42 protein-coding genes and 1 pseudogene are annotated in these 51,518 nt (G+C 38.1%); 23 read left to right on the forward strand and 20 right to left on the reverse strand.

Annotated features, from left to right (window positions below; genetic code table 11):
* Positions 1-132 precede the first annotated feature (132 nt).
* The 4 genes from C6Y45_RS12890 (at position 133) to C6Y45_RS12905 (ending at position 5,058) form a co-directional block, all read left to right on the forward strand.
* Positions 133-1,245: a cupin domain-containing protein gene (locus C6Y45_RS12890; protein ID WP_107585643.1), complete on the forward strand. Its 1,113-nt coding sequence runs from the start codon at positions 133-135 to the stop codon at positions 1,243-1,245.
* 77 nt (positions 1,246-1,322) lie between these two features.
* Positions 1,323-2,786 (forward strand): aldehyde dehydrogenase family protein, encoded by a 1,464-nt coding sequence (locus tag C6Y45_RS12895; RefSeq protein WP_107585644.1) that lies wholly within the window; start codon positions 1,323-1,325, stop codon positions 2,784-2,786.
* A 50-nt stretch (positions 2,787-2,836) separates the two neighbouring features.
* Positions 2,837-3,946 (forward strand): cupin domain-containing protein, encoded by a 1,110-nt coding sequence (locus tag C6Y45_RS12900; RefSeq protein ID WP_107585645.1) that lies wholly within the window; start codon positions 2,837-2,839, stop codon positions 3,944-3,946.
* A 350-nt stretch (positions 3,947-4,296) separates the two neighbouring features.
* A complete protein-coding gene (locus C6Y45_RS12905) occupies positions 4,297-5,058 on the forward strand; it encodes an IclR family transcriptional regulator (protein ID WP_107585646.1) in 762 nt (253 codons plus the stop codon).
* A 196-nt stretch (positions 5,059-5,254) separates the two neighbouring features.
* Here the strand turns inward: C6Y45_RS12905 and C6Y45_RS12910 are convergent, their stop codons facing one another.
* The 3 genes and pseudogenes from C6Y45_RS12910 to C6Y45_RS12920 form a co-directional block, all read right to left on the reverse strand.
* A complete protein-coding gene (locus tag C6Y45_RS12910) occupies positions 5,255-6,280 on the reverse strand; it encodes a restriction endonuclease (RefSeq protein ID WP_107585647.1) in 1,026 nt (341 codons plus the stop codon).
* Positions 6,281-6,320: 40 nt separating this feature from the next.
* Positions 6,321-6,694 (reverse strand): annotated as a pseudogene (locus C6Y45_RS17970) (recombinase family protein); the annotation flags it as partial.
* A gap of 32 nt (positions 6,695-6,726) precedes the next feature.
* The gene (locus C6Y45_RS12920) at positions 6,727-7,986 is read right to left on the reverse strand and encodes a hypothetical protein (RefSeq protein WP_107585648.1); all 1,260 of its coding nucleotides are present in this window, start codon (positions 7,984-7,986) and stop codon (positions 6,727-6,729) included.
* 588 nt (positions 7,987-8,574) lie between these two features.
* Between C6Y45_RS12920 and C6Y45_RS12925 the strand changes: the two genes are divergently transcribed.
* Positions 8,575-9,138: a recombinase family protein gene (locus C6Y45_RS12925; protein ID WP_107585649.1), complete on the forward strand. Its 564-nt coding sequence runs from the start codon at positions 8,575-8,577 to the stop codon at positions 9,136-9,138.
* Positions 9,139-9,554: 416 nt separating this feature from the next.
* Complete coding sequence (locus C6Y45_RS12930; RefSeq protein WP_107585650.1) at positions 9,555-10,448, forward strand: nucleotidyl transferase AbiEii/AbiGii toxin family protein; 894 nt, start codon at positions 9,555-9,557, stop codon at positions 10,446-10,448.
* Here the strand turns inward: C6Y45_RS12930 and C6Y45_RS12935 are convergent.
* Positions 10,443-11,315, reverse strand: coding sequence for a type IV toxin-antitoxin system AbiEi family antitoxin domain-containing protein (locus tag C6Y45_RS12935; RefSeq protein WP_107585651.1), 873 nt, complete (start codon positions 11,313-11,315; stop codon positions 10,443-10,445). The two genes, C6Y45_RS12930 and C6Y45_RS12935, sit on opposite strands and share 6 nt — an antisense overlap.
* A 526-nt stretch (positions 11,316-11,841) precedes the next feature.
* Between C6Y45_RS12935 and C6Y45_RS12940 the strand changes: the two genes are divergently transcribed.
* The 4 genes from C6Y45_RS12940 (at position 11,842) to C6Y45_RS12955 (ending at position 17,857) form a co-directional block, all read left to right on the forward strand.
* Positions 11,842-13,743, forward strand: coding sequence for an ATP-dependent nuclease (locus C6Y45_RS12940; protein WP_107585652.1), 1,902 nt, complete (start codon positions 11,842-11,844; stop codon positions 13,741-13,743).
* Positions 13,736-15,622 carry a UvrD-helicase domain-containing protein gene (locus C6Y45_RS12945; RefSeq protein ID WP_160058366.1) on the forward strand — a complete coding sequence of 629 codons (1,887 nt, stop codon included), beginning with the start codon at positions 13,736-13,738 and terminating at the stop codon, positions 15,620-15,622. Before C6Y45_RS12940 ends, C6Y45_RS12945 begins: the two co-directional genes overlap by 8 nt.
* 41 nt (positions 15,623-15,663) lie before the next feature.
* On the forward strand, positions 15,664-16,710 hold the full coding sequence (locus C6Y45_RS12950) for a PIN domain-containing protein (RefSeq protein WP_107585654.1): 1,047 nt from the start codon (positions 15,664-15,666) through the stop codon (positions 16,708-16,710).
* A 931-nt stretch (positions 16,711-17,641) separates the two neighbouring features.
* Positions 17,642-17,857 carry a hypothetical protein gene (locus C6Y45_RS12955; protein ID WP_107585655.1) on the forward strand — a complete coding sequence of 72 codons (216 nt, stop codon included), beginning with the start codon at positions 17,642-17,644 and terminating at the stop codon, positions 17,855-17,857.
* A gap of 144 nt (positions 17,858-18,001) precedes the next feature.
* Here the strand turns inward: C6Y45_RS12955 and C6Y45_RS12960 are convergent, their stop codons facing one another.
* The 7 genes from C6Y45_RS12960 to C6Y45_RS12990 are packed head-to-tail and all read right to left on the reverse strand — an operon-like array spanning position 18,002 to position 23,718.
* Positions 18,002-18,481, reverse strand: coding sequence for an AbrB family transcriptional regulator (locus C6Y45_RS12960; protein ID WP_107585656.1), 480 nt, complete (start codon positions 18,479-18,481; stop codon positions 18,002-18,004).
* Positions 18,478-19,002 (reverse strand): AbrB family transcriptional regulator, encoded by a 525-nt coding sequence (locus C6Y45_RS12965; RefSeq protein ID WP_107585657.1) that lies wholly within the window; start codon positions 19,000-19,002, stop codon positions 18,478-18,480. The genes C6Y45_RS12960 and C6Y45_RS12965 overlap by 4 nt, the downstream gene beginning before the upstream one ends.
* Positions 18,999-19,877, reverse strand: a complete 879-nt coding sequence (locus tag C6Y45_RS12970) for an isocitrate lyase/PEP mutase family protein (RefSeq protein WP_107585658.1) — start codon at positions 19,875-19,877, stop codon at positions 18,999-19,001. Before C6Y45_RS12970 ends, C6Y45_RS12965 begins: the two co-directional genes overlap by 4 nt.
* A 3-nt stretch (positions 19,878-19,880) precedes the next feature.
* Positions 19,881-21,383, reverse strand: a complete 1,503-nt coding sequence (locus C6Y45_RS12975) for a tripartite tricarboxylate transporter permease (RefSeq protein ID WP_107585659.1) — start codon at positions 21,381-21,383, stop codon at positions 19,881-19,883.
* A gap of 15 nt (positions 21,384-21,398) precedes the next feature.
* Entirely contained in the window at positions 21,399-21,914 is a 516-nt protein-coding gene (locus C6Y45_RS12980; RefSeq protein ID WP_107585660.1) for a tripartite tricarboxylate transporter TctB family protein, read from the reverse strand.
* Positions 21,915-21,974: 60 nt separating this feature from the next.
* Positions 21,975-23,045 (reverse strand): Bug family tripartite tricarboxylate transporter substrate binding protein, encoded by a 1,071-nt coding sequence (locus tag C6Y45_RS12985; protein WP_160058368.1) that lies wholly within the window; start codon positions 23,043-23,045, stop codon positions 21,975-21,977.
* Positions 23,032-23,718 carry a GntR family transcriptional regulator gene (locus tag C6Y45_RS12990; protein ID WP_107585662.1) on the reverse strand — a complete coding sequence of 229 codons (687 nt, stop codon included), beginning with the start codon at positions 23,716-23,718 and terminating at the stop codon, positions 23,032-23,034. The genes C6Y45_RS12985 and C6Y45_RS12990 overlap by 14 nt, the downstream gene beginning before the upstream one ends.
* A 299-nt stretch (positions 23,719-24,017) precedes the next feature.
* Between C6Y45_RS12990 and C6Y45_RS12995 the strand changes: the two genes are divergently transcribed.
* From C6Y45_RS12995 to C6Y45_RS13015, 5 genes are all read left to right on the forward strand, one after another.
* Positions 24,018-25,559: an MBL fold metallo-hydrolase gene (locus tag C6Y45_RS12995; RefSeq protein ID WP_245922656.1), complete on the forward strand. Its 1,542-nt coding sequence runs from the start codon at positions 24,018-24,020 to the stop codon at positions 25,557-25,559.
* Positions 25,549-25,833 carry a DUF3006 domain-containing protein gene (locus C6Y45_RS13000; protein ID WP_160058370.1) on the forward strand — a complete coding sequence of 95 codons (285 nt, stop codon included), beginning with the start codon at positions 25,549-25,551 and terminating at the stop codon, positions 25,831-25,833. Before C6Y45_RS12995 ends, C6Y45_RS13000 begins: the two co-directional genes overlap by 11 nt.
* Positions 25,834-26,009: 176 nt before the next feature.
* Positions 26,010-26,204, forward strand: a complete 195-nt coding sequence (locus tag C6Y45_RS13005) for a hypothetical protein (RefSeq protein ID WP_107585664.1) — start codon at positions 26,010-26,012, stop codon at positions 26,202-26,204.
* A 15-nt stretch (positions 26,205-26,219) separates the two neighbouring features.
* Positions 26,220-27,557 (forward strand): acetyl-CoA carboxylase biotin carboxylase subunit family protein, encoded by a 1,338-nt coding sequence (locus C6Y45_RS13010; RefSeq protein WP_107585665.1) that lies wholly within the window; start codon positions 26,220-26,222, stop codon positions 27,555-27,557.
* A 592-nt stretch (positions 27,558-28,149) separates the two neighbouring features.
* Positions 28,150-29,922, forward strand: coding sequence for an IS1182 family transposase (locus C6Y45_RS13015; RefSeq protein WP_245922657.1), 1,773 nt, complete (start codon positions 28,150-28,152; stop codon positions 29,920-29,922).
* On the opposite strand, the gene C6Y45_RS17215 is transcribed toward C6Y45_RS13015, so the two are convergent.
* The 5 genes from C6Y45_RS17215 to hsdR all read right to left on the reverse strand — a co-directional run bounded on the left by C6Y45_RS17215 (position 29,865) and on the right by hsdR (position 38,053).
* Positions 29,865-30,047: a DUF485 domain-containing protein gene (locus C6Y45_RS17215; RefSeq protein WP_146159183.1), complete on the reverse strand. Its 183-nt coding sequence runs from the start codon at positions 30,045-30,047 to the stop codon at positions 29,865-29,867. The two genes, C6Y45_RS13015 and C6Y45_RS17215, sit on opposite strands and share 58 nt — an antisense overlap.
* Positions 30,047-30,535, reverse strand: a complete 489-nt coding sequence (locus C6Y45_RS13020; RefSeq protein ID WP_107585666.1) for a hypothetical protein — start codon at positions 30,533-30,535, stop codon at positions 30,047-30,049. Before C6Y45_RS13020 ends, C6Y45_RS17215 begins: the two co-directional genes overlap by 1 nt.
* Positions 30,536-31,870: 1,335 nt before the next feature.
* Positions 31,871-33,358: a restriction endonuclease subunit S gene (locus C6Y45_RS13025; RefSeq protein ID WP_107585667.1), complete on the reverse strand. Its 1,488-nt coding sequence runs from the start codon at positions 33,356-33,358 to the stop codon at positions 31,871-31,873.
* Positions 33,351-34,808, reverse strand: a complete 1,458-nt coding sequence (locus tag C6Y45_RS13030; RefSeq protein WP_107585668.1) for a class I SAM-dependent DNA methyltransferase — start codon at positions 34,806-34,808, stop codon at positions 33,351-33,353. Before C6Y45_RS13030 ends, C6Y45_RS13025 begins: the two co-directional genes overlap by 8 nt.
* 2 nt (positions 34,809-34,810) lie before the next feature.
* On the reverse strand, positions 34,811-38,053 hold the full coding sequence (gene hsdR / locus C6Y45_RS13035; RefSeq protein ID WP_107585669.1) for a type I restriction-modification system endonuclease: 3,243 nt from the start codon (positions 38,051-38,053) through the stop codon (positions 34,811-34,813).
* Between the two features lie 470 nt (positions 38,054-38,523).
* On the opposite strand from hsdR, the gene C6Y45_RS13040 reads away from it, so the two are divergent.
* The 4 genes from C6Y45_RS13040 to C6Y45_RS13055 all read left to right on the forward strand — a co-directional run bounded on the left by C6Y45_RS13040 (position 38,524) and on the right by C6Y45_RS13055 (position 42,537).
* A complete protein-coding gene (locus C6Y45_RS13040; RefSeq protein WP_107585670.1) occupies positions 38,524-39,327 on the forward strand; it encodes a ParA family protein in 804 nt (267 codons plus the stop codon).
* Positions 39,324-39,623, forward strand: a complete 300-nt coding sequence (locus C6Y45_RS13045; protein ID WP_107585671.1) for a hypothetical protein — start codon at positions 39,324-39,326, stop codon at positions 39,621-39,623. Before C6Y45_RS13040 ends, C6Y45_RS13045 begins: the two co-directional genes overlap by 4 nt.
* Before the next feature lie 1,224 nt (positions 39,624-40,847).
* On the forward strand, positions 40,848-42,044 hold the full coding sequence (locus C6Y45_RS13050; protein ID WP_107585672.1) for a replication initiation protein: 1,197 nt from the start codon (positions 40,848-40,850) through the stop codon (positions 42,042-42,044).
* Between the two features lie 109 nt (positions 42,045-42,153).
* On the forward strand, positions 42,154-42,537 hold the full coding sequence (locus C6Y45_RS13055; protein ID WP_107585673.1) for a hypothetical protein: 384 nt from the start codon (positions 42,154-42,156) through the stop codon (positions 42,535-42,537).
* 779 nt (positions 42,538-43,316) lie between these two features.
* On the opposite strand, the gene C6Y45_RS13065 is transcribed toward C6Y45_RS13055, so the two are convergent.
* The 3 genes from C6Y45_RS13065 to C6Y45_RS13075 form a co-directional block, all read right to left on the reverse strand.
* Complete coding sequence (locus C6Y45_RS13065; protein WP_107585675.1) at positions 43,317-44,930, reverse strand: relaxase/mobilization nuclease domain-containing protein; 1,614 nt, start codon at positions 44,928-44,930, stop codon at positions 43,317-43,319.
* Complete coding sequence (locus C6Y45_RS13070; RefSeq protein ID WP_146159184.1) at positions 44,912-45,355, reverse strand: hypothetical protein; 444 nt, start codon at positions 45,353-45,355, stop codon at positions 44,912-44,914. The genes C6Y45_RS13065 and C6Y45_RS13070 overlap by 19 nt, the downstream gene beginning before the upstream one ends.
* A 221-nt stretch (positions 45,356-45,576) precedes the next feature.
* Positions 45,577-45,909, reverse strand: a complete 333-nt coding sequence (locus tag C6Y45_RS13075; protein WP_107585677.1) for a hypothetical protein — start codon at positions 45,907-45,909, stop codon at positions 45,577-45,579.
* A 1,057-nt stretch (positions 45,910-46,966) separates the two neighbouring features.
* On the opposite strand from C6Y45_RS13075, the gene C6Y45_RS13085 reads away from it, so the two are divergent.
* The 4 genes from C6Y45_RS13085 to C6Y45_RS13100 all read left to right on the forward strand — a co-directional run bounded on the left by C6Y45_RS13085 (position 46,967) and on the right by C6Y45_RS13100 (position 50,425).
* Positions 46,967-48,652: an IS1634 family transposase gene (locus C6Y45_RS13085; protein WP_107585679.1), complete on the forward strand. Its 1,686-nt coding sequence runs from the start codon at positions 46,967-46,969 to the stop codon at positions 48,650-48,652.
* A 102-nt stretch (positions 48,653-48,754) separates the two neighbouring features.
* Positions 48,755-48,985, forward strand: coding sequence for a hypothetical protein (locus C6Y45_RS13090; protein WP_107585680.1), 231 nt, complete (start codon positions 48,755-48,757; stop codon positions 48,983-48,985).
* 227 nt (positions 48,986-49,212) lie between these two features.
* On the forward strand, positions 49,213-49,662 hold the full coding sequence (locus C6Y45_RS13095; RefSeq protein ID WP_107585681.1) for a toprim domain-containing protein: 450 nt from the start codon (positions 49,213-49,215) through the stop codon (positions 49,660-49,662).
* Positions 49,663-49,756: 94 nt separating this feature from the next.
* Positions 49,757-50,425 (forward strand): hypothetical protein, encoded by a 669-nt coding sequence (locus C6Y45_RS13100; protein ID WP_107585682.1) that lies wholly within the window; start codon positions 49,757-49,759, stop codon positions 50,423-50,425.
* A 402-nt stretch (positions 50,426-50,827) separates the two neighbouring features.
* Here the strand turns inward: C6Y45_RS13100 and C6Y45_RS13105 are convergent, their stop codons facing one another.
* The gene (locus C6Y45_RS13105) at positions 50,828-51,148 is read right to left on the reverse strand and encodes a stage V sporulation protein S (protein ID WP_107585683.1); all 321 of its coding nucleotides are present in this window, start codon (positions 51,146-51,148) and stop codon (positions 50,828-50,830) included.
* Between the last annotated feature and the right edge of the window lie 370 nt (positions 51,149-51,518).

A 51,518-nucleotide genomic window follows, 5' to 3' on the forward strand; every position in this document is an offset into this window, starting at 1 on the left:
TCCCAAATGATCCTAAGACCATTATCTAGAAATATCTCGAGGTGTCCAAGAGGAAAGTATCCTTGAGAAGAAAGCAAGAGAAATTGATAAGTTCCAAAGGGACTTAAACATACTATACGAGGAGGGAGTTATATGAAAACTCGAGATAGTAAAAATTTAGAAGAACTACATCAAAACCTTCAAGAAGAAAATATGGGGCCTCTTTGGTCTTCAATTCATCAACTTAATACAATTGAACCAAAATCAAAACCTATAGCTTACTTATGGAAAAAGGAATTAATACGTAAACGTTTAAAGGAAGCGGAAGAGTTGCTTGAAGTTGGAGAAGGCGCTGACCGTAGGGCAGTGTTTCTTATTAATCCAGGTATGAAAGATCTTGAACCAGTTGGATGGGGTGGGGCTACTCAAACTCTTTACGCTGCAGTACAAGCGGTGAAACCTGGGGAAATTGCTCCTGCTCATCGTCATACTACTACTGCTTTACGTTTTATAATAAATGGTCATGGAGGGGAAGGAAGGGTGAATGGTGAAAAAATCACATTCGAACCAGGTGACTTTCTTATTACTCCTACGTGGACGTGGCATGACCATACTAATATTAATGATGAAGAAGTAATTTGGATGGACTGTTTGGACGTTCCTTTTACAAACTTTCTATCTACCTGTTTTACAGAATTTCATGAGAAAAAACAACAAGACTTATTAGTCGAAGATAATTTCAGCTTGAAAAGATATAATGGCGGGATGGTCCGACCTATTGATGATCGCAAAGAAAAAATAGCTCCTTTAGGAAGATACACTTGGAAAATGGCTAAAGATGGTATAGAGGGTTTGATGGAGCTCGATCCCAATCCAATTGATGGATACGCAATAGAGTATATTAATCCTTCAACAGGAAAAGATGCTAACGATCGTATCGGTTCGCGAATGCAATGTTTAGCTCCAGGTTTCAAAGGTAAAGCCCATCGTCATGTACACAGTACTATTTATCATGTTTTCAAAGGTGAAGGATACTCCGTTATTGATGGAGAGCGTTTTGATTGGGCCGAGGGAGATTTTTTTGTAGTACCTACATGGGCATGGCACGAACACATCAATACTTCTAGCTCTAAAGAAGCTTTTCTATTCTCTACTAATGATTTGCCAATTATGGAAGCGTTTGATTTTGAGGTAGAAGAAAACTTTAAAGAAAATGATGGTCATCAAATTATTCAAAGTGTTTTTAACCCGATAAAGGTTGATTAATAAATAACAGGAACTACTTGCTATGATTTGCTCAGTAGTAAGTTTTATCATTCAAATTTATATTAGGAGGTAATGCTTTGAACAATTATCCTGTGATGGAAAAATTAGATGGGGTCTTTATTAATGGAAAGAAAGTGTCCACAAATCAAATTCTTGACCTCTATAATCCAGCTAATATTGATGAGCGGGTGGGGAAAATCTCTACGGGAGAAGTTTCACATGTGAAACAAAGTATTGAAGCTGCAGAAGAAGCGTGGAAAACGTGGAAAGAAGTTCCTATCGAAAAACGTCTAGCTTATCTGAGTGAAGTAGCGAATTATATAGAAAGTAATCTTTCTTCTTTAAGTGAGCTTTTAGTTTTAGAACATGGAAAAACTTTAGAAGAATCCTCAATGGATTTAAAAGCAGCTGTGGGTGTATTACGTTATTATGCTAGTTTAAACCATGCGTTAGATGAAGAAGTAGTTGAAAATGAACAAGGAAAAATGGTGTTAAAAAGACAACCGGTCGGCGTCGTTTCTGTCATCGTTCCCTGGAATTTTCCAATTATTTTATCATTTCTTATGCTTGCACCTTCTATTTTGGCTGGAAATACGGTAGTTATCAAACCTCCATCATTTGCTCCAATGACTCTAACAAAAATTCTTACTCATTTTGCTGAACAGTTACCAAAAGGGGTTCTTAATATTGTACTGGGTTCAGGTTCAACTATTGGGAAAGAAATGACAGAGCATCCGAGAGTTAGGAAGATAGCCTTTACAGGAAGTACAGAAACAGGGAGAACTATTATGAAAGGAGCTTCTAATACTATAAAAAAGTTAAGCATGGAACTTGGAGGAAATGATGCAGCAGTTTTCTTGAAGGATCAGCCAATTACAGACAAATTAATAGAAGACTGTATAAAAGCAACTTTTACAGCTTGCGGACAAATATGTTATTCAATTAAAAGAGTTTATGTGCCCTCAGAAAATTATGAGCTCTTTATAAAAAAATTTACTGAAGCAATGGAAAATTTTAAAGTAGGATCGGGATTGGATCCCGATGTAGACATGGGGCCTATCAATAATAAACCTCAATATGACAGTATCTTAAGGTTATTAGAGAAAACCAAAAAAAGAGGTAGTGAGATTAAGGAATTAGGTACCTATAGTTCTTCTATAAAACCGGAAAGAGGCTACTTTTTATTACCTATGCTTGTAACAAACGTGAGTAATACAGATCCAATTGTTCAAGAAGAGCAATTTGGGCCGATCCTCCCAGTTGTAAAATATTCAACAGAAGAAGAAGCACTTGAATTAGTTAATAATACAGAATTTGGTTTGGCAAATTCTGTATGGTCGCCTAATGAAGAAAAAGCCTTTGAGTTTGCTAGTCACTTACAATCAGGAAGTGTCTTCATTAATACTCATAGGGTAGGAGCTTCGGCTGCTAACATGCCTTTCGGAGGGTTTAAGCAAAGTGGAATTGGAAGAAGTCATGGGATGGAAGCAATCTATGAACATACGGAGCTTCAAGCAATTATTCGACGCTCAGACATGTAACTACAAAAATATTGGTTTTTTAATAGTTTAAAAGAAAGGAAGTTTTAACGATGGCAGAGAAAAACGATTTTTTTAAAAGTGATATCGTCAAGGATTTCACCAAGGATATCCAGCAGTATAACCTCGGACCCCTCTGGGAAGCGATCCCGGAAGTCATGAACAAAACCCCAAAGCCCCATGCGGAAGCATATCTCTGGAGTGGGGAACTGATGGACAAAAAGCTCTCCGAGGCGGCAGAAATCTTCACCCCTGAACGAGGCGGGGAACGCCGGGCCATTTACTTTCAGAATCCGGGACTGACGTACCGGAAACCGTGGGGCCAGGTCTCTACAACACAGACGCTGTACGCCGCGGTTCAGCTTCTGCAGCCGGGAGAACAGGCTCCATCCCACCGGCACTCTCAAAGTGCCATGCGTTTTATTACGAAAGGGGAAGGCGCTTATACGATCGTTCAGGGCCAGCGGATCTTCATGGAAGAAGGCGATTTTCTCATCACTCCGAAAAATCTCTGGCACGGGCACGGCCACGAAGGCGATAAGCCGATGGTATGGATGGACGCCCTTGATATTCCAACGATTTATTCTCTTGGAGGTACGTTCTTCGAGCCATATGAAGACGGACTCCAACAGCCGGAAGTGCCGGATAACTTTTCCGAGATCCGGTACCGGGGCGGCATGGTGCGTCCGGTGGGCGATGGGAAATATTCGATTGCACCACTGGCTAACTACAAATGGTCCGGCACGACCGCAGCGATCAAAGGCCTGCAGGAATTCGATCCGGATCCGTATAACGCCTTTGCGATCGAATATATTAATCCGTCTACCGGGAAGACAGCCAATCCGACGATGGGCTCCCGCATGACGCATCTGCCGGCTAAATTCCATACAAAAGCCCACCGACATACTCATTCGGTGATCTACTGTGTGCACCGTGGAACCGGATATACCGTCATTAACGGCACCCGTTTTGACTGGAAGCAGGGAGATTACTTCGTGGTGCCGAACTGGGCATGGCACGAACACTTTGCAGAAGAAGATTCCTACCTGTTCTCGGTCAACGATATTCCAATTATGGATCGGTTTGAGTTGGAAAAGGAAGAAGTGTACGAGGAAAACAACGGCCATCAGAAAGTGACAGGAGAGTTTAACGCCTACCGTTAATATCTTTCTTGCTTAAACAAAGTGCAGATTCTGCCAAGAATTGATATACTATCACGACTGTTTGAAACTCTACTGCTTTCAGCAAGTTTAATAAGAAACATTTAATACATCTTTTAAATGAAGAATAATAAGGACAATTTATGGTTAGTAAATGGAAATAAAAAGAAATATATTCAGCCCATGATAAGGAATTCGTTTAGAGCCGTGTGCTTTAAATGTTATCATGGGCTCTTTGTATAACGCGAAAATGTACATTAAATCGTATGTTTGTCATAATGAATAATGAATTTATCATATGTTTATTTATTAAAGTTATTTCTTTTTAAAATAGAATAAGGAGGTGTTTAAAAGTGAATGAGACTACTGAAAAGAAAAAGCCGGTCATTCAGTCACTGCAGGTAGGGATGTCGATCCTTCAAGTAGTGAACGATTATAGAAGACCGATGAAATTTTCTGAAATCCTTGAAGAAACAGGCATTACAAAAAGCAACCTTTATAAGTATTTGAATACATTGATAGAGCTTGGGATGCTTTATAAAAGCTACCACACAGGAAGGTATTCTCTTGGGCCAAAGATGGTGGAGTTTGGAATGAATGCTACGAACAACGACAATGTAATAGAGCAGATCACTCCTTATTTGGAAGAAATAAAAGTGGAGTTTAACGAAACAGTGATTTTTTCTAAGTGGACAGTCGGCGGCCCTATGATCTTAAAAATAGTCCATGGCTCGCATATATTTAATATAGGCGCAGAAATTGGAAGCCTAATGCCTGTATATTCAGCTACGGGTAAAGTGTTTGGGGCGTTTGCTTCGGGAGAAATTGAAACGTGGACAAAAAAGCAATTGGAAGAGCTAGAAGAAGAAAAAGCTCTTACATTAGAAAAAGAATTTGAGATGATTAGAAATGAGAAAATTTCTTTTGCAGAAGAAGCTATTGCGCCCTCTATTTCTTCTTTAGCTATACCTATATTGAACTTTGAAAATAATATTATTGGAACCATAACTGTAGTTGGATTTAAAGAACGTATGAGGGAACTTTCAAGAAAACAATTAGCTGAACAAATATTAATAAAACGTAAAATTATTTCTAGAATTTTTGGAGAGAAATAAATAAAAACTAGCACTGTAAACTAAAAGTAATAACAACAGTATAATTTATGAATTTAAATATGACCATTTAATATCAGCATAAGCTTAATTGCTCCGGTTTGCACCTGCTAAAGTATCAGCAGGTGCTTTTCTACAAGAGGTGCTAATTATTTTTATTTGTATGTGAATTTGGTCCTTATAAAGCTATTAAAATGTTTTAATTCTCATCGTTATCTAACATCCAAACCTGTTTAATCGGAATATCTTTTTTAAACTCTCTACTTAGATTCTCATAGTTTTCAAATATTTCTTGAATCACTTTTTTTGAATCCCATAGACGTACCCTAAAAAATTGTTTTGGAATTTCACGATTAATAGAGGATTTAAATCCACTCCACGAAACGAGCAATCCATAATCTGCCCCATAGTTACTCATTGTTCCAATCAGTTGATCCAATACCGTTCGATCCAAAGGTTGATCAGAAGATTTCACTTGTACGCAGATCTTGGTTCCACCAAAGCCCATACTTCCAAAACTGGCTAGCACATCTACCCCATTATCACGACCTTCAGGACTTCGGTACGTAGTAAACCCTTTAGCTCTAAGAATCTCTTCTATCAAATTTTCCATCCTAGAGCCCTGGAAGCGTTGAATAATTCTTTCAGATATTTGATCGTAAACATATTCATCTAAATTCACTTCTACTGTTTCCTCATTTTCTTCTACACGATCTACTACATTTTTGTTATTAGGGACTTTCCAATTGTTGGCCTGCATTGCTATTATTCTCTTTTCAGCATTATTTCGAGTAATGCGACATACCGTCATGAATGCCCCTAGAGAATAGAGAATATCTTGGTCAAATCGATCTCGGGGAAGATCTTTTTTGATCCATTCTACTTTTCTATGATGATAATAAGGGTTTCCTAAGGATTTGTCGTAAACGTAATCCCCTTTAATTTTCCCAATATGTATAGTCCGGTTTATTTTTGAAGGAAGAATTATCGTATCTTCAAGTTCCATTGCATGAGCAAATGGCCATATTTGAGAAGCGAAGTTAAGAGCTGTTTTTTCTTTTTGTAAATCGTAATGGTGGATGAGGGTTTTATAAAGAGCCTCTTTTGATTCGATTTGTTTAAGATCAATGGGAAGGTTTTCCCAAGTTAAATATATTCTTTCATCCTCTAAAAATTTATTCTCATACTCTCCTTGCTTTCCTGCACGAAAAAGCCATACCGTCATTTACGTCACCTCTTCATTTATTTTATAAGATCATAATCTTTCATGGAGTTTTGCTGGAGTCTTCTACATTTTTAAGAAGCTTGTAGAAAGTAGTTTTCTTTATATTCGCTTCTTCCATTTTAGGCCTTCCATAAGGCTTGCCATTCTGTAATGCAGCATCGATTCCTTTTCGCTGACGCTTACGATCTCGTTCATCTTGGGCGACCCAGGAAAGAATCTGCAAGACCAGATCCGCAATAAATGTCCCATACTATCCTTATATTCGGTAGTATCTAATAAAGGCATATCGAGAACAACAATGTCCGCCTGAATCTCTTTAGTAATTTCATTCTATTCCCCTAAAATTTCCTCTTTGTTCCTTCCAAAACGATCCAAGGAATGAATATAGAGCACATCTTCTTTTCGAAGCACTCTTTAATAACTAATATTATTGGATGAAATTTTGTTTAATTCCTATATGCAGCAATTAGATTATTGTTCTTATCATATTCGATTTGTAAATCTAGCGGTTCATCTAAAGGAATGGAGTTAACCATTTTTAATTGATTAATGTGCTGTTGGTTAGTAGATTGGTGTGATTCTATTATTTCACGGTGGTATAAATATTGTTCGGTAATTGCTTCCTTTTTTATTTGGATCGTTTTCTGTCTTCTGAAAGTTGCATCAAGTTCTAAGGTCTTTTTAGAAATTAAAGATTCAAAATTGGAATTTAATTCATCTAATTTAATATAAAAATCCTCGATATCTGATAATTTGTTGCGGCTCACCTCATTGTGGCTATTAGAATCATTCACTAGTTTCAAACAAACTGAAATTAACTCTAGACTGCCATAACCAATCAGTAATTGCTCTTCAAAGGTAAGATAAAGATCTTTAACACCCTCGATGTTTTCATCTATTTTAAATTTAGTATTTTTGAAATTCGAAATCTCGTTTATTAGTGTGTTCAATTCTATAAACACTGATTCCAGTTGAGTGTATGCTTCAGAAGAAATATCTTCTATTTTTATGAGATACGCGTTTGACAGATGATCCTGTGCAACAATACTCGGCAAAATAGATTTTAGATAACGTATATTTCCATTTATAAATCCTAATTTATCATTAGTATATTTGCGAAGTAGTGAATCAATTTTTTTATCCATAAGGTTTAATTGCTTGTTTATTTTATCTAGGTGTTCTTGGGATGTCACGATAGTCATAACGCCAAAAGCCACGTTTGCTAGCTGTGTTGGATTTATTTTTTTAATATTTTTACTTTCTGCCCATCCGTGCGCCCTAATTTTCCCTTTATTATCAACAGCAATCGTCCTAAATTCATCGATTGAACCCTTTTTTCTCGCGATTGTGAGCTCTCCATTATTAAGTTTATCCATGACTTCTTTTTTGAATTTAATAATAACCTTTTTTTCTGTTCGAACGAGATCAGAAGCAGCTGGCGTAATTTTAATAATCTCTTCAACGTGATTCTTCAGTTGATTTGTTAATACGACAGGTGTCTGTTGATTAAATGTTTGGATTTCATTCTTATTTATAGCTGAAACTTCCCAGGGTATTTGTTCTTCTGATAAGTACGTGTCATTAGAGATATGATTAGGCTTAGCAGAGAGACTCTGCTTTTTAGCTAGAAATGTATTTCTTTTATAAAATAAGAGGATAGTCAAGACAATAAATAACAGAATAAGAAATCCGATTATAAATTCCATTTTTTCACTCCGATCTCTTTTTATAAACCTTCTTAGAATACAAAGTTTATTGAAGACGCTATATACCTCTAACTTCACATCATTTGTATAAATTAAATTGTATAGAATTAACCTAAGTATACATTAGAAATGAAAGCTACTAAGGTGAAAAAGTAAAAAATGTTAGTTTTAGGAACTGGCAGTTCACATACTTTTTGAAAACCGAAAAAAGATATATAGATAGATGTAGGTTAATAAAGGAGAGAGGAGATTTCAAGAAAATACAAAAGAAATACCCGGAGTAAAAGAATATTACAGAGCAATATCTGTCCACTTACACTTGACAGTTACAAATGCCTCTTTCATAACTCCAGCTTTATTTTTATAAAAATAATATCTTAAATAAATTGTTTCTCAAAACGAGCTCCATAGAAAATATAATTAGTTCCCTATCAAAAACGATGGTTTTTGATATTGCTGAGAAGAAGATGAAAATCTTATTCTTTTTTATGGATTTATTATATCAAAACTTATTTCAAAATCTATATATCATAAATGGATGTTTTTGATATAATAAAACTAATAACTTAACTGAAAGTAGATGATTTTATGATTATCGGATATGCCCGAGTCAGTACAATTGATCAATCGTTGGATTTGCAATTAGATGCATTAAAAGAATTTGGATGCGAGGAAATATTTCAAGAAAAATTATCGGGGGCGAAAGACGATCGTCCGGAATTGGCGCAAGCAATCAAAATGTCACGGGCTGGTGATAAGTTTGTTGTTTATAAATTAGATCGATTAGCTAGGTCAACAAAGCGATTAATAGAGATTGCCGAACTACTTCGAGAAAAAGACGTGGAGTTTGTCAGCATCCAGGATAATATTGATACAGGTACAGCTGCGGGAAAAGCAATGTTTGGAATGTTGTCGGTTCTCGCTGAATTTGAAAGGGATATTATTCGCGAACGAACGATGGCAGGATTAAAGGCTGCACGTGCAAGAGGAAGAAAGGGGGGACGACCAAAAGTAAACCAGCAGAAGCTAAATCAGGCACTGGCACTTTATCATTCTCAAAGAATGAGCGTGAGAGAGATAGAGGAAGCTACAGGAGTTTCGGCTGCTACATTATATAGACAAATTAAGAGGGAAAGAAAAACTGAGGTATAAAAAATTTAGGACTTTATCTACTTTTACCTTTACTACCCCCACATAGTTAACGCTATCATCCGATGATCTGATGGTTTTTATTTAAAACCACCTCTGCCATGACCTCTTCTCCAATGAGTTTGAAGTATCGAATAGATAACCAATATAGACGAGTTTCTTCTATAATATGGCCTCAAAACATAAGGTGGCCAAAAAGTGTACAGCTCATTGCGGGCTATCCCCTCAAAGCGTATGTGGGCATATTTTGATATTGTTAGAATATCTATTTCTTTAATGTGAACATATATAAAATTGTTGACGGGTCCTATTAGCATCTAATTAAGTAGGGAACTACTAAGGTATAGCTAGGAAAGCCATGAAAGATTATATAAAAGAAAAAATTACAATATAGCATAAATTTGGTGGTGATTATTAATATGCAATATAATGAATTTATGGAAGAATTAAGAAATTTAACTATCATTTCTCTTTTTAGTGATGACGACTTGATGGATATTCTTGTCTTAAAAGGCGGGAATGCTTTAGAACTAGCTTATAAAATGAATTCGAGAGCTTCTATTGATATTGATGTTTCAATGGAAAAAGATTTTAAAGATTTTGGTTTCTCTATAGAAGAAATAGAGGAGAAATTAAACAGGAGTTTAGACGAGACCTTTCTAGAAAACGGGTATAAAATATTTGATATGAAACTTGAAGAACAACCTCGAAATAAAGATCCTGAACAGACGGCCGCTTGGGGGGGATACCGTGTTGTTTTTAAAGTTATTGAGCATGATAATTTTAAAAAAATTGGCCAAGAAAATATTGATAAATTAAGAAGAGAATCACTTCCAGTCTCTGGAGGAAAAAAAATTATTAAAGTTGATATTAGCAAATACGAATTCGTTTCACCCAGCGAAACGACCGATTTTCATGACTTTATCATTCGTATTTATTCTCCTCGGATGATCGTTTTTGAAAAATTACGAGCTATATGCCAACAAATGGAAGAATACGCTGTTGCTAACCGAACTAGTCGTTCTCCACGTCCTAGAGATTTTTACGATATCTATATGGTTATTAATCAATTAGATCCATCGCTTGACTTTAACGAAAGTGAAAATCAAGCGATGATTAAAGAATTTTTCAAAATTAAAAACGTGCCTCTATATTTGTTAGGAAACATTTCTAGAGAAGAAGTCAAACAGTTTCATGAGCAACAATATAATGATTTGCGCGATACAGTTAAAGGCGAAATTTTTCCTTTTCAATTTTATTATCAATTTGTCGTAGAAAAGGTGAAACAGCTAAGGATTTTATGGGAATTATGATAAATCACGAGGGTAATATAACTTCCATCGTTTAGAATATGACAAATTCTTCATATTATGAGACAAATAAAAGTCGAATTTTTGAGGGAACTTCTCCAAAAGTTGAAGAGATGATTCCTTATAACCGGCTTTTTCAAGCAAAAAACCAATAGATTGGTGATAAGGATAAATAAAATTTAATTTTTTTAAATATGAATATATTTTATTTACAGAAACACTACCTATAGAATTTTTATAAATATTTAATACCTCTTGAATACCACCCGAGTAGTTAGGACGAACGGCAATATCGATTAATGTCCGTTCGACATTTGTTATTTGAAAAGTGTCTTTACTTTGGACACCTAATTTATTTGTATGCTTTCCATTTAATAAATAAATTCTTCTACCGTCATATATGGCTACATTTTTCGAGGTTCGCGTTTCTTTTTGAAAAGCTTGATCAATAGAATGTTGCTCTAGTGAAGGATTGGCATATTGTTTCTTAGTTTGTTCTTTATTAACATAAATAGTTTTTACTATGCTATCAGTGAGGTCGTGATGGAAAGCAGCTGTATAATGTGAAATGTAGCTATCTTTCGCTAAAGAACAAGCTAATTCTAATATATCAAAGTGGCCCCATAAATATCTTGTATAAGTACGTTGGGGGAATTTGATATCGACATCTTTTATATGATGGTATTTGTATAAAAATAGCAATAAATCTCCTGTAGTAGTCGAAACAGGTAACTTCCAAGCTTGTCGATTTTCATCTAATAACCGATTAATGTCTTCCTCTGTGAAGACATTTTTGTTTTGTCGTTCTAGTTCTTTTATAATTTCTTTTTCATATAATTGCATAATTTGATTTTTACTAGGTTTTTTCAAATTAAAACCCCCATACAATAAAGTATATATACTTTATTGTACGTTAATTTACAAAGAAAAGCAAGAGGAGAAACAACTATCCCTCTTGTTAAAAGACTTTTAACTTTTATTAATATTTATTAAACATAATAAAGTATATATACTTTATTATGCTCATTAAAACAGAAAATGTCAAGTGTATAAAGTCTACATATTTTGTATATTAAAAGTTTTTTCGAGATATAAGCACTTTGAATTCTTAAATTTTCCTTTTCGTAAATACACTTAGAGATAAAAGGACGTTCGTAAATTGTTTGGATAGATTTACGAACGTCCTTTTTGTCGTTTGTAAGTTGTTTTACAACGTTCGGGAAGGTGTACTTTTGCGAACGGACTTAGATAACTATAACTTAAATAAATTACTTTCAAATTTGATTAAATGTTAAAATTAGATTGGTAATTAAAGTAAAATCAATAACATTCTTAATTTAAAGAGCTAAATTCAAGATTTAACAATAAACATTAAATTTGACGGGAGAGTTATTGAATGTATTTATCTGAACTTAACATATGGAATTTTAGGAAGTATGGGGAAATCAAAAAAGAAGAAGAAATTTATCCAGGGATCTCATTAGAATTAAATCCGGGTTTCAATTTATTAGTAGGAGAAAATGACTCTGGTAAATCGGCGATCATCGATGCGATTAAATATACCATATTAACTCAAAGCTACGATTACATTAGGTTAGAGGAAGAAGATTTTCATTTGTCTGAGGAAGGAGAAAGAGCTTCTGATATGAAAATAGAATGCATATTTAGAGGCTTTCATAACAACGAAGCTAAAAACTTTTTAGAGTGGTTAGGCATGGAGAAAATAGAAGATGAATTTCTATATTTTCTTAAAGTTTTCTTGATCGCAAAAAGACGAGATGGGAAAGTTAGTTTTGATATTAAAGCTGGTCCAGGTGATGACGGCACAATATTGAATGGGGAAGCTAGAAATTTGTTGCGATCGACCTATTTGACTCCTCTACGCGACGCTGAAAGAGAACTAGCGCCACGAAGGAATTCTAGGTTATCACAAATTCTAGATAGTCATGAATCTTTCAAGAATATTGAAGGAGAACATTATCTTTTTTCAATCATGCGTGAAGCTAATATAAATATCGAAAAATATTTTGAAGGTTTAGATCAAGAAGGCAAAACTCTACAAGATGACAACGGAGCAAAACTACTAGGTGAAATAAATAAGTATTTATATGAGTTTTCAGGTACTAGTAATCTAGAATCCAATTTTGGTATTTCAGAAATGAATTTAAAAAATATACTAGAAAAACTTAGCTTAAGTTTACTGAGTGCAAAATCCGGTTTAGGCTCTCAAAACTTACTTTTTATAGCAGTAGAACTTTTGCTCTTGAAAAGAGAAGGTTATTCTGGTCTTAAATTAGCGTTGATCGAAGAAATTGAAGCCCATATCCATACGCAAGCACAGATTAGATTAATTAATTTTTTGCAAGAGGAAGCTGAAAAATCAAAAATCCAATTGATTCTTACAACACATAGTTCAGTTTTAGCTTCCAAAATTAATTTACGAAATTTGATTATTTGTAAAAATAATAAAGTTTTTCCTATGGGAGCTGAATACACAGAACTAGAGAAGGGAGATTACCTTTTTTTAGAAAGATTTCTTGATTCTACTAAGGCTAACTTATTTTTTGCTGAGGGAGTATTATTAGTTGAAGGTGACGCCGAAAATTTACTTATACCTACTATTGCAGAAATAATTGACAAACCTCTTTCTAAATATGGCGTTTCACTAGTTAATGTTGGAAACACGGCTTTTTTACGCTATTCCAGAGTATTTAAACGAGCTAACGAAGAGGAGGGTTTTTTAGAAATTCCGGTATCATGTATAACAGACAATGACATTAAACCAAATATTTATAAGTCAGTTAAAGAAGGGGTTTCAACAAAATATGATCTAGGAAAAGATAGAGTTAATGAATTGAGAACTGAAAGGAAAAATAGAATAGAAGGTCAAAAAGTAAAATTGTTTATTTCTCCAGAATGGACTCTAGAATACGATATGGCATTAGGGTGTTTGCAGAGAGAAATATATAAAGCAGTTCTTCAAGCGAAGAAAATCCAAAATAGTGATAAGTATGTATTAACTGATGAAAAAAGAAAAGAGGTAGAAGAAGAGATTGAAGCAAAGTATAAAGTATGGGAAGCAGAAGAGACCTCGGAAGAAGAAAAAGCCTTCTATATTTATTACCATCTCATGTTAGAAAAACAAATATCTAAATCTATTACAGCTCAATGTCTAGCTGTCATTTTGAAGGAACAAGAAAAAGCTAAAATAAAAGAACGTATTTTGACAGATCAAAACTTAGATTATCTAGTTAAAGCCATATCCTACGTTACGGATGGAGAAGATATGCATGATTGAAATAACCGAAGAAGATGTAGCTTACTCAGAAAGCTTACTTTTACCAGAAGGTTACACATTTGATGAGGAAAGAACCAATATTATAAAATGTTTAGAAACCAAAGATATTAAAGCTTGCCCTGGAAGTGGTAAAACCACAACTTTATTAGCTAAATTAGCTATTATTTCGACTAAGATGCCATTGCCTTCTAAGAGCGGAGTATGTGTATTAACTCACACTAATGTAGCTATAAAAGAAATAAAAGCGCAATTAGGATTGAATGGGGCACAATTATTTGATTATCCAAATAATTGTAGTACCATTCAAAAATTTATAAATAAATACTTAACTATACCTGCCTACGTTAATTTGTTTAATAAAAGACCAATTAGAATAGATGATGAAATTTATAATGAAACAATAAAAAATGAATATTATAAAGTAGTACCTCGTAGGTACCGTTATGGGATAGAAAGAAAGGATCCAAATTTAATTTATAGTATGAGATTTGATATGGAAACGCAAGATATAGTTAAAGGATTGTACGGCAGTCTAATTTATGCAAATAAAGATTCACCATCATATAAATATTTGTTGAGATTAAAATTGCATATGCTTAAGCTAGGAGTTCTATGCTATGATGATGCTTTTTGTTTAGCAAATGACTACTTAGATAAATATCCTCAACTTAAAGAAGTTTTCTCTCAAAGATTTTCTTATGTATTTATTGATGAAATGCAAGATACTATGAAACATCAAAATGAATTATTAAATAAACTCTTTGATGATTCGGTTATAATGCAGAGAATTGGAGATAAGAATCAATCTATTTATGACAACTATGATGCTGAAGGTGCATGGGAAATTAGTGATAATTTTATGTCAATATCAGAAAGTAAACGATTCTCCCATTCTATAGCAAATATTGTAAAAAATATTTGTGTAGAACCACAGGATTTAATAGGGAATTCAGAAATCCGAGAAATCCAGCCAACTATTATCGTTTTTAATAAAGAGACTATCAATAGCGTAATACCTTACTTTGGTGAAAAGATTTTAATAAACGAGCTCAACAAAGAAGCGAATCCTGTTTTTAAAGCAATTGGGTGGGTTACAAAGGAACATGAAAAGGCAGATACGCTTTTAGATTATTGGGAGGGGTTTAGTAGAGCTTGGAAGCAAAGAATCGATTTCGATTATTTAAGTTCCTATTTAATTAAATTTCCACCAGAAGATATTGGAGATAAAGGAGCATCTATATATAAACAATCAATTCTACGTGGAATTTTAAAGGCTTTAAGATTAATGGAAGAACGAGATAATAACGAGAGGTATTTTACAGCAAAATCTTTTCAGGAATTTCTACAAAATGATTATCAAGAAATTTATGAAATATTGCTATTAAGATTAGCAGCTTGGTGTCTTGCCATCCAAAATGGAGAGAACATACATGAAGAAGTTAAAGAGTTTATTGAAATAGAACTTAATAAAATTTTTAATTGGGGCAGACTCTCTTTGTTAAATGAGTTTTTTGAAAGGCAAGAAGAGGCAAAAGAAGTTCCTATAACTACATCTAGTAATATCTTTACCTTCGAAGGAGCTTCTGACTCTATAGATATAGTATTTGACTCTATTCATGGTGTTAAAGGGGAAACGCATACAGCAACTTTATATCTTGAAACATTTTTTCGCGAATATGATATAGCAAGAATTATAAATTATTTAAAGGGAAATCATGCACAAACAAATAAAAAATATACGTTACAAAACTTAAAAATGTCATATGTTGGCTTAACAAGACCTTCTCATATGTTGTGTATTGCAGTGCATGAAGAAACAGTGAAAAATCATGAACAAGATTTACAAGAAGCAGGATGGCGCATTGAGTATGTAAATTAATTTGGATAGCAAGTAAATAAGAGAATAAAGGAGGTCGTCAAGTGAAAGTGTTTATAGACACTCAAGTTTTCGTAGCAATGAATTTTAATTATCAATCTTGGTTATTTAAGGAAATAATTTCATTAGTAGATAAAGAAAAAATAAACGTATATTTACCGGAGGTGACAAAACGAGAGATAGAATCAAAAATAGATGAGAAGGTTTTTGTAGAAGTAAAAAAAATGCAGAAAGAGTTTAAAACTAATGCAAAAATTTTAAGGGCTTTAGAGGAATACAATCCAATTTTTGAACTAGAGTTTAAACTAAATGAGGTTAAAGATGAATTAATTCAGCGCTTTCACCAGTTTATAACTGAGGCACGTATAGAGATTATATCTATAGATAAAGTTGATACTCGTGCTGTATTTGATAAATATTTCGATGGAGAGCCACCTTTTAGTGATAAAAAAAGTCATGAATTTCCAGATGCTTTTTCAATAATGGCATTTGAAAATAAATTCAGTGAGGATTTTGAATACATCCATGTAGTGAGTGGAGACAAAGATTTGAAAGCATACTGTGAAAATAAAGAATATCTTATTTATCACGAAGCATTAAACAGTTTATTCGATTATATTACTAGAATAGAAAATGATCATGATATGATCATTGATAAATATCAGTTCAATATAGATAATATTACGAAGCGAGTAGAAGCAGATATTGAAAAACAAGAATTTATGCTAATCGACGAAGATGGCAGTGTACATGATACGATGATAAGTAATACCCAACTAGATGAACCATTTATTATTGAGATTGATGTAGAAAATAAAAGTGCAATATTAGCAACTACTGCAAAATTCTCAATATACGGCAATGCGAAGTATGTAGATTATGCGAGCTCTGCATATGATTCAGAAGATAATGAGTATGTGTTCTATGAATATAGCGAAAAAGAATTTGAGACTGAACAAGAAGTCCCAATAACATTTTATATTAGCTACGACTATGACAAGGAAACCAATATAACTGTACAGAGCGTTGAAGTAAATAACGATGAAACTATCGAGGTAGAAATTCATAAAGTAGATCGTGATAGATACTGATAAGTTATGCCGCTCGAATGTGTACTTGGTGAAAAAAGTATATCTTTCCAAAAATATAAATTAACCCTTTAGCTACAATTTTCTATGTTTATTTACTGTTAACATAATCCAATATTATCAGAAAAAGCTGTTATCCATTAGCCAATCTTATAAATAACGAAAGCCTGGTAACTAGGGAAACACTCCATAAGTTACCAGGCTTTTAATATTCGAGGTAATCTTTCTTTATTTTAATTGGTTGCTTCCTGCTTGATAAATGATTACGAAGAGCTGAAACTATCTTCTATTCTTCTTAACTGCATCCGATCGAGTGCTTTATCGATAAAGATTTTTGGGCTGTCATTCGGTCATAATAATTCTCTCCGGAAACGTCCTTCTCCCCCATCTTTGTTTTATGAACCAGTAATCCTGAGATATTCTTTACAACACACAAAAAGCTGACCTGATGGAGTCAACTTCGGTGCTTAATATATACTAAGGGGAATGGTAGTACTATACCTTAGATAGCTTCTTAGTAAACCTGTTTATTTTTAGGATCCAAGGGATCTCCCCCCTCGATAGACAGCTATGGTTCACGTGAGCTTGCCGTAAGAAGGCTTTCCTCTCCTCTCACATTAATTTTTTAGGAAAAGCCCTTTTTTAAAGCAAGTGGCTGATTTTTAATGGATATTCATCCGTAGGCACCTTTCTTTTGGGCTCGTTTTTTGCTAATATTTTTCGTTAAAGGGCGGTAGCGCTTTCTACTCGCCTGTCCGGAACAAAAAAGGAGAGCCAGAGCAAAAAGGCTGGCCGATACGAAGATCAGGTAATTCACTATAATGAATAATCTTTATGTAACTAGTAGAAGGTAAATCAGCGGCGTTCCAAGATCTTTTTTCTCTTCTTAGCGAACGAGAAGCAGTAAAAATAATAAACTTAAAGGAGCTGTCCCATGAACAGCAAGTTATCGAATCTTTCGGCAAAGGTGACCCCCATGACGCGTTATAAACTGGATCAGTTAATCACGCTTTATCAACAATCATCTTCTAAAAAAGTTTCCCAACGAGATGTGCTGGAGATAGCGATTGCCTCCTTATATGAACAAGCCTATGCGTCGGAATCGATCGAATCGTTTCCAGAAAATAGCGGGAAAGAAAAACAAACCTAACGAAAAAAGGCCTTCCGTAACATAGTCCAATTTTATAAGAGTATCAGACTTTAAAGGGATGACCCATCGACATGATCGACAGGACAGCCCTTTTTATTTTTAAATTGAGTTTCTAAGTTGTATTGTTTAAATATTTCCTCTTACTTATAAAACAGACAGGATAATAGGTATAGCACTAACAATAAAAAGAATCCGAAACAAATGCAGAGTTGCGACAATAGAGATATTTGCATTGTATTGTTCTGAAATAATAGCCATTTCACTCATGCCAGCAGGTGCTGTTCCACATAGTGCTGTAATTGGATCTATTTTTACCCACTTATACAAACAAAAAGCTATTAGAACGGTAGCAACCAGTTGTAGAAAAGGTATTAAAAAGATTGGAAGTAATAGAGACGGAAATTGTTGCACTGTTTCCACTGTAAAAGCTAACCCAATACTTCCACCAATAATTGCTTGAATGATTCGCTTAATGTTTAAAGGAAGCAATGGAAGGCTTTTTGTGAACAATTGATAACTACTTACAAATAATAAAGATCCTAACAAAGGTCCAATAGGATGTCCTGTCGTAAAACCAATTATTCCCCCCAAGCTCCCTATTAATACAAGCAATAAGTACTTCATTTTTTGTTTCTAGCTCCCTCCGAGATTACTCGATTCAATGATTTTATAAGGATCGGAAAGATGGCCATAATAATAACAACTCGAAACAAATGAATAAGTACTACTGTCGGGGAATCTAAATCTAAAGCTGTTGCTATAGTAGCCATCTCTACTACGGCTCCCGGAGCTGAAGACAAAATAGCTAATTTAAAGTCCAGAGAAGAGCTTACACTAATAATACTTCCTATCAATATGATCATTAGAATAATCCCGATTAAACTAATGATTAAACCGACACTTATTCTTTTTATGACGCTTTTATTTACAGAAAGAAAAGAAACTCCTAACATAATTCCGATCAAAACCTGAACTACGAAAGTTAACCATCCCATATTGGTAAAGCTAAATATCTCCGAAACCTGAATAATTCCAACAAGTAGCATAGCCCCTATAACTGACCCGATAGGTATTCTGGCTAATCTGCCAAGAACTCCGCCTAATAAAGCTATACTGAGGAATAAAATAACTTCTATAAGAATCATTGATTCAATTTAAGATACTTTTCTTCCATTTCTTTAATTTTTTCTAAGTGAGTGAGCCTATTACGTTCTTTCATTGTAATGATGTCATCAAGCATATGTTGGGTAGTATTATGCTCTTTTAGAGAAACAAGGGCCTCTTGCATAGCTTTTACTGCTCGTCTTTGAAGGAAGTTAGCATAAAGTACGACACGATATCCTAGATTTTCTAATTCATCGTTAGTCTTCAGAGGTGTCATACCATGTTCTACCATATTTGCGATTTGAGGGGTATTTGATAAAGATTTAGTTATTTTCTCCATTTCTTCTTCTGTTTGTGGTGCCTCTACAAAAGTTATGTCGGCCCCTGCTTCAATATACTGTTGGGCTCTTTCAATGGCAGCATCAATACCGTCTATTGCTCTAGCATCGGTTCTAGCAATAATTTTAAAGTTATTATCCACCCTAGTATCAACAGCTGCTTTGATTTTATTTACCATTTCTTCTGTGGATACAATTTGCTTACCCGTAAAGTGACCACACTTTTTAGGGGTTATTTGATCTTCTAATTGTATAGCTGAAACTCCGGCTTTTTCAAATTCACGAACAGTTCTTACCAAGTTAATAGCGTTGCCAAATCCGGTATCTCCATCAGCAATAACTGGAATTTCTACTGCATCGCAAATGTACTTCACTTGATCGAGCACTTCTTTGAAAGAAATGAGTCCTACATCAGCTACTCCAAGCACGTTATTTGATAAACCTGCCCCTGTGACGTAAACAGCAGGGAAGCCTGCTTCTTCAACAAGATGAGCCGTTAGAGCATTAGCTGCTCCAGGGGCTACTAGTATTTTATTGCTATTAGTCAATAAATCATGTAATTGCTGATTTCTATTCATAATTTATTCCAACCTTTCTTTTTTCTTTTTCTTTCTCTCAAGTAGAAACGGTGTTACAGCTCCTAGAATAGTAATTGCTATAAGAATTAAAGTGATGGGACGTTGGAAAAACATTAAAAAAGTTTCGTCTCCATACAGTTGATAACTTCGCAAGAGCTCTCTATCAGCTAGAGGTCCAAGGATCAAACCTAATACAACCGCAATAGTTGGGTAAGCATTCTTTCTCAAATACCAGCCTAGTAACCCAAACAAAAACACTAGTACTGCATCGAACATCAAGTTACGTACAGCGAAGGAACCGACTAAAGCAAAAACAATAATAGTAGGTATTAACACCCTAGTTGGTACTTGAACAATTCGTCCAGCTACTACAGCTATAGCTCCACCAACAAAAATCAAAAGGATCTCTTGTATCAATTCTGAAAATATAACTCCATAGAGCACATCACTATGGTCTATAAAAAGGCGTGGCCCTGGAGTCCATCCTTGCATGATGATAGCTCCTAAAAGCATGGCTGCAGAAGCACTCCCTGGTATACCTAGAACTAACATGGTTGCTAACGCTCCACCCTCAGAAGAGTTATTAGCTGCTTCACCAGCAACAATACCCTCTTCGTTCCCTTTTCCAAAAGAAGAAGGATCTTTGGAAGCTCGTTTTGCTTCATTATAACTAACCAAGCTAGCAATAGTGGAACCTGCTGCTGGCAATGCTCCAATAAAGACACCTATAGCACTTGATCGAAGAATATTAAATGGATATTTTATAGCACGCTTAATACCATGTATAACTTGAAGAGAATTTCTCTCTTTCACTTGTTGTTTAGCGACATATCCTTTTTCAACTAGAAAGAACAGCTCCGAAACAGCAAATAACCCAATTAGGGCTGGAATAATAGGTATACCATCAAGTAGTTCAGACATACCAAAGGTTCCTCTTACTGCCCCAGAACTAGTCATACCTATTGTTCCAATAAGTATACCTAATAAACCAGCGTATAGTGTTTTGATGAAGCTATTTCCTTTTAAAGCCGCAATAATGGTAAGACCAAAAACAGCAACCATAAACATTTCCGTAGGACCAAATCGAAGAGCAAAGGAGGCTAAAGGCTGGATTATTACTAAGAGTACTGCAATTCCGATGAATCCTCCTATCGAGGATGCACCTACGGCAATACCCAAAGCTTTCCCTGCGTATCCCTTCTTGGTCATAGGATAACCATCAAGTGAGGTTGCTACTGCAGCAGGAGAACCTGGAGTGTTTAGCAAAATAGCTGTAATAGCTCCTCCATAAAGTCCCCCGGTATAAATTGATAATAAAAATACTAAAGATGGGAGTGGATCCATCCCAAAAGTTAAGGGTAGCATGATTGCAATGCCCAGTGAACCTGTAAAACCAGGAATAGCTGCTAACACAACTCCTAAAGCTAATCCAACTAACATTAAAAAGAAAACCTCTAGGCTCATTAGCATTGAAATTCCTTGACCAAGTGATTGCCAATCTATCATTTAAAACACCTTCTTTTATTCGAGAATACCCTCAGGTAGAGGAATTCCTAGCCAAGTAACAAATAACAAATAAAGGAGAGCAGTGACTGTGATTGGCATAATAATAAGTAATTTCCAATTTTTAGTACCTAAGAGCCACATAAGTGTCGGTATAAAGATTAATGTGATTATTACAAAGCCTACCTGCTCAACAAGCAATAGATAGAAGAAAATACTAAGCATAAAGGATAGAACTTTTTTAGTAAGAGGAGCGTCTACTTCGCTTCCCTCATCTACTTCTACTTGCTCATCATTTTCAACCTTAGATTCGTCTACTTTTTCATTTTCTACACTTTTCCATTTTTCCCATTCCTGAAAAAGAATTATAGGATACATTAACGTCATCACCCAGTAAATAGGAGTGATAAGCATTCGATCTCTTGAGTCATTCAAACCTTGCACTTCCAAAAAATAAAGAGTAATAAATATAAAAATCGCAGTAGGTAAAAGCATTCGATGAACAAGTTGCATCTTTGGCCTAGTATGAGTCATTGATTTCACCTCAAAGGTGAACAGAAGGAGATAGTATACTTCCCCTTCTGTTCTATGAATTTATTGCTGATCTTCGTCTTCTGCTAGTTCGTCTTGATATTCAAGCATTAACTCATGCAGCTCAAGGTTCATTTCGTCGCTTTCTTCAGGACCTCTGAATTCACTAACAGCATCTGCTCCAGATTCTTCAAGATAAGCTTGATATTCTTCACTATTAAACATTTCTTCATATGCATTTACGAATTGGTCGAACAATTCTGGATTCTCTTCTTTAAATGAAGTGTGAGCAGCAATGAATCTAGCTGAACCAACATAAGGAATCTCTACATCATAGTTATCTTGTAAAACATCATTAATGGGAGGAGCATCTGGCCATAATTCTTCCATGTCATCATCAGCTACAGCAAGAACTCGCACATTATCTTCGACTGCTTTATCTCCGTTTGCATTTCCTATCATAAAGTCAACATGCTCCCCTAAGAGGGCATTTCGCATCTCACCACCCCCATCGTAAAAGACAGGATTAAGGTCTACATCTAGATAATCTTCAAGTAATACTCCTGTTAAATGAAGGGGACCTCCGTAAATAGTCGTGTAGCTTATTTCTCCAGGATTATTTTCAATATCTTCTAGTAAATCCTCGAAAGTTTCATAAGGAGAATTTTCATGAACTGTAATGGTTACAGGATCGAACTGTTCAAAATTAACCATAGAAAAATCTTCAATATCAAAATCAGCATCTTGTAGTACAATATTAGCGCTTAGATATAGTTGTGTTCCTGCAAAGTACGTCGACCCATCGTCAGGAGCGTTAATAAAGTGTGAGGCTCCTATTTGCGCAGAGGCTCCCGGACGATTGTCAATGTTAATAGTAGTATCTAGTGTTTCATCAAGGTGATTAGCTACTCCTCGAGCCATACCATCCACACTACCCCCAGCATCAAATGGCACCACAAACGTCACTGGATCATGGGGATAATCTTCTGCTACTTCTTCATTTTCTTCACTATTATCAGATCCTCCATTATTTCCTGCTTCAGTATCAGCTTCATTGTTAGTTCCACAAGCCGCTAAAGTAATTAGTAAAGTAGAAGTTCCGACAGTCAAAGCCGATCTCTTAAATTTTTTCAAAATTCTCATCTCCTTTTATTTTTTTACTTAATGCGATAGTTTCGTGACTAGAGGCAATGTGTTTCCTCATTATAGTTTCCGCCTCTTGTACTTCCTGATTTTCTATGGCTTGTAAAATCTCAAAGTGCTCCTCGACAGCATTTTGAGATCGTTTACTGATATTGCTAACTCCAATGTGGCGATACCTTTTAATCTTCTCTAACACACTCTTCAGCATGTCTTCTAAAAGTGGATTGTTCGCTTGCTTAATAATTTCTTCATGAAAGTAACTGCCCAGCTTGACTACTTCTTCTGTGTCTTCTATGTCTTCCGCATGTTTCATCTTATTCATGATTTTGCGTAACCTACTAATAAAATCCTGGTCTACATTTTTAGTGGCCTGTCGAGTAGCCATTACTTCCAGTGCTTCTCTAATAGAAAATAAATTATTTAATTCTTGTTTAGTAAGAGGCGCTACTTTAAGTCGACTATTTCTCTTTAAGATCAAACCATCGTTTATCAATAAATTAATAGCTTCTCGTAAAGGTGTTCTACTGATTCCAAGGCTATTGGCTAATTCCTCTTCAGTAATTGATTTGTCGGGTGTTAATTCCCCTGAAATAATAGCTTCTTTCAATGATTCATACGCAAGGTCTTTTATATTTCTTCGTGGTGATGAAATCTTTCTAATCATAAATACTTACCACCCCCTCGTCCTCTTTATTTGTATAATTGTATACAAATATACAAGTATGCGCTTTCATTGTCAATAATATTCTGATAATTGGATGTTATCTTCTTGATTTAGAAGGCGATCAAAATTTGTTGTGAGAAAAAATAATGAGATTCTTTTTTGTATTTGTGTCCTTGAATACATTAAAGTGTGGGTGAATTTTACTTTAATAGGAAGATGGCATATTCTGTTATATACTAAAGTAATAAATAACCTTGTATTAAGATAATTAAGGCTCAATTCGAAAGGGTGATCATAATATGAAAAAGAGCCTGTTAACTTCCCCTCTTTTGGCCTTGTTGTTGCTATTGGCGGGTTGCGGGGCAGATGTAGACACAAGTGCAAACTCAGCCAATGATATGGATAATAACACGAATGTCCATGAAAGTAACGAAGCAGAAAATGAACTTGTTGAGGAAGAAAACCCTGTAGAGTCAGTAAATCATGAAAACACGGAGAACAACATCCAACAATTAAACAATAATAACGAAGAGAGCGCTTACGAAGAGCACAATGAACAACAAGCAGACAATAATGAGGTAGATAATTCTCTTGAAGAGAATAACGATCAGCAAACAAACAGCGAGGAAAATAATCATTCCCTAGAAGAGAATGAAGGTGAAGATACAAACACCGTTCTTCCTACGGGGGAGCTGGAAGAAATGGCTGTTCATTTCATTGATGTCGGCCAAGCAGATGCTACCCTTTTCTCCTATAGCTACGAAGGCGACGACTTCCACATTTTATATGATACGGGGGATTGGAACCAATCTCATGCCGTGAATTATTTAACCAACGAAGGCATTGAAGAACTGGACCTAGTCATTACTTCTCATCCCCACGCCGATCATATTGGCGGCGTAGATCAAATCTTGGAAGCTGGTATCACTATGGACGAAATTTGGATGTCTGGAGATACCACCACCTCCCAAACGTTTGAACGGGTGATAGATGCGGTGGAAAGGCATGAGGTGGATTACGTAGAGCCTCGTACGGGTGAGGAGTTCCAGGCAGGACCCCTGGAACTATTAGTAGTCAATCCAGATTCTTTAAACGGAGATCTGCATGACGGATCGGTTTCTGTACGATTTGATTATGGCGATGTGTCTTTCCTTTTCACGGGTGACGCTGAGGACACTGCGGAGCAGCGGATGCTGCAGACAGGCCTGGATATCAATGTGGATATTTTTCAATTAGGGCATCACGGCTCCCGTACTTCTACCACGCCGGATTTCTTGGAGGCGGTCAATCCCAGCACGGCTATTTATTCTGTTGGATCCGGCAATAGTTATGGCCATCCCCACCAAGAAGTCGTGGATCGAGTGAAAGGTGCAGGTGTGGATTTATACGGCACAGACATTCATGGAAATATCATTGTGACTACTGATGGGAACGGTTATACCGTGGAAACGCAACAGGAAGGCACAGTCACTGCAGAAAGCGATAATGGGACGAATGCAAGCAATGAGACTGCTTCGGATTCGAACAATGCTGCGACTTCCTCCGACCCTTCCAATGAAGAAGAGACCGAAAATAACTCTTCGGAGTCAGCCTCCAATACTAATCAAACGGGGAATGATACAGAAGAACCTGCTTCCAGTGAAGCATCGGAAGGATGCGTAGACATCAATACGGCCTCGGTCGAAGAATTGCAGCGCATTCATCAGATTGGACCGGATCGGGCGGAGCAAATTACTAGTCTCCGACCTTTTACTTCTATTCAAGATATGACCAGAATTAACGGTATTGGCGAGGCGAGAATCGCGGAAATCAAAGAAGAGGGTGTCGCGTGTGTCCCATAATTCTAGAGAGGTCGTTGGTGTTATTGATCGAATTGTCGACAGACAAACAGCGGTGATTTTAATAGAAGAAGAAGGAAAGCAGCTTGATGTGTCACTCCAGCAGTTACCGATGCAAGCTACTTCTGGAAGTTGGCTTCGTATCACCTTGCAGGAAGAGGAAATTGTTTCTTTAGAAATTGATACGACATTGACAAAACAAATGGAAGCACGAATTCATGATAAAGCACAAAGGTTGCGAGCCAGGCGGAAAGTATCGAAGTTCAGAAAAAAGTAAGAAGCGCATCCCAGAAAAAAAGAAATCTGAGGTTATGAAATTTGTTAGAAGAACATTCGATTATTTAAGCATAAAAGCTGTAGGGCACCAATTTAACCAACTTATCATTTAAGTTGTACTTTAACAGTCTAATATATACAGTATGATATTACTGTAAATAAAGAGGAGGGTATTAAATGAATATATTTTTCGATAATTTTTTCTCCACCTTACTTACCTTAACTATTACTGTTGCTTTTAGTGTTTATATTGTAAAAAAAATAATCATTAAAATAAAAATAAGAAGTAACCGCAATAATATCAGCAATGTTTCCGGTGAGAATGTTACTATAAATCAATCAAATAATAGTGAGGATAAAGAAAATAAGTAAAGAGGAGGGGGGGATTTGATCCGATTTAATAGAAATATAATCAGGGATATAAAAGCAAAATTTGTGACTATCGATCAAAGTAATAACATCTATAGCGATCCGCGGGCGCAGATTAGAAATTTATTAAAGAAAGGCAAGACACAAGAAGCGTTAGAAATTTCTCAAGATGCCATTAAGCTTATTCATGAATCTCATTCTCATTATCCTCATTTAGAATATAGACCCTTAACACCCACTAGCAATCAATTAATAAGTGTCCCAATCACTAGAAAAGGAGAAGAATACTTTTCTGTTAAAGGTATATTTAAATTGCCCGAAACTGAAGTAAATTCTTTGAAAGAGCTAAAAAAGAAAATTTATTTTTCCAAGAAACCTATCGAAGTAAAAGCAGCAGAAATGAATGAAATATATGATGGTGAAATTATAAGAACCTATGTAGTAAATGAAGATTCTGATGTCTCAGTCTTGATTTCATCAACAGAATCTCCTCAGCCAATACCTATTAAAATATTCAGTAAAATAAACGAAGAAAATGTAGATATATTAAGATACACATTAATTACTCCTACAGATTATCAGGAACCAAACAATACAATAATTTATACCTATGACAATATCTCTCATAGAGAATGTTTAGTGAATTTTTCTATGGATCTTATTATCTGTAATGATAATAGGGAACATACAGGTGTAAACTTTGACATGAGAATTAGAGAAGAACATAGAGATTCAGTGTCAGCTTGGCTTAGTATAGTAAGCTTTGAGCATTTCAATAACCAGTTGAAAAAAAATGTCTGTATCGAAGATATCAACACTGGAAGTATTTCTACTTTCACATATCAAGGTGAAGAAGTTGTACTAGATGATACTAAACCTTCTTCCTTGATATTTCTTCGTAGACTAAGGACCATTGAGGAGCATTTCAATATTAATTTTGTACTACCTAATCCCTTTAATTTTACAAATGAAGATTTTTTAAATGTCTTAAGAGTCTATTCTAGTGTTAAACATATACTTTTGAAATCCACTGAATCTCAAGACCATATTCGTATTGAATTTAAATATGAAGAAGTAAAAAAAGGAGTTCAGGAACTTGAACTTATACGTCAGTACGGAGAAACTGCTCCTGAGAAATTACATCTTTGCATAGAAAATGGGGATCATATTAGAATATTTAATTATCGCTTTAAATTCAATTTAATAACTTTTATTGGGGACCAAGTTAATATCATAGGAGAAAAAAACACTATAGACCGTTTAAAGAAACTTGAAGAAGATGAGACTAAAACAGTTAAAATTCGATACAAAAATTTGAAAACTATTTATGAGAACGCTTATATCTATAATCAATAACATACAAAATAGCGGAAATTATGCCAAATCATTGTAGAGAATCCTTCGCAGAAGTTTTTTCTGTTGAGATTAAATTAAAAACAAATATCCATTTGACATCAAGTCACCTCTTTCTAGAAAGAGCGATCATTACTTTGGGGCACTAGTCGATTGACCGATCTAATCTAAAAACATTTCTAATATTGTGTTATCACTATAATGAAAATGGAAAAAAGAAGTTGCGAGGTATGTTTATCCAGAACGGACTGACTTCTTATATATAGGAGAACAGCGCTTTGTTTTTTGGTTCAACCATTTAAAATACTGTGATGAACTACCAAATAACTTTGCACTTATGTGTAGTAACTTCAAATATTTTTTACAAATTGCCAACCTTTTAGATTATCACCAGTATTCTATTAACAGAGAAACATGTAAAGGTACATGTATATCATAAAAATAGAGTAAAAAGGGGCTGTCCCATAAGTCGATATATGATCGACGGGACAGCCCCTTTTTTTATGTATAGAAGAAATTTAATAGAAGGAAAAAGAAAAAAATCGCCGAACCTGTGTGTAAGCGACAAAACCAACACCACCAGGAGGTGATTTTTATGAGCAGCCAAACGGCTACTTTCCAAGAGTATACCATGGGACAGCTGGTCCTGCCTATGGATTTCAGCGATTTGATCCCGGACGATCACGTGGCCCGGGTGATCCACACCTTTGTGGAGGCGGTGGACAACGACCTCTTCTTCGCCCCGTACGAAGGCGGCGGACGCCCGGCCTATCATCCGAAAATGATGACCAAAATCGTGCTCTACGCCTATACGCAGAAGTGGTATTCCTGCCGGCAGATCGCCCGGTCTCTCCGGGAGAATCTCCCGATGATGTGGCTGGCCGCCCGGCAGGAACCGGATTTCCGCACGATCAACCGGTTCCGTTCGGAACGGATGCAGGACATCATTACGCCGCTGTTCACCCGCCTCGTCGAACTGCTGCTGGACGAACAGTATATCTCGATGGACACCTATTTTCTCGACGGGACCAAAATCGAAGCGAACGCCAACCGATATACGTTCGTCTGGCGTAAATCGGTCGAAAAACACGAAGCCCGGCTCCAGGAGAAACTGACCGGCCTCCTTGCCCACATTGAAGCCACTATCGAAGCCGATGCCTCCGAGGCCGGGGAAACCCCGGAGCGCGTGTCCCCGCAGAAAATCCGGGAAGCCGCCGAGGCCGTGGAACACGAGATGCACCAGGCGGAAGCAGAATGGAAGGAGGAACCGGACCGGCTGGTCCGAAAAGAAAAACGGACGGTTTTTCAGCACGTACGAAAAATCCACCGGACTCTCACCCGCGACTACCTGCCGCGGCTGGAACGGTATGAAAGCCAGCTCGCCACCTTCGGCGACCGGAACAGTTTTTCCAAAACCGATCCCGATGCCACGTTTATGCGCCTGAAGGAAGATCATATGGAAAACGGCCAGCTGAAACCGGGCTACAACGTGCAGATGGGCACGGAAAACCAGTTTGTGCTCGGGTATTCCGTGCATCAGCGCCCGACCGATACCCGCTGTCTGATCCCGCACCTGGAGCTTCTCCGTTCCCGGTCCCTGCCGTTTCCCGGGCAGCTCGCGGCGGATGCCGGCTATGGCAGTGAGCCAAATTATACGTATCTCCTGGAGGAGGCGCCCCTCCAGGCAGAGCACCCGTTTTTGATTCCTTATAACACCCTGGCTGCCGAAATGAAACCCTCGTTTACGAAACGGATCGACAAGATCCAGAACTGGGACTACGACGAAACGAACGACTGGTTCCTCTGTCCGAACAACCGGCGGGTCACGTTCCGGGGTTACACCAGCCGGACCGATGCCACCGGCTACCGCCGGGATTTCAAACGCTACGAAAGCGAGGACTGTTCGGATTGTCCGATCAAAGCCTTCTGTACGAAAGCGGAGGGAAACCGGCAGGTGTTCTGGAACCCTACTTACGAGGAAGAAAAAGCCAAAGCCAGAGCCTTCCTTTGGTCTCCTGAAGGCGCAGCGACCTACGCGAAACGAAAAGTCGAGGTCGAAAGCGTGTTCGGGCAGATCAAGGGCAATCGGTCGTTCCGCCGCTTTCACCTCCGCGGCCTCGAGAAGGTCACCCTGGAGGTCGGGCTGCTTGCCGCAGCCCACAACCTCCTGAAAGTGGCCGGAGGCCGCTCGGCTTTCCGCTGTGTTTTTGTCTTTTTCTCTTTTCATTCCAAAAAAACGGTACCGGACACATCCGGCACCGCTTTTTTTGTTTCAGAAAGGGCTTTTGAGACAGCCCCTTTTTTCTTTATTCAGTTAAATTTGATACTAAATTCTCCCCAAGAAATATTTACTGGTTGTTTAGTGTAAGCTGCACAAGCTATAATTCCCCCCACTGTTATACCCATCATGGCTAAAGATAAAATAGGTTTTTCTCTTACTAGCTCTCTAAAAACCGGTGAAACTCCATTTATTACTTCCAATTGATTATTCATTAAACCATCTCCTCTTTTGATATTCTAAAAAAAGATTTCGTCTGCATTTCTATGTGACTAATCGCTAAAGCAATTCCATCGTTTTGAGCGTGTAAATAAGTTTTCCCAAAATCATTACTTTCAATCCAGTCTGCTTGTGATCTCAAATAAACATTCTTAAACTTCAGAAAATTAAAGAATTTAATTATCCTATTGCCTTTAAATATCTTATCATCAAACTCCTTATTGAAAACATGGGTAGGAATCTCCCAAAATTGAAATTCGTATCTTAAATATGATACAGCTTCAAGATACATCATGTAGTACGCTGTGAAATGTATATCCGATAGTGTAGCTTTACAATTTAATTTAGCATTACCTTCTGCTATTTTTTTATTGTGTGCTCTAAACCTTATAATTACATCTGAACTATTATCCCACTGTTCTAAGAAATCAATGAATCCTCTTATCGTAACCCCTCTAATAGACTTTCTGCTGAATTCTTTCACAGCCCCCCTCCTCTCATTTCGCTTTTTGCTTATATTTTTTTACATCTTATAACTATAGAATACTCCAAAACCACTTTGTAGTCAAGTGGATACTTAATGTATATAAGACTACAAATTAATTCGGTATTTTCGACGGAGTAATTTATTATTATAATTAAGGTGGTTGTTTGTTGTTTAAAGTCAGAAAAATTCAGGATAACGCTATAGATTTTTGATTCTCTTCTATTCATAAGAGCGACAAAAAGTGTTTTATTTCTTATCTTATGTTCTTACATCTACTAGATGTTGATCTCTTCTAATAATTATGGAAGGAAATTTACTGACGGAAATATTTTGTAAAGTAGCGCACCAGTAGTTAAATTAGTGTACTGGCCTGTACATTATTAATAAAAGTAAGTATAAAGATGCGTAGAAAAATCTGCCTGCCCTTTCAAGCGGATTTTTCTACGCATCTTTATTTTTAATCTTCAGTTATATAAGTCTTCCTTATAATGCTAACTATATGTTTCTTAAGAGAAATTTTTTGATGAGTCGCCTAAAGTATTTAAAATATAAGAATTTAGGCGACCTACTTAGAAGACAACTTTTCTATCTCAAAATTAACACACAAGATCGCACGACTTGCTGAACTAAAAACTATCACACATCTACACCAAATAATAGAACATTGGCGTCTGCATGAAGATGAAAAGGTCAAATCTTTTTTGAAAGAGCGATTAGATAATGACATATCATTAACCTTGCACCTTTTACGATCTATAAATAATTAATACTTCTATCTTTCATAATACGTTATCTAAAGATGATTATATCAATTTAAAGCTTATTGTTGACCCAGAAATAATAGCTGAAAATATCACAAATCACCAAATATCGATAAAGGCTGGAGATATTGAGGGACCAATAGACTCTCATAAGTTACTTCAAGACTTCTATACACATTATTTAGACGATTACCAAGGATCCCTATAAAAAAGTTATAATCATTCAAAACTTTAGTAAACTTGGTTACATTCGCTGTTGGAGTAATAGTTCTTATTACTCCAACAGCTTTGTTTTAGCTTTACTAGATAAGAACGAAGGTTCTGATGAATATTAGGGAAATCCAAACTACGTAATTTTATATTATAAATACACAAAATATATTTACTTTTTAGAAGAGAATATTAATGTAAGATGACTTCTTCTCTATCTTTTGCTAATTCAAAAAGAGGATTTCAAAAAATATAATATATCTGTTGTTTCATTCTTAATTGTAAATAGTTAAAAATATCCGTTGCAGGAGGAAAAGACAACGAGATAAAAATTAAACGAAATATAGACTGAAAAATTGGTCTACTTTATTGGCATTTGTATAACTTCTTTAAGTAATTCAACTGCACTTTCTTCTGTTGGGTTATTCGTACCAAATTCTCCTTTAAAGGCTTTCGACAAAATCGATTCTTTTAATTTGCTTATCTCATTGTCAGTGTTAATTTGGAGTAAAGCATTATTATCTTTTCCAATCATATTTACAATATATTCCGAAATAATATGCTGCTCTTCTAGAGGAGGAATTGGAATTAACAATGCTTGTACCCTTGATTTGTTATAAGCTGGCTGATTGTTTCCAGAACTATTTTGACGATTGTGAAGATACTGGAATAGTAACCAATAGTAAACAAAAGAACTTTCAATAGATGTTTCAGAAACCCATATAGATGCAATATTTTGATTATGATAAGCATCTATATTTAACTTAGCAACTTGTCCTCTGGTTTTACCTTCACCAATCATTGCAAATAAAATAGAACCTTTTGGAGCTATTTTCAATCTTGATTCTTTTATGCCGACTTTAGTTACCTTTTCTTTAGAATGATTAATTTCATTAAATTGTACCTCTCCAGAACTAATCCATGGATGTTCTCCATCCCAATACTCTGATTTTTTTCTGCTTGGTGTACTTCCAATTTGTACATGAAATAGATCACCAATCTTTGCCCATTCCCAACTACTTGGAATATCGTAAGGTCCCTCTATATTTTCTTCACTCTTTTTTTCTAAATGTTTTGCTTTACTTTGGTTAAATGTATTAGTTATGCCATTGATTTCGGCTTCACTACTTGTATTATCTCTTCTCCACTTGGCAGTCAAATTCCCACGAAAAGCCTTGTCTAAAATCGCTGCTCTTCGAAGTTCAAATGTTTCCTTTGCTTCTGCTATTAATTGCTTAGCTTCGTCAATTTTATTTAAAAGCCGTTCCACTTTGTCAGTAATTCTTTTTTGTTCTTTTATTGGAGGTAATGCAATAGGGTACAATTCTAAATACTTCTTTGGCACTCGTTGTTGTCCTACAGCACCAGTCATATTACCTTTAGCATGATTTCTAAAATAATCTGAACGAACAAAATAATAAACAAACTTTTTAGTAATAGGCTTTTTAGTTCTAAAGACATAAAACTCAGTTGAACCATAACCGAATCCATTTGATAAATTCTCTGCTATTGCTACTTTCCCATTTTCCATACACGGTGTTATTTTAGCAAACAAAATATCGTCATTAAAAAACTGGGTGTAACCCTTCTTCACTTTCTCGTAGTTTCGCTCTTCTATTTCTTCAATTCTACCTGTTTTTTCACTAACAGATGCCATTGGAATAAAACTACAAACTTGTTTATCATCAATATCACTTAACTTCATCTTCGGAGGGTTAATTGCTATAACTTCTCCTAACTTTGTCCAGATCCAATTCTCTGGAATTTCATAAAGTTGTTCTTCCTCAGGAACTAACGCTTCCTCTAAAAATTCTTCCATTGCCTTTTGATTTTCAAACCTCTTACTCATTACTACTCACCTTAATTGGTTTAGTAGCAACCTTTTCCCCTTCAACCTCACGAAGCTCTATTACCACCTCATTTAGCAAACCAACCGCTTGGTTTAATTTGGCAATCGCTTCTTCTGCAGAATCGATTGGATCTGGAAGATCATCGTAAGCTGCTAAAGAGTCATCTGCAATTAAGCCAATATCTAAACTGTTATCTTTTTTCTGAATCTCTTCTCGAGTAAAGACATTAAATCGATCATCTTTTATACTCTCTCTGTCTTTTGATTCATAGGCAGTGATGAAATTTTCGAAGTGTTTTTCTGTTAAAGGTGAACGTTTACCGAAGCTCTGCATATTTGTTCTTAGATCATAGACCCACACGTCTTTGGTATTCTCTCTATCGGTTACCTCACGAGTGAAAAACAAAACGTTCGTTTTCACCCCTGGTGCGTAAAAGATCCCGTTTGGCAAACGTAGGATTGTATGCAAGTTACACTTATTCATCAAGTCTTCTCTAATTTCCACCCCGTTTCCATCCTTTTTAAATAGGATGTCATCTGGTACTACAACAGAAGCCCTAGCTTTACCATCAGGTTTTAAAGATTTATAAATATGTTGTAAAAAATTAAATTGTTTGTTTGTGGTTGCAAATGTTAAGTCATCACGAGTCGGGCGCTCCCCACCTCGCTTTGTACCAAACGGAGGGTTCGTTAAAATAACATCAAAATTCTTCAGGTTTTTACCCATTTCTGACAAAGTGTCGCCCAAGACAATTTCACCTTGGATATTGTGTAACATCGCATTCATTAACGCTAAACGATGCGTCTCTTTTACGAGTTCCACTCCTGTAAAGGCTTGTTTCTTTTGAAACTCAGCTTCTTTTTCACCTAAATCGAAGTAATCATCTGTTTGTTCTCGTACATAGCGATCCGCCGCAATCATAAAACCAAATGTCCCTGCTGCCGGGTCATTACAGCGCTCCCCTGCCTGAGGCTTCGCGAGCTTAACCATCAGATCAATCAACACACGCGGCGTGAAATACTGGCCTGCACCTGATTTTGTCTCACTCGCGTTCTTTTCCAATAATCCTTCATATAAATCGCCTAGTCCCTCTTCTTTTGCGCTGTACCAATCCAGTGCATCGATGGAACGAACGATTTTCTCGAGGTTCTTCGGTTCATCAATATTGGTTTGAGCATTGGTATAGATTTGACTGATCACATCATTGTTTTCGTTCCCTAAATCGATAAGTAGCTTCTGATAATGGGTTTTTAATTCTAGACCGTGAATGTTAATTAAGGAATCCCAACGGTATTCTTCCGGAATAGATCCTTCATTATCCGTTTCCTTCATCATCTTTAAAAATAATAAATACGTTAATTCCGTCACATATTGGTGATACGTAATCCCATCATCACGTAGGACGTTACATAAGTTCCATAGTTTCTGTACGATTTGCTGATTGCCCATTTTTATGCCTGCTCCCTTTCCTCACTTGCGTATAATTCGTAGTTGATTTTACTCACAATCTCGTCTAACTCTCCGTTAAATAACTTGTTTAACTGTTTGTATCCGCCTTTAGTTTTGAAAGGTTCTACATCAAATGCCTTTTCGGGATCCGGATCTAAAACGGATTCTTTTAGTAGCTGCTTTTCAATCCGTTCCAGCCAGTCCTTCTGCACTTTAGGCCAAACCTTCATTCCATACACTTTTTTCATGGCTTTTTTAATTCGTTCCTCATGATCCACTAGGGGATCGCCTAAGGCCTGCTGGCGGATGAAGCTGATGATATCTGCTGCAATGTCTTCATTCTTCGCATCTCGCCAAGCAGTCTGCAACCCTTTCTCTGTGAAGCCATGTTGATCCAGGGCTATTCTTAACTCCCTTAACTGCTGCCGCGTTAATTCTTTCGGGCGCGTACAAACCACTTGCAGAGCCGGAATCAAGTTCATGTTCTCCTCGATAAACTGTTCGAAGCTTTGCAGATAATCTTCTGGTTTCTCCGCATTCCCATATCCTCTCGTGACCTTTTCTACTTCATCTGGGTGGGTGGAAATATACTGAAGCACTGGTCTCCCTCTATTTTCATCAAGATACTGGAGGATGTTTTGATTGGAATGTAGGGTTTCGACCACTTTTTCAGGGGGTGCTTGCTTCATCCATTCTACGAACTCGTTTACGGTTTGTCCACCTGCTAGGACTTGAAAGTCTTCGTGATCCTTTTCTTCCCAGCGCTGTTTTCGACGCTGGATTTTGGCAATCAATTCTTCTTTGTGCTGCTGTTGGTGTCTTTCTTCCTTTAGCTCTTCCAATTCTTCCACTAATTGCTTCACGGTGACTTTGGGCGTCGTGACCACCGGCTTCATGGTTGTATACGGTTTGAGTGATTCATAAATGCCTACGGCGTCATAAATAGAGAAATGATCCTTTCCTATTTCATCATGAAGTCTTGTGGCTCGCCCAAGCATTTGCTCATAAAGAATTCGTGATCGAACACGCCGTAAGAAGACTAAGTTTGTAATAGACGGTACATCAATGCCCGTCGTCAACAAATCAACCGTGACCACAATATTTGGCAGCCTTTCATTTTTAAACAGCTTGATGGCCTGCGTAGGATCTTTAATGGAGCCGGTAATTTTCATTACCGCATTGTCCTCAATCGGCCCGTGAACTTCTTCCAACTCTTCTTTAAAGATACGTACTACCATATCCGCATGGTCATCGGTAGCTGCAAATATTAACGTTTTTCCAAGGTTCATGGGATCAATATCTTGCGCTAATGCGGATAGAATCGCTCGATTGAAGTTTTCTGTAATCACGGTTTTGTTAAAGTTAGTAACTTCAATATTCACTTCATCTTCCAGTAACTCCGTATCAATGTCTCCCGTACGCGTATTGTAGACGTCTACCGTTTCGCCTGCAGCCCAATGAATACCGGCTTTTTTTAACGCGGTTTCGAATTGATATGGTGGTTCGTGATCGATTAAATAGCCATCGACTACGGCTTCCCGGTAAGAATACGTAAAGACAGCTTTTCCGAAAATCTCTACGGTATGCAGCGCAGGGGTAGCCGTTAATCCAATTTTAGTTGCATCAAAATAGTCTAAGACTTGCCGGTATTTACTCACGTAATCCTGATGATCCCTAAATAACTCTTCGACTTCTGACATATCTTTATCCAAGGTATATCCTCTATGGGCCTCATCGACAATGATGCAGTCATATTGATCCACGGTCGGTTTCACTTGATCAGTATCCGAGTAAAATAGGCGTCTTAAGGTCCCTTGTACGGTGGCAATCTGTACTTTGGTTTCTAAATTCGGGGTGACATCCTTCAGAGATTGCAGCTCGAAAATTTCAGTAAAGGAGTGGAAATTCTCTAATTTGGAATCTTTAAACGCTGCTTCTGCTTGCTCCCCTAGCGCCGAGCGATCCACCAAAAATAGAATTCGTTTGAAACGATTATGTTTAATCAGGCGGTAAATAAGACCAATCGCCATTCTTGTTTTCCCTGTTCCTGTAGCCATGGCAAGCAGAATTTCACGTTGGCCCCTTTCCACCGCATGTTCCACGGCTTTAATCGCCTCTTCTTGATAAGGACGCAAGTTTAAATAGTCTACTTTTTCCTCTTGGAGTTTTTGATTCGCTTCGTCTACGTCTTGCTTTAATAAGTCTTTTAGTCCTTGAGGAGAATACCAAGCTTTAAGGGGACGTGGATGATTGGTCGGCTTTCTTGCATCTAAAAACCATACTCCTGATTTGGCCTCAAATTGCTTCATGTACGGTCGTCCATTTGTTGCAAATAAAAAAGGCACAAAGTAATCCCCGTAGGGTTCGGAAATAGTTTCTTCCCCTTTTCTTTCCACTAGCCGGGCATACTCTTTCGCCTGCTCGATGTCCGATGGGATATTTTTAAGTTCACGCTTAGCTTCAATAATCCCAACGAACTCTAAACCAATAAACAAAGCGTAATCGGCAAATCCCCTTTTTAATGGCCATTCTGCAATTGCGATATTTCTTCCTTTTTCAGGACGAACCCCCTGACTATAACGCAGCATTTCCGTATCTGCTTCCCAACCCGCATCCCGCAGCTGTTCATCAATCTTAACCCGTGTCTCAGCTTCTGTGAGATCTAAGTTACTTCCGAATTTTCTTGCTGCGTTTCTCCGTTGAAGCTTGTCTTGATCTGACAGGTGCATTTGCTCTTGTCGAAGCGTTTCTAGTTCCCCCTCCAATGCAGTTAATTTTTCCTCATATGTCGTCGACAATCTATCCAGTTCTTCTGCATTCACTTTATGTACTAGGAGTGGTTCCTGGTATTCCGGTTCCTCAAAATCCCATTCCCCGTATACCTGCATAAACCAAACAGCCAACCGGAAGGCCATCTGGTTCAACGCTTGCGCTTCTTCCTGCGTCCCATATCCCTCATGCATAGCTTTGTTACCCTTTTTACGAAGTGTTTCGAGGATATCGTCTATTTCTTGAGTAATCAGGTCGTCTCTTCTTAATACGCCAATGCGATCTATTTGTTTTGTATCATAGGATTCTTCTATTTCTTCATAGGCGAGTATAAATTTTGTTAACGTTTCAGCCAATACTCGAAGTTTCATCAAGGTAGTGTTTGGATCTATGAAAATGTTACTTTCTGCCGTTTCCCCTAAGTTGGCTACGATATCCCATTTAGTAGAAAGAAAATGAAAATTGCTTTTATGCATGCTACCCCTCCTTTTTTCATTTACTAATATATTCCTATTGTAACTAATAAGAAGTATTGAATAAATGTACAAGTGAGTACAACGCTTAACATTCAATACAATAAATCTAATTTGATTTATTAATACCTATTAAAATTATTAATATGTATTGTCCCATTATAATATATCTCTTATTATTTCGATACTTGCACTGTAATTAGATCTTTAAATAATTTATGAATATATATTTATTATTTTAATACATAATAAATTATTTATTATGTATTACTGCATTTCCTTTTTCAATAAATTTTATTATTATGATATGTGAGATGTATTTGAAGTCTTAAACAATCGTTTAATACCTATTAAATTTATTAATAGGTATTAATTTGATTAACACCTAAGAAACTATTTAATATATATTGCTGTATTATCCTCATAAACATGATATTCTGTTTATGATCTAACTTTATTTAGGAGGTTTTCAAATGGGGTATGTCATTACAACTGCTAATAGCAAAGGCGGCGTTGGAAAAACGACTGTCACTAGATTAATAGCTGAGACTCTTGTTAGAAAAGGGAAAACGGTATGTATCATTGATATGTGTCAAAACTCTTCTATTGCTACAGGTTTTCTTAGTGATCGAGAGCAGTTTAATAAAACTACTTATGAATGGTTGATTGGGGAGGCGAAGCCGTCTGAAGTAATTCACCAGCATTCGGAATTTTTACATTTTATTCCTTCTAACGAGAAAATTGATGATTTTAAGGTCTTTGCAAATAAAATGACAGTAAAAAAGCGTCTGTATTCTGTCGATAGAAAAGTAAATACTCTAAGGAATTTCTACGATTATATTCTCATCGACACTCACCCTTCCGAAAACGATGACTTAGTTGCCTATTCATTTGTGGCAAGTGATTATGTACTTGTCCCATTTGAAGTAGATGAAGATAGCCGAGTAGCGGTGCATCGGACGGTAGAAATTATTAATGATTTTATGCAAGAAGATATTAAAGGATATTTTCTTATACCAAATAAAGTAAATACAACTAATCAAAAAATCAATCATCAGCTTGAAACTATGATTGACTCCTTTGTTAATAAAGGGGTAAAGAGAGCCAATATACTAAGTCGAATAAGATACAGCACTACTGTATCCACCGCAAAAAATGAAAAAATCAGTTTAGAAAAATTGGCGCAAAAAAATACTTATGCTAAAAATGTAGTAAATGATTTTGTGGAATTAACAGATAAATTAATCAGTGCTATTGAAGGGAGTGCAGTGAAATGACAAATCAGAAAAAGATTGATTTGGATGCAATTGATTCTGCCGAAACAGAACTTGATACTAATGAGAGTGATGAACAAGAAAATCTAAGTCCTGCAAGAAGGAGTGTATATGAAAAATTCACAAAAAAGAAACCAGGGCCGAAAAAGAAACTAAAGAATGCAGAAGCTCGTACTTTCTTTTTTGAATCCCAAGATTTAGAAATGCTCGTAATTGAATCAGAGAAGCAAAACATTTCTCAAAGTGAATACATGCGTCGGGCATTAAAATCAAAAATAGATGCTGACCGAAACTTATAGGCTTAATTTAATTAGTTTGACTTAATAACGAAATATGTATTAATTTATTTAATATGTATTAATTTATTTAATATGCGTTATTTTTTATGTTTTCATTGATATTCTGTCGGAGTGAAAAGGCCGTATGAGCAAATTATATTGGGCTATTAAATTGATTTAATATGATTTCTTGTGCTGTACTCATCTCTCGAAAACTGTTATATCGATTATGTCGAGTACAAGTAGCTGTTTGTATTTAATCGATATAACGGATTCTTTAAGATCTTTTGCGAATTTTCCGGTATGTGATTATCGAATATTTTTCGATTTGGCAAATAACTGGACCCGTTTTTTTGTCGATATCTTCTCAAAAAGAGACTTACTTCGCTTTCTCTCTAACGTTAATATTCTTAGTTATCCCGGTCATATATAGATTAAGCTCATTATAAAAATACTTTTTTGCAAATATTAATTGGTACGAAAATTCTTTACCTGAAACCCATTAGGAATTTTTATAAAAAAGTCATGAGATTGAGAGGGAAGTATCACAGATAGAGGATAGGGGGCATGATTTTAAAAACGAACTATAACAAATTGAGGGTACCTCATGATTTTTGCTTTGTAATTTATTGTTAATATAGAATTATATGGTTATACTCAGCGATTTTTGCGAAAAATTATACTGTTATTGGAAATAATATTTGATATTTCCCTGAATCTTATGATCTTTCCTCTTTCTTATCCTTAAAGTGTTATAGTTCCATGATTCAAGGTTTTCTTATAAAACGTTTTAATTATTTATATATAAAAACATTATATAAACCATTTAATACATTTCAGAGGATTAAACCCGTTGGTACTCTAAGGATGAACAGGTGTAAGTATAACAATGTGAGGGTTAACCCTAACAATATGAGGGTTTTACTATAACAGATTGAGGCCGTACACCTAACAATATGAGGAAGGATCCTAACAGATTGAGGGTGTTACCCTAACAATATGAGGGCATACCTAACAGATTGAGGGTACCTCTCTAACATTTTGGGGGATAATATCTTCTTTTTAAATGGAAACTCATCACAAATATTCTCATAACGACTGTGAGTTCAGTGATTTCGAGATCATTTCATGTTTGTTTTACCTATTTACTAGATTGCCCCTCAATTTGGTGATCTTTTTCTTCTATCGCCCTCATATTGTTATACTTCACGAAACCCCGTTTACAATCTTTTGAATTATGACATAATGAACTTAATTATTGGCGTACATAAAGGTGGGATCATAATGACCCGTTTGGACAAAAAAGAAATTAAAGGACCACTGCAGGTATACCAGTCCAATGATTTAATCGAAGCCTACTTTCCCGAGAATATGACTGTAACTGAGCATAAAATCATTCGTTATGCCATCGCACGGATCGGCCAGAATCCGGAAACATTTCCGTATGTTCAGTTTACTGTCAAGGAATTTTTGGAAGAAACCGGAATGTCTGGACATGGATATTACCAACGAATCAGTGAGCTGACGGAAGGACTTATGTCTAAATCTTTTCGGTTGAGTAGTAAGGACGCACCGGAATCCGACTTTGCTTGGTACACGTGGTTTACCACCATCAGGTATAAAGACGGGGTGGTTACCGCGGAGTTTAACCACCATATTGCACCACTTATCACTAACCTGACCGGTCGATTCACCAAATATGCGCTGCTCACCGTAGGGAAGTTGCAAAGTACCTATACATTCGCTTTGTTTGAGCTTCTCACCCAATACGAAAAGATTGGAAAACGTACCGTGACGATTGATTACCTGCGAAAATCGATTGGGCTTGGGGATAAATATCCTCAATATGCCAACCTGAAAGCCCGAATATTGGTCAATGCCCAAAAAGAACTACGGGAGATTAACGCGATTGACTTTACATTTAAAGAGATTCGCAGTGGTCGTCGGGTAACTGCGATTGAATTCAATATACAAAGAATCGGAATGCTCGAAAATGTTATGGTCGGTGAAAAAGAAACCCGTTTATTTCTGGAACAGGCCAAGCCGTTGCTTAAAGAATACGGGTACAGCATCCCGACACGGACGTTAAAGACATGGGCAGGATATGGCATCGAAGAACTGCGAATAGTTCTGAAAGATATTAATGAAAACGACCGATCGATGACAAGCCCTGAAGCTTACATCAATGCCATTCTTGCGAAACGAAAAACACAAATCGACCAAGAAGCTGAAGCCATACAGGCGGATAATTACCTCACGAAAAAACACATCATCGACTTTATAAGAACCTATTCATCCGGGTCGAACCTTCCGAAATCAATCATAGGGCAGGAATTCCGTTCATATATGTACAAGCGGGGATACGAACAGGAAGAGGTGGAAGCAATTTGGGAGGATAACGAGGTCTATATTTTGGAATCAGGAAAACTGACGAAGTATTAACATTATTGCTGTAAAGCATAGGGGAATGCATCCTTATATACACTTACCAGCTCACGAAAATCGACCAGCTACCGGTACCCCATTTGCGAACCCGAGGGAAAGGTACGTGATGATGATGGAAAAAAAGGATAAGAAAAAAACGGTAAAGCTGACGACAGATGAATATAACAATTATCAACGGCTCCAAAAGGAAATGGAACTTGCCGGTACACCGATTCAAGTCAAACTATATTCTCAGGAAATACAAATGCTCATCCGGGAAGCCCAGGCACGCCAACGCAAAAAGACAAAAAGCATGATAACCATGACGACAAAAGATCCAAAAGAAAGCTGGAAGCTGACCGTAGAGGAGTATAACGAGTACGAGCGACTGAACCAGCTAATGGAATTTGCTGACACGCCATGGGGAGTAAAATTGTATTCCAGAGAAATACAAACCCTTTTCCGAGAAACCAAAGCACGTCAGCGAAAAGAGGAAGAATCGAGCACGTAAATCGTACTATCTTTCCATTAGGACAATTGAAGACAATCTGGTTATACGGATCGTATAACACTTGTTGAATAGAGATCGAAAGTCCATCAGGTTTTACTGAGCTTATCCAAGGCTTTTCTGTGTCGGCGTCGCATCCCGGCATAGATAGATTGATATTCAGACGCAGACATTTCCCTGTTCACATGCACGGTAGATAGCCCACGTTCGATTCGTACTCTAGCACCGTTTTTATTACCGATGCCTTTGACTTTCTGCGGAAAAGCAGCCTTCTTCAACCGTACAATTTTTAACGGTAGGGGATGATGTCCTTGCATTCTCGCATATCTCATTGGCATGCTTCTCACCTCCGTTGTTTTTCCTAAAGTATAACGCAGAAGCAGGGGAGTGTCGCCCCAGGATGGATTCGAAGGAGCGTCTCTGCTCATCAAAAAGCTGTTAAAAAGAGAGACGTCAGTATTTTCTCTTCAGATTAAAAGGCCGCCCCTAACCTGTGATTCCAGAACGACATGCCTGACAGATCAATCGATCCGACAGCCATGAGACAGTGAGGAGGGTATATGTTCGGAAAATTGCCCCTATACATATAAAGAAGGCGATGCAAAAGGAGACCAATTCGATAGACGATGTAAGAGAAAAAGCAGTGGCTCTTTGTGAAGCTATAAAACGTGAAGAGAATAAAATAGATCATCCGCCAACGATATTGTTTGTTTTAAGAATCATTAGCGGAGATATAATTATTAGTCATAAGTTGCTTCTTTTTTGTTCAAAGATCTCTTCCGTTACAACTCCGGATCGTTATCTCGTTCAACCGTTTTCTGCGGTGCATGCCTTTGCTGACGTTCTTCTTTTTTTCGATCAGCGATCCTGAATTTCGACAGCCGCACCAAATCATTATCCGTGTAAGGTCTTGATTTGTCTGCGACGGTGGTTTGCATTTTTCCTTCTTTCTCCTTTACCATCTCTGCAAATGTATCAACAAGCTCTTTGGTAAGGGATGATTCGACAAGAACGACGTTCTTCACCCGTTCTTCTAAGCGTTCGCGGGCTTCTTTTTCCTTTCGTTCTCTCTCTGCCTGCTTCAGCACCTGCGCTTCTCTTTGCGCCTTCTCCTTGGTCTCACGCTTTTCCTGTCGTCGTTTTTGTTCGGCAGCCTGCTGTCCCAGCAATCGCTTTGCTACTTCGTCTTTACGATCCTGCTCCCACTTCTCGTTTTCGATCAATGTGTCATCGTAGGCGTTCTCTTTTAGTGCCGGGGTGTGAACTTCTTCCTTTTCTACATCTTTTCTAAATGCCATCTCGACAGGAACTTCTCGAGGCTTTCTCGTGGTTCTCTTGCGATGATTCATCAGTTCTACATGACCTGCTACATCAAATTCAAATCCTCCTGGAGCCGTCTCCTTCGATTCAGTCGACGTTGCAGAAGGTTCTTGTTTCGGCGCCTGTTCACTCTCTTTCTTCGTGGCGGCGTTAGGCTCATTCGCAGGTATGGTGATTTGTGCAAGCAGCCTATCTAATTCCTCCCTGCGACTCACCTTAGGTGGTGCAGCCGCCGCCTTTTTCAAGTGTTCCTCTTGATTCGTTTTCAACTGCTCGTCGATCGCCTCGATCATGAACTCTTTTCCAAGGCCCTTGGCTTTCACTTTTCGTTGTTTTCCGTCCCTGTCATCAAAATGATAACTGACACCAGTGAGCTCTCCTTCGCGCCCTTTCTTCCTAGAGAAACGATACCTCACACTCACGCCTTCTTCTTTCATCCGGTCACAAAATGCCCCGCGATCATGAACGTCCTGCTCCTGCATGACCGCCTTAATCCGATCCATCAGATCCGTCTCCCATACATATTTTCCCTGATTGGAGAGTTCCTGTGACGCCTTTCGCAGAGATCTACTTTCAGGAACCTCGAAACTCATGGTATCGTACCCGTGCCGATTCACGACTGCGTTACTCATTTTGGCGACATGGTACCAGTTCGTCCTCTCTGCACGCAGCGACTTTCCATCCGTAAAGGATACCGAGTTCACAATGATGTGGTTATGTAATAAACCACTTTCCCCATCCCCCTGGGTCGCAACCAACGCCTGTTTATCCGGAAATAACTCCGACGCCAGTTCCAGCCCCATTTCATTTACTTTATCAACATCATCCGGATTATCCGGGTCCAGCTGTTCCAGAGGGAACGACTGGATCACCCGATACGCCTGAACATACGACCCGTCAATCTTTCCGAACCGATTCCAGATGACTTCCATTTGTTCTTTCGCATATTCCGGATCGAGATTGTTACCACTGGCCCTGAGTACGCGATCGATTCCTGGTTGATGGGATTCCTGTTCAACGGCATAAGCGATCGCTCGGGCACCACCCCGCGCGGGTGTTATCCGAAGGTACGCCATAGCACATGCACCTCTTTCGCTAGTTCCTCAAGCCCTGCCTTCACGTACTCTCCATAACTAAAATAAGTCTGCATCTCGTATTCACTGACCCTTGTATATCCCATATTCGAAGCCTTAGCTATCTGATTGACGTTCCGACCTAATTTCTTGTTGTCGTTGCGAACTTTCCCCAACACGGTCAGGATTTCAACCAACTTGAAGAGAATTTCTTCCCGATCTTCTTTCGTCATCCGGTGCCCTTGTCGAGTTTTCCAATCCTCCTTAGCTCCGGTAAGCGCCAGCCTGACGACTTCGCTCTTGGAGATCATCTCGTCCTCCGCAATCTGCGTTACAAACTCGTTGGTTTGTACATCCAGCCGCAGAGTGACCCTCGCGCCGTAGGCTCCAGGCTCCTTTTCTTTTTCCTTTTTATGATTGATCCTCACTCCTTGCCACCTCTTTTCTGGCCTCATAGACATGAGTAACGCTCATGTAAGGCTTCGTCTCATTCAAGTTCAAAAAGATCAAAACATTAAACCGCAAGTATTTCCGTTGTCTGACGCCACCGGATACTTGCAAAGGGAAAGCTGTGCTCTCCCTTTGGACCCTCTCCCAATTCCTTTCGTTTTCTTGTTATCTAGCCAGGCGTACTCGCTGTTTGATCAGGCTACCTGTTTCCTTGGTTCGGTGGTGCCTGTAGTGGATGACCGGTACGTACCTGCCCTTGGTTCCCTCCGTTGGTCTCTGGTTGCTGCTCCATTTTTTGTGATTGTTCGTGTTGTTCAACCGCAGGTCTCCATTTTTTTTCGAACGCAATCGCTGCTTTCGCTTTCTTCAGCCATTCTTTCATGTCTGCTTTTGTGTCGATCGTATCAGCATTTTTGTCGTTAATAAGATCGTCTATGATGACCATCGTCATTTCCTGCATTAACTCGTCTTGAGCTTTCTGGGCTTTCCTCACGGCTTCCTGCAAGTCACTTATTGTCTTCGCCTTCGGCATAATAATTCTCTCCTTTTAGTGCTAGATTTGTTAAATAAATCATAGCATTTCCGGAGAAAAAGCCTCTGCATATTGTTGCATACAGGGGACAGTCACTAACTTGACTTTTTCTTTGAGAAATAGAAATTCTTTATTCGGTAATCCCTTTTACACCTCTATTGAGGGGGCCCGCAGCTTGCAATGAAAAATCAACGGGAGAAATTTTTTCCCTTACTTTTCAAATTTTATGGTTAAATGCATAGTTATTGACCTCGTGAAGGTTGTATTATATCGGCATCTTCGTTCGTCTCTTTCAGCCTTTCATGACATAGATAAGGGTATTCGGACGACTTCATTTAGGAAAAGAAGTAAAATTTTTAAGATGTTTGAGAAAGGATCACCAGTGTGTATTTTTAGAAAGAAACAGTTTTATGAATTTCTAGAAACAGACGGGGGGGGGGGATATGTTTTATGGTGGTAAGGTTAACTAGAAAATTATTCTGGTACTACTTGTTCTGTTTTTTTGAATGCAACAATAAACTCGTAGTAAACATCAACGAGGTTATTTATTAGCATGTTTTTCCTGTATCTAACGTTTTTAAAGTAAATTACAGGACGGATATCTAAATTCCAAAAAAAATTTCTCGAGAACCAGTCTTTTTTAGCTTATTCATTTTGCTGTGCCGAGAAAGGATTGGTATTAACACAAGTTCCATCCTGCCCAAAAACCTTCCATGAGACAGGTTGTCATGGGAGGATAATCGAGGTATGCTCAAGGGCATCTGGAGGTGTAGCGCTATGGCAAACAACACGAATTATATAAAGGATAGGCACACGGCAAAATACACAGCCAAAGTACTTAAGATACAGGTGTCAACACTGCGGAAATATAGTGCGGTGCTTGAAAAGAGTGGTTACACGTTTACTAAATCGAACCAAAATCACCGCTCTTATAGTATTCACGATATCTTAGTACTGTATAGCTCACATTTCGCAAGTTCATGGTCTTTCCAAGAAGGATTTTTGAAGGCGGTGTCGAATCCATTCTTCACTTGATATGCGAGAGGAGAGGGCGTCCATGACGTTTGCGATACAAGGCGTGCACACCGCCGCCCATTTGAACCTGATCAGCCGGCTGCTAAAGGAACTCGACCTGCCGGAACACGTGGATCAACGGGTGCCGGTCGATCCGCGCTGCCAGACAAAACCAAGTGACATCGTCCAGGTGTTGGTCCTGGATATTTTGAGCGGGCGCCAGGCGCTGGTGCACCTCGCTTCCTGGGCGGAAGGGCTCGATCTGGACGTGTTGATCCGGGAGGGGCTGCGTGCAAAACAACTGCACGATGATACCCTGGCCCGCCACCTGGACCGGCTGGCTGCCGCCGGCATCCATGAGCTGGTGGCCTCGTTTCTTTGCCGTCTCTACCAGACCGAGGGCCTGTCGGCCCGTTTGCTGCATGGCGACACCACCAGTCATTCGGTGTACGGCCGGTACGAGACCGCCTCCGAGGAGGACCTGGCCATTACCTACGGCTACAGTCGGGATCGTCCCGGCAAGAAACAGTTTCAGTACGGCCTGATTGCCAATGAGGATGGCATTCCGCTGCTCGGGGACGTGCATGATGGGAACCTGTCCGATAAAACGTGGAATCAGCGGGTCCCGAACGGGCTGTCGGAGGCGGTACAGGCCGTACAGTTGGAACGGTCGTTTCTGTACGTCGCCGATTCCGCTTCCATGACCGGGGACACCCTCCGTGGCTTCCGGCAGGTCGGGGCCCATGTGCTGACCCGGGCGCCGTCTCACCTGAAGGTGACCAAGCAGGCGCTGAAACAGGGGGATGCTCCCGGGGCGATCTGGAGTGAGCCGGTCACTTATGCCGAATACGGTGGCGCCTCGTACCGATTCCGGGAAACACGGGATCGCTTTCAGGATATCCCGCTGCGGCTGCTTCTCGTCGAATCGAGTGCGCTTGATGAACGGAAGACGAAGACCCTGCAGGCTAAATGGAAAAACGAAGCGGAAGCGCTCAAGGACCTCGTCCGCACGGCCTCCGCCAAAGTCTATGCGTGTGAGCCCGATGCCCAGGCCGCCGGTGCGGCCTTGGTAAAAAGGATGAAACCAGCCTTCCATGCGCTCGAGTGGGCCGTCACCGCGATCGAACGCCCGATACGCCGGCGCGGCCGGCCCAAACAAGGGGTGCCTCCCGATAGGGAAACGATCTATGCGCTGCACGTTACTGTGACCCCGGATGACGCCGCCTGGGAAGCGGCGCGCCGACGCGCCTCGCGGTTCGTCCTCGCCACCACCCTGCCCGAGGTGTGGGAAGGAGACGCCGTATCCGCGGAAACGCTGCTCGGCTGGTACAAGGGCCAGATCCAGGTGGAGATGAACTTTTCGTTTCTGAAAGATCCGCAGGTGACCGATGAAATCTATGTGAAGACCCCGGCACGGGTCCAGGTGCTCGCCTATCTGTTTCTGCTTGCGCTGGCGGTTTATCGCGTGCTGCAGCGTCGGCTCCGGCAGGAGATCACCCCCGAACGGCCGATGAAAGGAGTCGGCGGGCGCACGCTGACCCGGCCAACGGCCCGGGCGGTCTTCCCGTTGTTCCGACACGTGCAGGTGATTGTCATTCGGGCGCCGGACGGGTCGGTTTACCGGCAGTTGGCGAAGCCGTTGACAAAGGAACAGCGCCGGGTTCTTGCAGGCCTGGGCTGGCAGGAGGACGTGTACCTTGGTGTGACAGAGACCGGGGCCCCCCGCTGAAAATCAGGTATTTCAGCGGGCTCTTCGCATGGGAAACAGCGGACACGGGAATAAAGAAAGAGCAGCTCCTGTGTTAACGTGCGAAATGTGAGGTATAGACTCATGAGAAAGAAGAATGACACCGATATGACGTTGGAGCAAGCTTCAAATTCTTTAATGAAGGAAATGATGGGGGAAGATGAAACTAAGATCAATTCAAAAAAACTAATATCAGACGGTGAACGTAGTCAGCAAGGAGGGCAGGAATGTTTAAAGTGCCAGAAAGACTCTCGTAAATTGTTGCTGGCGCTATTGAATCAGAATACAGTATTACATCGAAAAGCGCGGGGATAATTAAAAAACGATTCTTGCATTAAAAATACTCCTGGTACCAGGAAACGGTATAGCGTCTAAAAATCATGGTAGGGAACAGGGGGTTCCTGTTTTCTGTTAGTCATACATCTAATGATGAATGCTGTAACATTGTTGCTAGTTGGAAAGCCTGTCTTTGCAATAACCTAAAGTTCTCGGAGGGGCAATAAATATAATTAATACTGGTACAAGATCGGAAAGACAATGCGGTGTTTAAATGGAAAGATCGAGAAGGAGAAGTGGTCGGGGCTGATCGGCAGGGAACGCAACAAATGACGAACGGCGGCTTTATGATTGATGTCGGAAAGAATCCGAAAAAGATCGCTGTCTTTGAATTACCTATTGATCTGCTTTCCTATAGGTCGATGCAGAAAGAAAAAGTAAAAGATACTCGGATGGTGAGCATGGGTGGAGTAAAGATCGAGAGCGTCAATCATGCAGTGAAAGATTTACGATCGCAAGGCCATAAGATCGAATCCATTGTTCCTGCGGTAGATAACGATAAAGCTGGAGAACAGTTTCATCAGAAGCTAAAAGATCACCATGGTGAAAACAGGGTCGTTGATCACCGTCCAAAGAACGTAAAAGATTGGAACGATGTGCGGAAGCAACAGGCAACTTCTCCAAAAAAGCAGCAGGAACCGCAAATGGGAATGTAATACACCCGAAAAATACATATTTAATAAATTAATATGTATTAATATATTCAATATATAAATAAAAAACTTGTCTAACATAGATAGGAGGTACCTTGTGTTGCAATGGACGTTTTTATTACTCACTAATAAATTGCATGTAGTTCTTTGGTTAAATGACAATAACGGAGCAGTTCTGGCGCTTTTAACATTAATTTACGTTCTCACGACTTTTCTAATCTTCTATGCTAATCTTTCCTCGGTAAAAGAAATGCAGAAGAGTCGAGAAGAAGAAAACAGGCCATATATAGTTGTTTATTTAAGATATTTAAATAACGGTGGAGTAGAATTTGTGGTTAAAAATATAGGGAAAACCCTTGCAAAAAATATTAGTATAACATCTAATCCAGATATTGATTATCCTAAAGAACGTCCATTAAGTAAGAGTAATCTATTAAATAATACAATTTCTAATATGGCACCCGATTTCGAGTACAGTGGTTTATTAGAAAAAGTGTGGGATTTAAAAGATAAAGAAGGTAACTTTCCTACTTATGCTATTACAGTTTTCTATATCGATACTAAGGAGAAGGGTTACAAAGAAGAATATGTATTGGATTTCAATGTCAACGTAGACTTGAAAAATCCAGTTCAAAGGGATATTCATGATTTGGTTCAAGATTTTAGCGGGTATCGACAGGATAACTTAAAAAGTATGAAGGAGCTAAATAGACGTATCCAAGATTTATCTCATGAAATAAAAACAGAAAAAAATCAAGAAAAGTAAAGAGAACACCTAAACATTTACCGTTTAGATAATGCGTTTTTTAAAGAAAGCAGCAAGGAAGGACATCTTGCCCCTGCTCCTCATTTTCATTCGTCCTCCTTCTTTGTCTCTCGGTAAACAAGATAGCTGACAGCAAGCAGCGTGTTTACAATGGCTGTTATGTCTTCAATCATGGTATTCCTTTCGGTCGGTAGTCCCTAGCCTACCCTGCTTTTCCAAGCTTCGCAAATTCAAAAATGTATCATTGTAGTATTGTGAAATTGAAGTATTGTGTTATGCGCATGTACTTTATATATACGAAATAAAAGAAAGCTTTCCATCAAAAAAAGCAGCAAGGCAGGAATTACTCCTCGTTCTGCTGCTTTTTCAAATGGAATCACAGTGCATTTACTACCCCATACCTTAGACCGTGTTATTAAGATATTGTTTTAAGGCAGATTGAAGCTCTTCTTCCTTTTTTTCTATTCGTGCTTCTACCTTGATTTCTATCATGGTACGAGATTCCCCGTCTATGATGATATTTTGAAAAGAAGGCGTGAAGAAAAGGTCAGCTCCTCCTTCTTCTGTCATTTGCCGAGCCACAGCAACTGCTTTAATAGCTTGATTCACTGCTCCTGCGCCTACGGCTTGTAATTTCAACGGCTCTCCTGTACTCGTTCCATGCCTAATGGCTCCAGCTAATTTCGGTATTTCTGTTTTTGATGCTACTGGATACGTGTTCAATAGGTTGTAGCTCCCTTCACTGGGTTGAATAAATAGTTAGAAAAACGTCTGGCCGTCTGATTTGACGAGTAGGGTTTTCCACTAATGATACCATCCGGTTCTGGTAATTTCCTCCTACCATAGTATCTTGTTTGATTTTACGATCTCTTAGCCTACTTGGTTTTTCAGGCATCCCTCATTTCTCTAGCTCTGGAAATTCTTTTAACGGCTTGCGAAAAGGAACGTGTGTTCTTATTATGGAAGAAGACCTGCGGTAGTATGTCAATGAAAAAATAAGATGATATTTGTTTATCAAAGGACATATTCAAGAAAAAAGCCCGTAGGAAAGAACCCTAGCATTTTTGGTAAAAACTAGGAGTTCGAAAGGTTT

The sequence above is a fragment of the Alkalicoccus saliphilus genome (assembly GCF_003044065.1).
In the GTDB taxonomy this organism is placed as follows: Bacteria; Bacillota; Bacilli; order Bacillales; family Salisediminibacteriaceae; genus Alkalicoccus; species Alkalicoccus saliphilus.

What these genes read in the sequence shown, in the direction of transcription:
- C6Y45_RS12990 (WP_107585662.1), bottom strand. Translation starts at nt 23,718, where the DNA reads ATGATTAGAAAGATTTCATCACCACGAAGAAATATAAAAGACCTTGCG.
- C6Y45_RS13085 (WP_107585679.1), top strand. Translation starts at nt 46,967, where the DNA reads ATGACGTTTGCGATACAAGGCGTGCACACCGCCGCCCATTTGAACCTG.
- C6Y45_RS13030 (WP_107585668.1), bottom strand. Translation starts at nt 34,808, where the DNA reads ATGGGCAATCAGCAAATCGTACAGAAACTATGGAACTTATGTAACGTC.
- C6Y45_RS12995 (WP_245922656.1), top strand. Translation starts at nt 24,018, where the DNA reads ATGAAAAAGAGCCTGTTAACTTCCCCTCTTTTGGCCTTGTTGTTGCTA.
- C6Y45_RS12965 (WP_107585657.1), bottom strand. Translation starts at nt 19,002, where the DNA reads ATGATTCTTATAGAAGTTATTTTATTCCTCAGTATAGCTTTATTAGGC.
- C6Y45_RS12925 (WP_107585649.1), top strand. Translation starts at nt 8,575, where the DNA reads ATGATTATCGGATATGCCCGAGTCAGTACAATTGATCAATCGTTGGAT.
- C6Y45_RS12945 (WP_160058366.1), top strand. Translation starts at nt 13,736, where the DNA reads ATGATTGAAATAACCGAAGAAGATGTAGCTTACTCAGAAAGCTTACTT.
- C6Y45_RS17215 (WP_146159183.1), bottom strand. Translation starts at nt 30,047, where the DNA reads ATGAATAATCAATTGGAAGTAATAAATGGAGTTTCACCGGTTTTTAGA.
- C6Y45_RS13075 (WP_107585677.1), bottom strand. Translation starts at nt 45,909, where the DNA reads ATGCCGAAGGCGAAGACAATAAGTGACTTGCAGGAAGCCGTGAGGAAA.
- C6Y45_RS13040 (WP_107585670.1), top strand. Translation starts at nt 38,524, where the DNA reads ATGGGGTATGTCATTACAACTGCTAATAGCAAAGGCGGCGTTGGAAAA.
- C6Y45_RS13005 (WP_107585664.1), top strand. Translation starts at nt 26,010, where the DNA reads ATGAATATATTTTTCGATAATTTTTTCTCCACCTTACTTACCTTAACT.
- hsdR (WP_107585669.1), bottom strand. Translation starts at nt 38,053, where the DNA reads ATGCATAAAAGCAATTTTCATTTTCTTTCTACTAAATGGGATATCGTA.
- C6Y45_RS12900 (WP_107585645.1), top strand. Translation starts at nt 2,837, where the DNA reads ATGGCAGAGAAAAACGATTTTTTTAAAAGTGATATCGTCAAGGATTTC.
- C6Y45_RS12910 (WP_107585647.1), bottom strand. Translation starts at nt 6,280, where the DNA reads ATGACGGTATGGCTTTTTCGTGCAGGAAAGCAAGGAGAGTATGAGAAT.
- C6Y45_RS13015 (WP_245922657.1), top strand. Translation starts at nt 28,150, where the DNA reads ATGAGCAGCCAAACGGCTACTTTCCAAGAGTATACCATGGGACAGCTG.
- C6Y45_RS13025 (WP_107585667.1), bottom strand. Translation starts at nt 33,358, where the DNA reads ATGAGTAAGAGGTTTGAAAATCAAAAGGCAATGGAAGAATTTTTAGAG.
- C6Y45_RS12955 (WP_107585655.1), top strand. Translation starts at nt 17,642, where the DNA reads ATGAACAGCAAGTTATCGAATCTTTCGGCAAAGGTGACCCCCATGACG.
- C6Y45_RS13050 (WP_107585672.1), top strand. Translation starts at nt 40,848, where the DNA reads ATGAACTTAATTATTGGCGTACATAAAGGTGGGATCATAATGACCCGT.
- C6Y45_RS12890 (WP_107585643.1), top strand. Translation starts at nt 133, where the DNA reads ATGAAAACTCGAGATAGTAAAAATTTAGAAGAACTACATCAAAACCTT.
- C6Y45_RS12930 (WP_107585650.1), top strand. Translation starts at nt 9,555, where the DNA reads ATGCAATATAATGAATTTATGGAAGAATTAAGAAATTTAACTATCATT.
- C6Y45_RS12960 (WP_107585656.1), bottom strand. Translation starts at nt 18,481, where the DNA reads ATGAAGTACTTATTGCTTGTATTAATAGGGAGCTTGGGGGGAATAATT.
- C6Y45_RS12920 (WP_107585648.1), bottom strand. Translation starts at nt 7,986, where the DNA reads ATGGAATTTATAATCGGATTTCTTATTCTGTTATTTATTGTCTTGACT.
- C6Y45_RS13055 (WP_107585673.1), top strand. Translation starts at nt 42,154, where the DNA reads ATGATGATGGAAAAAAAGGATAAGAAAAAAACGGTAAAGCTGACGACA.
- C6Y45_RS13045 (WP_107585671.1), top strand. Translation starts at nt 39,324, where the DNA reads ATGACAAATCAGAAAAAGATTGATTTGGATGCAATTGATTCTGCCGAA.
- C6Y45_RS12970 (WP_107585658.1), bottom strand. Translation starts at nt 19,877, where the DNA reads ATGAATAGAAATCAGCAATTACATGATTTATTGACTAATAGCAATAAA.
- C6Y45_RS12975 (WP_107585659.1), bottom strand. Translation starts at nt 21,383, where the DNA reads ATGATAGATTGGCAATCACTTGGTCAAGGAATTTCAATGCTAATGAGC.
- C6Y45_RS12940 (WP_107585652.1), top strand. Translation starts at nt 11,842, where the DNA reads ATGTATTTATCTGAACTTAACATATGGAATTTTAGGAAGTATGGGGAA.
- C6Y45_RS12980 (WP_107585660.1), bottom strand. Translation starts at nt 21,914, where the DNA reads ATGACTCATACTAGGCCAAAGATGCAACTTGTTCATCGAATGCTTTTA.
- C6Y45_RS13065 (WP_107585675.1), bottom strand. Translation starts at nt 44,930, where the DNA reads ATGGCGTACCTTCGGATAACACCCGCGCGGGGTGGTGCCCGAGCGATC.
- C6Y45_RS13090 (WP_107585680.1), top strand. Translation starts at nt 48,755, where the DNA reads ATGAGAAAGAAGAATGACACCGATATGACGTTGGAGCAAGCTTCAAAT.